The organism is Acetobacterium wieringae, from assembly GCF_023700225.1.
In the GTDB taxonomy this organism is placed as follows: Bacteria; Bacillota; Clostridia; order Eubacteriales; family Eubacteriaceae; genus Acetobacterium; species Acetobacterium wieringae.
On sequence record NZ_CP097897.1, the window covers coordinates 2,531,699 to 2,589,369 of the forward strand.

49 protein-coding genes (1 of these 49 cut by a window edge) are annotated in these 57,671 nt (G+C 45.7%); 12 read left to right on the forward strand and 37 right to left on the reverse strand.

Translation table 11 applies throughout. The features are described 5' to 3' along the window. Positions 1-106: 106 nt before the first annotated feature. The 4 genes from CHL1_RS12295 to CHL1_RS12310 are packed head-to-tail and all read left to right on the forward strand — an operon-like array spanning position 107 to position 3,839. Positions 107-1,171: an ABC transporter ATP-binding protein gene (locus tag CHL1_RS12295; protein ID WP_338078229.1), complete on the forward strand. Its 1,065-nt coding sequence runs from the start codon at positions 107-109 to the stop codon at positions 1,169-1,171. After that, positions 1,158-2,003 carry an ABC transporter permease gene (locus CHL1_RS12300; RefSeq protein WP_148636246.1) on the forward strand — a complete coding sequence of 282 codons (846 nt, stop codon included), beginning with the start codon at positions 1,158-1,160 and terminating at the stop codon, positions 2,001-2,003. The genes CHL1_RS12295 and CHL1_RS12300 overlap by 14 nt, the downstream gene beginning before the upstream one ends. Continuing rightward, positions 2,000-2,779 (forward strand): ABC transporter permease, encoded by a 780-nt coding sequence (locus CHL1_RS12305; RefSeq protein WP_070372795.1) that lies wholly within the window; start codon positions 2,000-2,002, stop codon positions 2,777-2,779. Before CHL1_RS12300 ends, CHL1_RS12305 begins: the two co-directional genes overlap by 4 nt. Positions 2,780-2,798: 19 nt before the next feature. Beyond that, a complete protein-coding gene (locus CHL1_RS12310; protein WP_070372796.1) occupies positions 2,799-3,839 on the forward strand; it encodes an ABC transporter substrate-binding protein in 1,041 nt (346 codons plus the stop codon). Positions 3,840-3,930: 91 nt separating this feature from the next. Here the strand turns inward: CHL1_RS12310 and CHL1_RS12315 are convergent, their stop codons facing one another. Genes CHL1_RS12315 through CHL1_RS12325 form a run of 3 tightly spaced genes read right to left on the reverse strand, consistent with a single transcriptional unit; the run spans position 3,931 to position 5,960 of the window. Next, positions 3,931-5,226 (reverse strand): cation:proton antiporter, encoded by a 1,296-nt coding sequence (locus tag CHL1_RS12315; RefSeq protein WP_250933163.1) that lies wholly within the window; start codon positions 5,224-5,226, stop codon positions 3,931-3,933. Between the two features lie 14 nt (positions 5,227-5,240). Continuing rightward, positions 5,241-5,543 (reverse strand): SHOCT domain-containing protein, encoded by a 303-nt coding sequence (locus tag CHL1_RS12320; protein ID WP_070372798.1) that lies wholly within the window; start codon positions 5,541-5,543, stop codon positions 5,241-5,243. Further along, complete coding sequence (locus CHL1_RS12325; protein WP_250933165.1) at positions 5,544-5,960, reverse strand: DUF6325 family protein; 417 nt, start codon at positions 5,958-5,960, stop codon at positions 5,544-5,546. A 201-nt stretch (positions 5,961-6,161) separates the two neighbouring features. On the opposite strand from CHL1_RS12325, the gene CHL1_RS12330 reads away from it, so the two are divergent. Next, positions 6,162-6,707, forward strand: coding sequence for an HdeD family acid-resistance protein (locus CHL1_RS12330; RefSeq protein ID WP_070372800.1), 546 nt, complete (start codon positions 6,162-6,164; stop codon positions 6,705-6,707). 75 nt (positions 6,708-6,782) lie between these two features. Here CHL1_RS12330 and CHL1_RS12335 read toward each other — a convergent pair whose 3' ends face one another. The 14 genes from CHL1_RS12335 to CHL1_RS12400 all read right to left on the reverse strand — a co-directional run bounded on the left by CHL1_RS12335 (position 6,783) and on the right by CHL1_RS12400 (position 27,637). Then, positions 6,783-8,015 carry a chloride channel protein gene (locus tag CHL1_RS12335; RefSeq protein ID WP_250933167.1) on the reverse strand — a complete coding sequence of 411 codons (1,233 nt, stop codon included), beginning with the start codon at positions 8,013-8,015 and terminating at the stop codon, positions 6,783-6,785. A 139-nt stretch (positions 8,016-8,154) separates the two neighbouring features. Continuing rightward, the gene (locus tag CHL1_RS12340; RefSeq protein WP_250933169.1) at positions 8,155-9,237 is read right to left on the reverse strand and encodes a GGDEF domain-containing protein; all 1,083 of its coding nucleotides are present in this window, start codon (positions 9,235-9,237) and stop codon (positions 8,155-8,157) included. After that, a complete protein-coding gene (locus CHL1_RS12345; protein WP_250933171.1) occupies positions 9,209-9,886 on the reverse strand; it encodes an L-fuculose-phosphate aldolase in 678 nt (225 codons plus the stop codon). Before CHL1_RS12345 ends, CHL1_RS12340 begins: the two co-directional genes overlap by 29 nt. Before the next feature lie 307 nt (positions 9,887-10,193). Next, on the reverse strand, positions 10,194-12,926 hold the full coding sequence (locus tag CHL1_RS12350) for a methyl-accepting chemotaxis protein (RefSeq protein ID WP_250933174.1): 2,733 nt from the start codon (positions 12,924-12,926) through the stop codon (positions 10,194-10,196). Between the two features lie 358 nt (positions 12,927-13,284). Next, the gene (gene ilvB, locus CHL1_RS12355) at positions 13,285-14,946 is read right to left on the reverse strand and encodes a biosynthetic-type acetolactate synthase large subunit (protein WP_250933176.1); all 1,662 of its coding nucleotides are present in this window, start codon (positions 14,944-14,946) and stop codon (positions 13,285-13,287) included. Between the two features lie 119 nt (positions 14,947-15,065). Next, a complete protein-coding gene (ilvD, locus tag CHL1_RS12360; protein ID WP_250933178.1) occupies positions 15,066-16,730 on the reverse strand; it encodes a dihydroxy-acid dehydratase in 1,665 nt (554 codons plus the stop codon). A 188-nt stretch (positions 16,731-16,918) separates the two neighbouring features. Further along, positions 16,919-17,980 carry a 3-isopropylmalate dehydrogenase gene (leuB, locus tag CHL1_RS12365; protein ID WP_228882895.1) on the reverse strand — a complete coding sequence of 354 codons (1,062 nt, stop codon included), beginning with the start codon at positions 17,978-17,980 and terminating at the stop codon, positions 16,919-16,921. Between the two features lie 51 nt (positions 17,981-18,031). Beyond that, the gene (gene cimA, locus CHL1_RS12370) at positions 18,032-19,615 is read right to left on the reverse strand and encodes a citramalate synthase (protein WP_228882892.1); all 1,584 of its coding nucleotides are present in this window, start codon (positions 19,613-19,615) and stop codon (positions 18,032-18,034) included. A 15-nt stretch (positions 19,616-19,630) separates the two neighbouring features. Beyond that, positions 19,631-21,175 carry a 2-isopropylmalate synthase gene (locus CHL1_RS12375; protein WP_228882889.1) on the reverse strand — a complete coding sequence of 515 codons (1,545 nt, stop codon included), beginning with the start codon at positions 21,173-21,175 and terminating at the stop codon, positions 19,631-19,633. A 203-nt stretch (positions 21,176-21,378) separates the two neighbouring features. Next, on the reverse strand, positions 21,379-22,371 hold the full coding sequence (gene ilvC, locus CHL1_RS12380; protein WP_070370560.1) for a ketol-acid reductoisomerase: 993 nt from the start codon (positions 22,369-22,371) through the stop codon (positions 21,379-21,381). Positions 22,372-23,063: 692 nt separating this feature from the next. Beyond that, the gene (locus tag CHL1_RS12385) at positions 23,064-24,203 is read right to left on the reverse strand and encodes a DUF362 domain-containing protein (RefSeq protein ID WP_250933180.1); all 1,140 of its coding nucleotides are present in this window, start codon (positions 24,201-24,203) and stop codon (positions 23,064-23,066) included. Continuing rightward, complete coding sequence (locus CHL1_RS12390; RefSeq protein ID WP_228882886.1) at positions 24,196-24,675, reverse strand: nucleoside deaminase; 480 nt, start codon at positions 24,673-24,675, stop codon at positions 24,196-24,198. Before CHL1_RS12390 ends, CHL1_RS12385 begins: the two co-directional genes overlap by 8 nt. 178 nt (positions 24,676-24,853) lie before the next feature. Further along, positions 24,854-26,851: a bifunctional metallophosphatase/5'-nucleotidase gene (locus CHL1_RS12395; protein ID WP_250933182.1), complete on the reverse strand. Its 1,998-nt coding sequence runs from the start codon at positions 26,849-26,851 to the stop codon at positions 24,854-24,856. Positions 26,852-27,007: 156 nt separating this feature from the next. After that, positions 27,008-27,637 carry an ECF transporter S component gene (locus CHL1_RS12400; RefSeq protein WP_070370557.1) on the reverse strand — a complete coding sequence of 210 codons (630 nt, stop codon included), beginning with the start codon at positions 27,635-27,637 and terminating at the stop codon, positions 27,008-27,010. Between the two features lie 171 nt (positions 27,638-27,808). On the opposite strand from CHL1_RS12400, the gene coaBC reads away from it, so the two are divergent. The 5 genes from coaBC to wecB are packed head-to-tail and all read left to right on the forward strand — an operon-like array spanning position 27,809 to position 32,557. Next, positions 27,809-29,008 (forward strand): bifunctional phosphopantothenoylcysteine decarboxylase/phosphopantothenate--cysteine ligase CoaBC, encoded by a 1,200-nt coding sequence (gene coaBC / locus CHL1_RS12405; RefSeq protein WP_250933184.1) that lies wholly within the window; start codon positions 27,809-27,811, stop codon positions 29,006-29,008. Beyond that, positions 29,008-29,772 carry a threonine/serine exporter family protein gene (locus tag CHL1_RS12410; protein ID WP_148638695.1) on the forward strand — a complete coding sequence of 255 codons (765 nt, stop codon included), beginning with the start codon at positions 29,008-29,010 and terminating at the stop codon, positions 29,770-29,772. The genes coaBC and CHL1_RS12410 overlap by 1 nt, the downstream gene beginning before the upstream one ends. 2 nt (positions 29,773-29,774) lie before the next feature. Continuing rightward, positions 29,775-30,254 (forward strand): threonine/serine exporter family protein, encoded by a 480-nt coding sequence (locus CHL1_RS12415; protein ID WP_228882877.1) that lies wholly within the window; start codon positions 29,775-29,777, stop codon positions 30,252-30,254. After that, a complete protein-coding gene (locus tag CHL1_RS12420) occupies positions 30,238-31,395 on the forward strand; it encodes a hypothetical protein (protein WP_250933186.1) in 1,158 nt (385 codons plus the stop codon). The genes CHL1_RS12415 and CHL1_RS12420 overlap by 17 nt, the downstream gene beginning before the upstream one ends. Positions 31,396-31,435: 40 nt before the next feature. After that, positions 31,436-32,557, forward strand: a complete 1,122-nt coding sequence (wecB, locus tag CHL1_RS12425; protein WP_250933188.1) for a non-hydrolyzing UDP-N-acetylglucosamine 2-epimerase — start codon at positions 31,436-31,438, stop codon at positions 32,555-32,557. A gap of 59 nt (positions 32,558-32,616) precedes the next feature. Here wecB and CHL1_RS12430 read toward each other — a convergent pair whose 3' ends face one another. From CHL1_RS12430 to CHL1_RS12460, 7 genes are all read right to left on the reverse strand, one after another. Next, positions 32,617-33,480, reverse strand: a complete 864-nt coding sequence (locus CHL1_RS12430; RefSeq protein ID WP_250933190.1) for a GGDEF domain-containing protein — start codon at positions 33,478-33,480, stop codon at positions 32,617-32,619. Then, positions 33,477-35,588 carry a cellulose biosynthesis cyclic di-GMP-binding regulatory protein BcsB gene (locus tag CHL1_RS12435; protein ID WP_250933192.1) on the reverse strand — a complete coding sequence of 704 codons (2,112 nt, stop codon included), beginning with the start codon at positions 35,586-35,588 and terminating at the stop codon, positions 33,477-33,479. Before CHL1_RS12435 ends, CHL1_RS12430 begins: the two co-directional genes overlap by 4 nt. 211 nt (positions 35,589-35,799) lie before the next feature. After that, the gene (locus CHL1_RS12440) at positions 35,800-37,056 is read right to left on the reverse strand and encodes a glycosyltransferase family 2 protein (RefSeq protein WP_250933194.1); all 1,257 of its coding nucleotides are present in this window, start codon (positions 37,054-37,056) and stop codon (positions 35,800-35,802) included. Continuing rightward, the gene (locus CHL1_RS12445) at positions 37,053-38,660 is read right to left on the reverse strand and encodes a DUF2334 domain-containing protein (RefSeq protein ID WP_250933196.1); all 1,608 of its coding nucleotides are present in this window, start codon (positions 38,658-38,660) and stop codon (positions 37,053-37,055) included. Before CHL1_RS12445 ends, CHL1_RS12440 begins: the two co-directional genes overlap by 4 nt. Beyond that, positions 38,657-40,255 (reverse strand): glycan biosynthesis hexose transferase WsfD, encoded by a 1,599-nt coding sequence (wsfD, locus tag CHL1_RS12450; protein WP_250933198.1) that lies wholly within the window; start codon positions 40,253-40,255, stop codon positions 38,657-38,659. The genes CHL1_RS12445 and wsfD overlap by 4 nt, the downstream gene beginning before the upstream one ends. 261 nt (positions 40,256-40,516) lie before the next feature. Continuing rightward, the gene (locus CHL1_RS12455; protein ID WP_070370547.1) at positions 40,517-41,437 is read right to left on the reverse strand and encodes a SufB/SufD family protein; all 921 of its coding nucleotides are present in this window, start codon (positions 41,435-41,437) and stop codon (positions 40,517-40,519) included. Positions 41,438-41,440: 3 nt separating this feature from the next. Continuing rightward, on the reverse strand, positions 41,441-42,169 hold the full coding sequence (locus tag CHL1_RS12460) for an ABC transporter ATP-binding protein (protein WP_250933200.1): 729 nt from the start codon (positions 42,167-42,169) through the stop codon (positions 41,441-41,443). A gap of 349 nt (positions 42,170-42,518) precedes the next feature. On the opposite strand from CHL1_RS12460, the gene CHL1_RS12465 reads away from it, so the two are divergent. Both CHL1_RS12465 and CHL1_RS12470 read left to right on the forward strand, forming a co-directional pair. Beyond that, positions 42,519-43,895, forward strand: a complete 1,377-nt coding sequence (locus tag CHL1_RS12465; protein WP_250933202.1) for an FAD-dependent oxidoreductase — start codon at positions 42,519-42,521, stop codon at positions 43,893-43,895. Between the two features lie 35 nt (positions 43,896-43,930). Next, complete coding sequence (locus tag CHL1_RS12470; RefSeq protein ID WP_243134867.1) at positions 43,931-44,158, forward strand: rhodanese-like domain-containing protein; 228 nt, start codon at positions 43,931-43,933, stop codon at positions 44,156-44,158. 35 nt (positions 44,159-44,193) lie between these two features. Here CHL1_RS12470 and galE read toward each other — a convergent pair whose 3' ends face one another. The 13 genes from galE to CHL1_RS12535 all read right to left on the reverse strand — a co-directional run. Then, a complete protein-coding gene (gene galE / locus CHL1_RS12475) occupies positions 44,194-45,183 on the reverse strand; it encodes a UDP-glucose 4-epimerase GalE (protein WP_250933204.1) in 990 nt (329 codons plus the stop codon). Between the two features lie 101 nt (positions 45,184-45,284). After that, on the reverse strand, positions 45,285-47,930 hold the full coding sequence (gene ppdK, locus CHL1_RS12480; protein WP_250933205.1) for a pyruvate, phosphate dikinase: 2,646 nt from the start codon (positions 47,928-47,930) through the stop codon (positions 45,285-45,287). Between the two features lie 5 nt (positions 47,931-47,935). Beyond that, the gene (locus CHL1_RS12485) at positions 47,936-48,739 is read right to left on the reverse strand and encodes a pyruvate, water dikinase regulatory protein (RefSeq protein WP_243134864.1); all 804 of its coding nucleotides are present in this window, start codon (positions 48,737-48,739) and stop codon (positions 47,936-47,938) included. Between the two features lie 9 nt (positions 48,740-48,748). Further along, on the reverse strand, positions 48,749-49,390 hold the full coding sequence (locus tag CHL1_RS12490; protein ID WP_084633531.1) for a helix-turn-helix transcriptional regulator: 642 nt from the start codon (positions 49,388-49,390) through the stop codon (positions 48,749-48,751). A 119-nt stretch (positions 49,391-49,509) separates the two neighbouring features. Further along, positions 49,510-50,034 (reverse strand): helix-hairpin-helix domain-containing protein, encoded by a 525-nt coding sequence (locus tag CHL1_RS12495; RefSeq protein ID WP_250933207.1) that lies wholly within the window; start codon positions 50,032-50,034, stop codon positions 49,510-49,512. Positions 50,035-50,088: 54 nt separating this feature from the next. Then, on the reverse strand, positions 50,089-50,940 hold the full coding sequence (gene hisJ / locus CHL1_RS12500) for a histidinol-phosphatase HisJ (RefSeq protein ID WP_250933209.1): 852 nt from the start codon (positions 50,938-50,940) through the stop codon (positions 50,089-50,091). A gap of 98 nt (positions 50,941-51,038) precedes the next feature. After that, entirely contained in the window at positions 51,039-51,797 is a 759-nt protein-coding gene (locus CHL1_RS12505; protein WP_070370539.1) for an amino acid ABC transporter ATP-binding protein, read from the reverse strand. 10 nt (positions 51,798-51,807) lie between these two features. Then, positions 51,808-52,467 carry an amino acid ABC transporter permease gene (locus CHL1_RS12510; RefSeq protein WP_250933211.1) on the reverse strand — a complete coding sequence of 220 codons (660 nt, stop codon included), beginning with the start codon at positions 52,465-52,467 and terminating at the stop codon, positions 51,808-51,810. A 295-nt stretch (positions 52,468-52,762) separates the two neighbouring features. Continuing rightward, positions 52,763-53,593 (reverse strand): transporter substrate-binding domain-containing protein, encoded by an 831-nt coding sequence (locus tag CHL1_RS12515; RefSeq protein ID WP_148638711.1) that lies wholly within the window; start codon positions 53,591-53,593, stop codon positions 52,763-52,765. A 117-nt stretch (positions 53,594-53,710) separates the two neighbouring features. Further along, on the reverse strand, positions 53,711-54,877 hold the full coding sequence (locus CHL1_RS12520; protein ID WP_250933213.1) for a TraB/GumN family protein: 1,167 nt from the start codon (positions 54,875-54,877) through the stop codon (positions 53,711-53,713). A 99-nt stretch (positions 54,878-54,976) separates the two neighbouring features. Further along, positions 54,977-55,963: a lipoate--protein ligase gene (locus CHL1_RS12525; protein ID WP_250933215.1), complete on the reverse strand. Its 987-nt coding sequence runs from the start codon at positions 55,961-55,963 to the stop codon at positions 54,977-54,979. Positions 55,964-55,977: 14 nt separating this feature from the next. Then, entirely contained in the window at positions 55,978-56,988 is a 1,011-nt protein-coding gene (locus tag CHL1_RS12530; RefSeq protein WP_070370535.1) for a LacI family DNA-binding transcriptional regulator, read from the reverse strand. Positions 56,989-57,060: 72 nt separating this feature from the next. Beyond that, positions 57,061-57,671 carry the 3' end of a pyridoxal phosphate-dependent aminotransferase gene (locus tag CHL1_RS12535; RefSeq protein ID WP_250933217.1) on the reverse strand. Its footprint extends 658 nt past the window's final position, so 611 of the gene's 1,269 nt are visible here — the last part of the coding sequence; its start codon lies beyond the right edge, outside the window — the gene reads right to left on this strand; the stop codon is at positions 57,061-57,063.

Consider the following 57,671-nt stretch of genomic DNA (forward strand, 5'->3'; position numbering starts at 1 on the left):
TAATAGTGCTTATCCATAAGCAATGAATCGCTTAATCAACCCTGGGGAAAGCCTGGGGATTTTTTTGCTTAAATAGATGGTTTCGATACCACGGAGGATTTATGAATTGAAAAAAAATACCGAAAAGATTATACAAGTTAATAACCTGGTTAAACACTATGGGGATAAAACCATCATTGATGAAATTAATTTTTCCATCCGCCCCAATGAATTTCTGACCATCCTCGGCCCCAGCGGCTGTGGTAAAACCACCCTGCTGCGAATGATTGGGGGATTTGAAACCCCGGACTCTGGAGACATTCTTTTTGAAGGACGAACCCTGCTCAATATCCCGGCCAATAAACGGCCGATTAATACGGTTTTTCAGAAATATGCCCTGTTCCCCCATTTAAATGTCTATGACAACGTTGCCTTTGGACTAAAAATTCAAAAGAAATCCAAAGACGAAATCGATCGGCTGGTTCAAGAAATGCTGCGAATGGTTAATCTTCAGGGCCATGAACAACGGGATGTCAATTCCCTAAGTGGTGGTGAGCAACAACGGGTCGCCATTGCCCGGGCGCTGGTCAATCATCCCCAGGTGCTGCTGCTGGACGAGCCCCTGGGAGCCCTGGATCTCAAGCTGCGCAAAAATATGCAACTGGAGCTGAAAAATCTTCAGAAAAAAACCGGGATCACCTTTATTTACGTCACCCACGATCAGGAAGAAGCAATGACCATGTCCGATACCATCATCATTATGAACCGCGACCGGATTCAGCAGATCGGCTCACCGGTGGACATATACAATGAACCCCGAAACGCCTTCGCCGCTGATTTTATTGGCGAAAGCAATATTCTCGAGGCAGTAATGCTTAAAGACTGTCTGGTTAAACTTCAGGAAGTGGCCATTCCCTGTGTCGATAAAGGCTTTGAGGAAAATGAAGCCGTGCTCACCGTCATCCGTCCGGAAGATATCGAAATTCTCCCCCCTGGCGTTGGCTTTCTTGATGGTTTCATTGAAACGGTGACCTTTTTGGGGATGCACTATGAAATTGTCATGACCTGTCAGGGCATCAACTGGCTGATTCACACCACCCGGGAATTTTTCGCCGGAGACCCAATTAGCATCCAGGTTGACCCCAATAATATTCACATCATGAAAAAGGACAACGACCATGAAATCATTTAAGGAATACATCGCCTATCCCTATGGTCTGTGGATGCTGATTTTTATTGCGGTTCCGCTGTTGGTGGTGATCTGGTTCAGCTTTTTATCCAACCCGGATTTTAAGGCCGGGATCTACACCTTTACTTTGGAAAACTATCAGCAGTTTATGGATCCAGTGTATCTGGAATTATTATACCGCTCGTTTTTATATGCCGTCATTGCTACCCTGATCTGTTTTCTGATTGCCTATCCTCTGGGTAACCTGATCGTTTCCCTACCCGGCCATCGCCAAAATATGATGATTGTGTTGATGATCATTCCCATGTGGGTCAATTTTTTGTTGCGTACCTACGCCTGGATGGTCCTGCTTAGCGGCAGCGGTTTGATCTCCCAATTTTTCGGGCTGCTGGGCTTCCGGGATGTCAGTCTGCTGTACACCCAATCAGCGGTGATTCTAGGCATGGTTTATAACTTTTTTCCCTACATGCTGTTACCCATTTACACGTCCTTAAAAAAAATCGACCCGGATTTATTGCGGGCCGCCACCGATCTGGGGGCTAACCATTTCCAGATGTTTCTAAAAATCAAGGTACCGCTCAGTCTGCCCGGAATTGTTTCCGGCTGTATGATGGTCTTTATGCCAGCAGTCAGCACCTTTGTCATTTCAAACCTTTTGGGCGGCGGCAAATACATGCTGATTGGTAATCTCATTGAACAGCAGTTTTTAACCCTGAACAACTGGAACTTCGGCTCAGCAATATCAATGGTTCTGATGACAATCATCTTTCTGGTTCTCGGTATTGCCCGTTTAATTACCGGGAAAGAACTTGACACTGGAGGGCAGCTGCTATGAGAAAGTTCTTTAAAAACCTGGCCTTTGGTCTGATCCTGCTGTTTTTATACGCCCCGATTCTGGTATTGATTATTTATTCCTTCAATGATTCAAAAATCATGGGGCCCTGGGCTGGCTTTACCCTGAAATGGTATGTGATGCTTTTTCAGGATCGCTACATCCTCCAGGCCTTATATTATACCCTGATCATTGCCGTAGTAGCCACCACTGTTTCCACCCTTGTGGGAACAGTCTCAGCTCTGGGCATTTATCGGATGCGTTCTAAACTGAAACGCCCCTACCTGTTGCTCAATAACATTCCGGTGCTGGTACCGGATATTGTCATGGGGATCACCCTGATGTCGCTGTTTATTTTTATTGGCATGAAAATGGGCCTTACCACCATCATTATTGCCCACATCACCTTTTGTATTCCCTATGTGATCCTGGCGGTGCTGCCCCGGTTTAATCGGCTGCCGGAAAATATTTTCGAGGCCGCCCTGGATCTCGGTGCAACGCCTCGACAGGCTTTCTGGAAGGTACTGTTCCCGGAAATTCTACCCGGTGTGACCTCCGGCGCCCTGATTGCCTTTACCCTATCCATTGATGATTTTGTAATCAGTTTTTTTACGGCTGGCAACGGGGTCAGTAACCTGTCCATCACCATCTACTCCATGGCCAAGGCTGGCATCAACCCCAAAATCAATGCCTTGTCAACCATTATGTTCGGATGTATCATGGTCTTGTTAGTCCTAATCAACATCCGCAGTGAAAAAGGGATTAAAAATATTCAATAAAGCTTATGAGGAGAAAAGAATGAAAAAAATCGTATTAATTTTTGTCTTACTGTGTCTGCCCTTTCTGGCTGGTGGCTGCGGGTCTGATGATCGGGCCGAGCTGACGGTTTATAACTGGGGTGACTATATGGATCCGGAGGTGATCGCTCAGTTTGAAGAAGAATACAATTGCCGGGTCAATTATGAAACCTTTACCTCCAATGAAGACATGTATGTCAAGGTCAAAAACTCATCTGACACCTACGATGTCCTGGTGCCTTCTGATTATATGATTGAACGGTTGATCCAGGAAGAAATGCTCCGACCGATCACAAAAGACAATATCCCTAATCTGGCCAATATCGATGCTTCGGCCCAGAATCTGGCCTTTGACCCCGGCAATCAATACTCGGTACCTTATTTTTACGGGGTTCTGGGAATTGTTTATAACACGGCGCAAGTCACCGACCCGGTGGACAGCTGGAATCTGCTCTGGAACGACAAGTACGCTTCCAAAATTCTAATGTACGACAGCATCCGCGACAGTATGGGCGTCTCGCTGAAGCGATTGGGTTTCTCCATGAATGAAACCAGTGAAGCCAATATCAATGCCGCCCGGGATGCCCTGATTGCCCAGAAACCGCTGGTGATGGCTTATGTCACCGATAATGTCAAGAGCTTAATGGCCAGCGGTGATGCGGCCATGGCAGTGGTTTACTCCGGCGATGCGGCGATTATCATGAGTGAGACCGACAGTCTTGATTTTGCGGTTCCCAAGGAAGGTTCCAATGCCTTCTACGATAATTTTGTTATTCCCAAAAATGCCAAAAACCCGGAATTAGCCGAACAATTCATCAATTTTATGCTGACTCCGGAAATTGCCGCCAAAAATATTGAATATGTCGGTTACTCCTCACCCAACGCTCCGGCCCTGGCCCTACTGGATGCCAGCTGGTCTGAAAATGCCGGTTTTAACATCAGCAAAGAAGATCTGGCCCGCAGCGAAATCTTTAAAGATCTCCCCAATGATGTGATGGAGATTTACAACCGGGCCTGGACCGAGATAAACGTATCCAAATAATATAAAACAAAAGAACAACCTTTCCGGAGATTATTTTTCCGGGAGGGTTGTTCTTTTCTTGTGTTATTACGTTATTACGTTTTCACCCTTATTATTTCAATCGCTCATATGCCTTACCCACGGTGAGTCCCTGAAATACCGTGGTAAACAGCACAATGGCATAGGTGGCAATCAGAAAAATGCTGTAGGTATCCGCCGCCAGCGAAGTCCCCGTACCCATGACCAGTGCCAGACAAAGCCCTCCTTTTAAGCCAGCCCAGGTGAAAAATACCGTAAAACTGAATTTTGACATTTTTAATGGTAGATTTTTTACAAAGACCACATTTCCGAATACACCAGCGGTTCGGGCGATAGTATTGATTAATATTGAACCAATCAGAATGATCAAAATCCCCAGATTGGAGAATCCTTCGAGATTGCGGATATCCACAAACAAAAGCCCTACCAGTAAAAACAGAACCCCATTTAACAGGTTATCGATCACTCCCCAGAAATCATAAAACAGGTCATGGATTTCCTGGATTTCCTCATCCATCCCCCGTTTTTGCAAGCGGGCAATTCCGGTAGCGTAAAAGAGTCCGCAGATGACGGCCGCGATCGGCCCGGAAAAACCGAGATATTCGCAGATCAGATAAGCCGTCATCACCGTTAGAATACTGGTAAAGATTTTAATATATCGGTTTTTGGTCTGTTTAAAGACCACTGACAACAACAGTGCAACGATCAGTCCAACCGCCACCGCCCCTAGAATATCGGCAAACAGCCCCCAGACAAAGCTGACCAGGGTCAGTTCGGTGCCGGTTTGTTCAAGAATACTCATCAGGGTGGCAAAAATTGCCACCGCTACCCCATCGTTAAACAGTGACTCGCCTTCAATAATCAAAGACAATCGGTGGGGCAGGCCCACCTTGCTGAGGATGCTCATGGCTGAAATGGGATCTGATGGCGACACAATCGATCCCAGAATCAAGGCCTCCAGAAAACTCATGTTTAGCTGAAATAAATAGGCCAATCCGTAAAAAAGACTGCCATAAATAAGAATTGATACCATCGTTCCAATGATTGCCATTCTACCAATTAAAAACTTATCCTCATCAAAGTCATTGAATTTAATCCGGGAGGCGCCGCTAAAAAGCATGAAACATAGAACCCCATGAATCAGAAAATCATTGAAATTGAACTGCTTGACCAGATCCAGCAATTCTTCCGGCAATGTCAAGGCATGCAGCTGTTGAAGCAGGATCAGAATCAGACAAAAACCGAATCCAAAAACGACCAATCCAATTTCATAGGGTAGTTTGATTGTTTTTTCATTGATAAAGCTAAAGACCACCACCAAAAAAAGCACCACCGTAAATAGAATCAGCAGTTCATTAAAATTATACATCGATCTGTTATCCGTTAAACGCCTAAAATTTGTCGCTTCTTGGCCTCAAACTCCTGTTGCGTTAAGATTCCCTGATCACGAAGCTGACCCAGCTTGGCTAATTGAGCCAGTTGTTCGTCAAAATCCACATCCTGCTGGTAGCTTTGCTGCTGAGAAACCTGCTGCTGTTGATAGGCTTGTTGCTGTTGCTGAGCATAAGCCTGCTGATCTTTTTGGGCAAACCGCTGGGCCTGGCGACGACTGACATTATTTGATACGGCTGTGGCCGTTCCAGCCACAACGGCAGTTCTGGCTACTCCTCTTAATAATCCGGCCATTTAATTTTCCTCCTCTTCATCCAATTCGGCGGCATCCGGATGGATTCGCCCTTCTGAAACCAGTTTTCCATTAGCATTAATCAGGGCCCGTTTAAGATCCTTTGCCCATAATTGTTCAATGATCAATAACCCGGCGGCGTTGTTGGGTGCCAGTACCTCACCAACTTCTTCGGTATCTTCCATGGAAATCAACCCCGCTTTTTCCCGGTGCAGAGCAGCAATGGATTGGGCCAGTTCACCATCCAGATTATTCAGTTCCAATGACACTACATTCCCGTTCTCATCTTTTAGAATCACCGCCAGATCAAGTACGTTGATTATTTTCTTGCTGACCGCATCGGTTAAGGCACTCAGCACCTCTCCTTTAAACTGGTTCCCTTCAAACTCCAAAACAATGTAATCAATTGGACCACGCATCTGTTTCTCCCTTCTGTATATCGCAATGATATACGATCCATGTTTTTATTTTAAATTCTTGTATACTACTTTTTTATTTACCCAATAAAACGTTTTTTCACAAAAATAATTTTTTTGTTTTAATTTATTAAAAATGGGCATTATATTAATAGCATTTATAGATCAGCTTATTGAAATTATTTTTAACCTGGAGGTAGAAAAATGGAAAACGTTGTAGGTAATGTAACAAAAGGCCATAAAGGTCTGGGAATCGCAGCTTCAATTATTATGGTTCTGCTTGGAATCGGGGTCTTTATTGCACCGCAGTTCTTTGTCAACATGATGATCTGGATCTTCGTTATTGGGTTAATGATTTACGGTGTTTTTATGATTTATGACTATGCCAAAAGTGAAGTTAAAAATGGCTGGAGCCTGACTTCCGGAATCATGGCCGTCATTCTTGGTTTTCTGCTTGTCTTTGCACCAGCTTTGGCCCGGGCTGAGACCTTCGGCTTTATGCTGGCCTTTATGACCTTATTCACCGGCATTAATCAGATCACCGCATCTTCGGTAATGAAAAAGCAGGGCGGTTCTGGTACCGGCTGGCTGCTGGCAGCTGGGATCATCAATACCATCCTGGGTTTCTTCTTCCTCTTTAATCCCTATGTTATGCTGTTTGCATTCTCAATCATTGCCGGGATTTATTTAATCGTTGGTGGAATTGCCCTATTTGCCTCCACCATGTCAAGCCATCCTGCAGAGCAATAAGTATTGTATCCAAAAACTGTTACTTTTTTGTATACGCTTAAAAAAAAGATCTGAGCTCAGCGCCCAGATCTTTTTTTATTCTGTTTGATCAAGTCCCAAAAATCCCGGAACCGGAATGGCGCTACCAATCACAGCGCCAATCACCAGTGGAATAATCGCACTCAGGGGAAACATAATCAGCAATAATAAAATTACCGCCAATGGTTTTCGAAGGATTGCTCCGGTGAGACCAGAAGCAACCACAGCCACACAAAAAATGGGATCGATGGGTAGTAAAATCGCAAACGCATAGCCAATTGCTGCCCCGGAAAAAATTACTGGGAAAATATGGCCACCCCGCCAGCCCAGTTCCAGGCAGATATTGGTGATCAGCAGTTTGACAATGGCAGTTACAAAGAGTAGCCCGACACCAATGCTTTCCCAGCCCGTCATCAGTCCCGTCATTTGGTGTTCTCCGGAAAACATGGTGTAGGGTAAAAATATCCCCACCCCGCCGAGAATCACACCGGCTACCACCGCTTTCACCACCACCTTGTCTTTAAGCGGATGAATGGCTTTTTTGACAATGCTCTTAAAGATGAAATAAAGCATCCCCAACAGACTCCCTGCCAGAGCCAGGGGAATCACCAGTGTCCATTCATTGGTTCCCAGGGTTTTAATATCCGGAAAATTTCCCAGACCCGGTCCGCCACCGATTGCATGGGACAATAACCGATATGCCCCCAGCCCACCAAGAATTCCCACAAAATACAATAAGATCTTGGTATTTTTTGGTATTTTTTTTACACTGCCGTCATCCTCAATCTGATTGACAAACCCAAATAAGGGTGAATTAAAAATGACGCCAATGGTGGCTGCCATCCCAATTTCGGCGATTTCATCCACTTCTGCCAGGGCAAATTTCAGTTTGTCTGAAAACCAGAAACATAAGCCCACAATAATCCCGGAAAGCCCGGCTTCCGGCCCCAGACTGCCACCGAAAACTAGAGGCAGTAGTGCCGCCATCCCAACAATATGGAGATTATTATAGGGAACCTTTTCTCCGCTTTTTACCTCCGCCATGATTTCCGAAAGTTCTCTGGGATAGGGGCCAAAGCGTTTTTCCCATAAGCCGACCAGCACCCCTCCCAGCGCACAAACCACCAACGGATAAGCAGTTAAATTTAGATTTTCCGGGATAACATGCCAGATAATTTCAATGCCATGATTTAATAAAAAGAGAATCAGCCAGGTGATCCCCCCAATGATTCCGCCTAAAAAACCTACAACCAGAATCATCACCAGGTTCTTTTTCAGCTCAAGCCACACGTTTCACCTCCTGATGCGTTCACGTCACAAAGCGCCCGCTTGTTACCCGTCGCCAATGACGTTATTAAAGTCATTATACCCTAATTTTACCCAAACTCGCAATCGCATCCATCGCGTTTTAAAATTAGAAGCACCACGGCTACAGCCGTTCGGTGCTGAATTGTACTCGATTCTTGCTAAATTCTTTGGCCTTGTATATGGCACTATCCGAATAGTTCAGCAGTTCTGCCGTGGTGATTCCATCCCGGGGGTAAAGTGCTATCCCGAAGCTGGCACTGATATTTAATTGCATATTCTCAATGACAAAGGTCTCCAGCAGTGCCGTGCGAATTTTCTCAACATACTCTAAAATTTCTATTTCCGTGAGATCACGTTGAATAATCAGCGTAAATTCATCGCCACCCAGACGTCCCAGCATGTCCTCCTGAAAAATAATCTTCTTTATTTTATCGGCAATGGCTTTTAGCAGCAAGTCCCCAATATAATGGCCTTTATAATCATTAATTTTTTTAAAATTATCCAGATCGATAAACACCACAGCAAACTGTGCCGCTTCTTCCTGATAGCGGTCAACCAGGGCATCAAGCTTACCAATCAGCATCTCACGGTTTGGCAGTCCGGTTAAAACATCGGTAAAGGCCAGATAATCAAGCCGCACCTCCCGCTGCTTCATCTTGCGGTTCAGTTCCTTCAACTTAACATTCTGTTGTAAGAATTCTTTTTCCGAATTGGCCAATTCGTCGTAGAGGGCACTGAGTTCCCTCTTTTGTTCGGTTATTTCACTTAATTTGGCATTGAAACTATGCTCATAAAAAGAAATAATACTGATCGTGATGATGGTACACAGGGGCACCACCACCCCCGGGATTGCCTCCAGATTCCCCCGGCCGATTACCACCCCGAAGAGTACCAGTAGCGAGGCTAAAATATTTATACCCACCGCAATCAAGTAGCCTTTATCCCGTACCGCGACCGCCAGATAAACCGACACCATCACTTGAATTTGTGCGATAACTCCGGCGATATTACTTAAGGCTGAGAGCCGCACCTGAAGAAAAATAACGGTTATAAAGAGGATTACGCAAATCCCAATTTTAAGCCCCGAAAGCTTTTTATTTTCTGTCGCCGTTTTTTTCTTTTCCAGGTAATTTTTTTCCAGACGTGTCAGATTCTTGCTTTTTTCCATCGATTCCTCACTCATCTTTTTCATCTGATTCATCATGGGACACTTTCTGACCGTAGAAACGGCCAAACTTGACGACCATCCTTGCCATTTCATCCTCACCCAGAATCACCGGGGTGCCAATGGCCCGGGCTTTTACATAAACCTCGGCGCAATGCTCAATTTGTTCGGCAATGTTAAAGGCATTGAGAATATCTTTGCTGCCCGTCAATAAACCATGGTTGGCCATCAACACCGCAAAACGATCCTGCATCGCCTCAAAAGTTTTTTCTGCCAGTTCCCGGGTGCCAAAGGAGGCATAATCGGCGCAGCGCACATCCAAGCCCGAATAGGCCACCAGGTAACTGGACGCTGGCAGGGGCTGGCGCAGGGTTGCCAGGACGGTGGAATAAACCGAATGGGTGTGAACCACCGCTGCAATATCATCCCGTCTGACATAAAAGATCCGATGCAGTTCATACTCACTGGAGGGCTTGCGGTTGCCATCGACAATATTCCCCTCGAGATCCATCACCACCACATCTTCTGCTACGGTTTCAAAATAATCGATGCCACTGGGGCTGACTGCCATCAGACCTCGTTCACGATTTAAAATACTGATGTTGCCACCAGTTCCTTTGGTTAATCCGGACGTAATCATCTTGCGGCAATAGCTTACCACATCTTGCCGTTCTTTTTGTAATAGCACCTTATCACCTTCTTACTTGGCTATCGTTTACTTAGGCTGTAAAACAACAGAATCGTTTTTTTATGCACTATTTTTATATTTTAACACAGCGAATTTGGCTAGACAACCTGTGGCGCATGATGTGTCAAAATTTTTACCACCGGCAACAACTATCATCCTATTTATCAGCTCAATCTATTAAAAATGCCCTGCCGATCAATCCTGTTTGACTGCATCGGCAAGGCTTTGTTGTTATCTGTTCCTGGTTTTTCTGATGACTTCCTCTGTCTGTTCTCACGATCAGATTGATCACCAATTATTCTGTATTTTAATATTTGTCGATGTCATCCAGCACAATTTGGGGCTCAAAGGAAAGATCTGCTTCGATTTTGACCGCCTTTTTTTCCTCCAATCGAGTTTGTATTTTTTGCGTCTGGCCAATACGTTTTAATTCAAAGGCGCCAACCATTTGTTTGAGCATTTCAGCCTGACCTGATAATTCTTCACTGGCTGCAGCACTTTCTTCAGCCGTGGCCGAATTTGTTTGCACCACCTGGGAAACCTGTTCAATGCCCTTGGTAATCTGCGCTATTTCCGATGCCTGATCATTGGATGCCTGGGCAATGTTACCTACAAGACTGGTTACCTGCTCAATTTCATTCAGTATTTCTTTGAGACTTTCAGCTGTTTCATCGGCAATCCGGGTGCCTACTTCCACTTTGTCGATGGAGCCTTCAATCAGACCCGTGGTTTCTTTTGCAGCTTCAGCACTTCTGGCCGCCAGCGTTCTAACTTCTTCTGCCACTACTGCAAAGCCTTTGCCATGCTGTCCTGCCCGGGCTGCTTCCACAGCAGCATTCAAGGCCAGAATATTTGTCTGGAAAGCAATGTCATCAATCACTTTGATGATTTTTGAAATATTATTGGAGGATTCGCTGATTTCATCCATGGCGGTAACCATTTTTTCCATCTGATCATTTCCCACTTCGGCATTTTTTCGGACTCTTACGGCCAATTCATTGGCCTGATTGGCATTCATGGCATTTCGCTTAGTTTCTCCGGCGACTTCTTCAATCGATGCCGTTAATTCCTGGATCGCGCTGGCCTGTTCCGTGGTTCCCTGCGACAGATTCTGACCACCATCCGAAATCTGTCTGGCCCCCATTTCCACCTGTCCAGCGGCATCATTGATCTCCTGCATGGTCTGGCTGAGTTTGTCATTAATCGCATTGAGGGAGATCTTGATCGGCAGGAAATCGCCCAGATACTCGCTTGTAATTTCCTGATTTAAGCTACCCTGTCCCATGGCTTCCAGAGTTTCTGAAATTTCGTCGACATAGCGTTTTAAGAAGACGATCGTATTGTTTAAAGCCTTCTTGATCTTGGCATGGTCGCCTTTGTATTCACCAGCCATTGTAATTTTCAGATTTCCGGTGGATAACAAATCCAGAATCTCTGCTGCTTCTGTCAGTGGCTGTATGATGGCATCCAAGGTCTGATTAAAGCCATCGATGACCTTGGCAAATTCACCCTGGAATTTAGAGGCATCACCCCGATTTGCCAAATCCCCTTCAACGGCAATACTGGCCATACTTTCTGTTTCCTGAACCAGGTTTAAAATGTTTTTAATCATGGCAATCAGGCTGGGGTTTAGGGTATCATTTTCGCTTCGCTTGCCGATCTGCTGCAATGTTTCCAGATCACTCATATCTCCGGTCGCAATATGCGTAGCAACATTAACCACCCTAATCAGACGTTCATGCACCGCATTGATGGCTTTTGCAATATCGGCGTAAATTCCCAGATACTGACCGGTCATTTCTTCGGAATAATCATTTACGCTCATCTTTTCAAGAATCCGTTTACCTTCCGATAATGCACTTAACCCTTCGATACAGGTGTTTAAATTGTTTTTTATGATATTAAAATCACCATTGTAGTTATCCGTAATTTTTTGCGGAATAATTCCCCGACTGATCTGCTCCACATAGTCAGCAGCGACATTCAGCGGCCCGACCACCGCATCCAGCGTCGCATTTACGCCTTCAACGATTTCTCTATATCCACCGGTAAAAGCCGATGCATCACCTCTGGTGTTCAGTCTTCCTTCCACGGCAGCAGCTGACAGATTATTTGCTTCGGCAATCAGTGCCCGAATGGTTTCAATGATCTGTTTAAGCGCTGGCGCCAATTCATCCTGATCATCCCGAGGTACAATGTTGGCACTGACATCCCCAGCCGATACATCGTTTAATGTACCGACAATCACGGTTTGAATGCTCTCTGAAAAAGTATCCAATGCATCTGCCATTTCGCCGACTTCATCTTTTCGATCCATCTTAAGTCGGATCATAAAATGGCCCTGATTCATCTCTTTTAGACCTTCAGAAACCTTTTGGATGGGTTTTCCGATAATTTTACTTAAAAAAATACCCAGGGCAATGGCAATGGTCATCCCTAAAGCTGTTATAATCGACATAAGGGTAACTGCCGTATTGGTGTCACCCGTGTTCTCACTGATTTGGACTTCTCCGGAATCAACCTTCATTTTGATAAGCTCACCCATTTCTGTGGTCGCAGCTTCAAAAGATGCTGTCAGTAATCCCGTTTCATCAAGCATTGCCAAGGCTTCTGCATCTTTGTTTTCTGCTGCCAGATCGGCTGCTGTATCAATCTGTTTTTCAGCATCGGCAATGGTTTCTTTTAGCTTGGCAAATTCTGCCCGCACTTCTTCTTTTACAATTGTCGCTTCAAATTGATCCATTGAGGAGCTGATCATTTCTTTATCGGCGACAATCTCCTCTGCATCTTTTTTAATTTCGTTTGGATCGGATTCTAAAACCATATCCACTAATTGATATCTCATTTTTTCCAGACTAGAAAGCAGGTTTCCGGTACTCATATGGGCAGTGGTCACATTATTGTAGGAATCAATGTAGGAGGAATTAATCTTGTAAAGATTAAGCACGCCTATTAATCCGACAATCCCTGCCACCAGCTCCACCAATATAAAACTGCTTACCAGTTTCTGGGTGATCTTCATATCATAAATCCATTTCATTTTGCTTCGCTCCTTTGTTGAAGTATTGATAAAAAATTTTGCTGATGCATTTTTGGGTTTTAATTTTAGTCAGTGTTAATTTTTTTCGTAGTCGAAACAGATTTTCGCTCCTTTCAAAACTAAATCATTTTTTGCCTCACTACACCGCCGTGTCAGTTAATAAAAAACACTATACTTATTATTTAATCATTATTATACAATTTTTATTATTGAAATACTATTGCTATTTAATAATAACTAATATTTATTATCTGTATTGATTTCTTATTCGCAACTACAAAAAAGAAGAAACTTTGCTTAAGAGTCGCTACTCCATCGGCAAAGTTTCTTCTTTTGTTTTTTATTGTTTGCAAGTAATCTATTCGTAATAAATCTCGTCAATCGCACAGCCAGCCGGGACAATCGGGTAAACCCCTTCTTCGTTGGAGATCTTGACATGAACCAGTAAGGGCCCCGGTTGATCTTTGATTGCTTCCAGAGTCTGATTCAGTTCTTCCATGTTGGTGACCTTGTAACCAGGGATACCACTGGCAGCGGCCAACATGATGTAGTCGGTACATTGAACGATGTCGGTTTGGGCATAGCGTTTGTCGCTAAAGAGCTTCTGCCATTGCCGGACCATCCCTAATGATTCGTTGTCAAACAGGAAGATTTTTAAGGGAATCTTATACTTGCTGACGGTGATCAGTTCCTGACAGTTCATCCGGAAACTGCCGTCCCCGGCCACCAGCAGCACATCGGCATCGGGATTGGCCAGCTTAACGCCAATGGATGCCCCCAGGCCATAGCCCATGGTGCCTAAACCGCCGGAGGTAATAAACTGGGCCGGGCGCTTGACGTTCCAGTATTGGCCCACCCACATCTGATGCTGGCCCACCTCGGTGACCACAAAGGCTTCCGGATAAGCGGCATTAATGGTGTTGAGAATGTTCTTGGGGTGGTAATCTCCTTTTTCGGCACAGGGGATAACCCATTCTTTAATTCTTTTATACCACTCCGGATAGGTCTTTTCTTCAATGTCTTTGGTCAATAGTGGCAGCACATCTTTGATATTGCCCTGAATCTGAATTTCAGCCGGAATATTTTTGGCAAACTCAGTGGGATCGACATCGATGTGGATGATCGTTTTATTGCGGACAAAGGCATCGCAGTTACCGGTAACCCGATCGCTGAAGCGGGCGCCAATCGCAATCAACAAATCAGAATTGATAACCGCCAGATTGGTTTCCTGGAAGCCGTGCATGCCAACCATACCCATTGACAGCTGGTGATCCCGGGGAATGCCCCCCAAGCCCATCAGCGAGTTGGCCACCGGAATTCCGGATTTTTCGGCAAAGGCCAGCAGTTCGACCTGGGCCTTGGATTTAAGCACCCCGCCACCGGCATAGATCATTGGTCTCTGGGCCTTGTTAATTGCGGTTACCGCTTCTAAGATTTTTGATTCCTTGATGTCCGGATAGATCTGGCGCAGCTTGGGAATAAACATTTTCTGGTATTCGGTTTTGGCCAGGAAGATGTCCTTGGGAATATCGATTACAACCGGGCCAGGCCGTCCCGATTGAGCAATGACAAAAGCCTCCCGAATGGTGTCGGCCAGGTCTTCTACATTGGTAACCAGATAATTATGCTTGGTAATCTGCATGGTCACGCTGGTGATGTCAATTTCCTGGAAGGAATCCTTGCCCAGCAAAGGCGAAGCCACCTGTCCGGTGATGACAACCAGGGGCACCGAGTCCAGATAGGCATTGGCAATTCCGGTGATGGCATTGGTCGCACCAGGGCCAGAGGTGGTAATGGCGACCCCCACCGTATCACTGGTTCGGGCATAGCCATCAGCGGCGTGAACCCCATTTTGTTCGTGACAGGGGCCAATTTCAGTAATATCATGGTCGAGTCGGTAAAAGGCGTCAAATAATGGAATGACCACCCCGCCGGGGAATGAAAAGACATGTTTGATGCCCTGTTCTTCCAGACAGCGGACGGTGATTTCCGACCCTAATAATAATTCTTTGTTATTCAAATCTTCACTTCCTTTCTGTTTTGGTTGAGATTAGTTAGCTTATCAGGTCGTTTGCGGGCGATCGAGGATCGCCCCTACGAACCATGATGTATATCGTTGTTCATAGTTAAGAGATGGTATTATTTTTCAAAGACGGCGCCGGTGGAGGCGGAGGTTACCAGTCGGGCGTAGCGGGACAGATAGCCCGTTTTGATCTTGGGCTCCAGCGGTACCCAGGCGGCTTTACGCTGAGCCAGAACGGCATCGTCGACCTTAACGGCCAGAGAACGATTGACAATATCAATGGCAATGATGTCGCCTTCTTCAATTAAACCGATGGTGCCCCCGCCGCCTGCTTCCGGCGAGACATGACCGATGCAGGCGCCCCGGGTGGCACCCGAGAAACGACCATCAGTGATTAAAGCGACATCCTTATCCAGTCCCATCCCGGCAATGGCCGAGGTTGGGAACAGCATTTCCCGCATTCCCGGGCCGCCTTTGGGGCCTTCATAACGGATCACCACCACGTCACCAGCCACAATTTTGCCGGCCTTGATGGCAGCAGTCGCTTCTTCTTCGGAGTTAAACACCCGGGCTGGGCCTTCGTGTTTTAACATTTCCGGAGCCACGGCCCCCTGTTTGACCACGCCACCGTCGGGGGCCAGGTTGCCAAAGAGCACCGCCAGTCCACCGGTGGGGCTGTAAGGCTTGGTCAGTGGACGGATGACTTCCGGGTTTTTATTGTAGACACCGGTCAGGTTTTCAGCAATGGTATTGCCGGTCACCGTCATTAAACTGGTATCGATCAGATCGGCATCGGCCAGCGTTTTCATAACCGCCTGAATCCCACCGGCAAAGTATAGATCTTCCAGATGGTGATTTCCGGCCGGGGCCAGTTTGCACAGGTGGGGGGTTTTGGCGGAAATCTCGTTGACTTCCTGCAGGTCGATACAGACCCCGGCTTCATTGGCAATGGCTGGTAAATGCAAGATACTATTGGTGGAACAGCCCAGGGCCATATCACAGGCCAGAGCATTTCTGAAGTTGGCATCGGTCATGATGTCCCGAGGTTTGATATCCCGTTTCCACATTTCCATGACCTGAATCCCGGCTTTTTTGGCCAGTCGCACCCGTTCCGCAAATACCGCGGGAATGGTGCCGTTGCCAGGCAGACCCATGCCCAACACCTCGGTCAGGCAGTTCATGCTGTTGGCGGTAAACATTCCGGAGCAGGAGCCGCAACCCGGGCAAACCGAATCTTCAAACGATTTAAGCTCAGTTTCATCAATTTTGCCAGCATTAAAAGCGCCCACCGCTTCGAAGGCGGTATTTAAATCGGTGTCTTTCTGACCCACCGCTTTACCGGTGAGCATTGGCCCACCACTGACAAACACGGCGGGAATATTGAGCCGGGCTACCGCCATCAGCATACCAGGAACCACCTTATCGCAGTTGGGAATCAAAACCAGCGCATCAAGGGAATGAGCGGTGGCCATGATTTCAATGGAATCAGCAATCAGTTCCCGGGACGCCAGCGAATATTTCATTCCGACATGACCCATGGCGATGCCGTCGCAAACACCGATAGCCGGGAATTCAATGGGGGTTCCCCCGGCCATGCGAACACCTTCCTTGACGGCTTTGGTGATGGTATTTAAATGGATATGGCCGGGAATAATTTCATTAAAGGAATTGACCACCCCGATTAAAGGTTGCTCCAGTTCTTCGTCAATATAACCCATAGCTTTGAATAAAGAACGTTGTGGCGTTGTTTCGACGCCTTTTTTTACACGATCACTTTTCATTTGATATCCTTTCTGTTGTGGTTTTGATATTTTCTAATAACTCGAATTGAGGGTGCGGGCGATCACGGATGACCAAGGGGTCAGACCCTCGCCCCTACAAAATAAATATTTTTTGATTTGAATTACCGGGGCGGCAGGCGGTTGACAACCGCCACTACAAACCGAAATTTATGTTCGTTCAGAAATTTCTAAAGGTTTTCGATTATTTTCTGGCCCATTTCAACGGTGCCAACCAGGGTCATGCCTTCACTGAAGATATCACCGGTGCGGTAGCCCTGAGCCAGGGTTTTTTGAACGGCGGCTTCAATGGCATCGGCTTCCGCCGTCAGATCCAGAGAATAGCGCAGCATCATCGCTACCGAGACGATGGTGGCAATCGGATTTGCTTTATTCTGGTTGGCAATATCGGGAGCCGAGCCATGAATCGGTTCAAACATACCAAACTTGCCATCAGCCATGCTGGCAGATGGCAGCATCCCGATGGACCCGGTGATCATGCTGGCTTCGTCGGATAAAATATCACCAAACAGGTTACCGGTCACAATCACGTCAAACTGTTTGGGGTTAATGACCAGCTGCATGGCGGCGTTATCCACATACAAATGGTTCAGTTCGACCTCCGGGTAGTCTTTGGCCACTTCTTCAACACAACTGCGCCAGAAGCGGGAAACTTCCAGAACGTTGGCTTTATCGACATTGGTCACTTTTTTCCCACGCTTCATAGCAATTTCAAAGGCTTTTTTGGCAATCCGCAGCACTTCTGGCCGACTGTATTTCATAATATCCCAGGCTGCTTCATCACCGTCCCGGCCTTTTTCACCGAAATAGACATCACCGGTCAACTCCCGAACCACCATAATATCCAGGCCGTCACCGATAATTTCCGGTTTCAGCGGACAAGCCGCCTTTAATTCTTCATAAAGAATGGCTGGTCGCAGATTGGCATACAGGCCCAGACTTTTTCGCAGACCCAGCAGACCAGCTTCCGGTCGTTTATCACCCGGCAGATTGTCCCATTTTGGCCCACCCAGGGCACCCAACAGCACGGCGTCACTGGCCAGACAAATGTCCACGGTTTCCTGGGGTAATGGGTTGTCACAAGCATCGATGGCGGCTCCGCCAGCTAATACTTCGGTATAATTAAAGGTATGGTTGAATTTTTCAGCAATTTTATCTAAAACTTTGATGCTGGCTCCGACAATTTCAGGTCCGATTCCGTCTCCGGGAATCACGGCTATTTTATAATTCATTTGTTCTCCTCGTTTTGCAAAATAATTTTGTAATTTAGATGATCGTTTAATTTATTTATTTTCCCGTTCTTCATCGCTAAGTAGCTTATATTCAATGGAATCAATCAGGGCAATGAGGCTGGCTTCGATGATATCGGTGGACACCCCGACATTGGTCCAGATGTCGATGCCATCAGAGCTTTCAATCAGCACCCGAACCTTGGAGGCCGTAGCCGATTTGGAATCAATGACCCGGACCTTAAAGTCGGTCAGGCGCACCTCGCTGATTTTGGGGTAAAAGACTTCCAGCGCTTTTCTCAGCGCCTTATCCAGGGCATTAACCGGGCCATCCCCCTCGGCAGCATTGATCTCTGATTGACCGTCGACGTTGATTTTAACCACGGCGGAGGAACTAAGAGCTTCTTTGGTATGAGTTTGTTCACCAATGGTTTTGAAATCTTCCAGGGTGAAAAATGGCTTGTGCAGACCCAGCTCTTTGCGGATCAGCAGTTTGACGCTGCTTTCGGCCCCTTCAAACTGATAGCCCTGGTATTCCAGCTCTTTGATGCGATCCATCACCCGGGTGGTTTCGTCGGACTTCTTGGTCAGGCTGGGGTCAACCTCGTTGATCAGCTGGATAATGGTGCTACGGCCAGAAACTTCGGACATCAGAATCCGCCGTTCGTTGCCGACTGCTTCTGGCGAAACATGTTCAAAGGAGGCCGGATTTTTCATAACAGCGTCGATGTGCATGCCACCCTTGTGGGCAAAGGCTGACTTTCCGACAAAGGGCTCCCGACCAGTAAGGGCGTAATTGGAAATTTCGGCGATCCGGATGGCCGAGGAGGTCAATTTTTGCAGTTCCGCATCAGCCAGACAATGGAAACCCATTTTTAACTGCAGATTCGGAATAATGGTGGCCAAATTGGCATTGCCGCAGCGTTCACCATAGCCCAGGAAGGTTCCCTGAACCTGACGGGCGCCAGCATGAACGGCCATCAATGAATTGGCCACCGCCAGCCCACTGTCGTTATGGCAATGAATGCCTAAGGGAATCCGCATTTTCTGGCGGACAGTGGTGACGATTTCCTGAATTTCATAAGGCAGGGTGCCGCCGTTAGTATCACAAAGAGCCAAACAATCAGCTCCCCCTTCCTGAGCGGCCAGCAGGGCTTCGATGGCATAAGCCGGATCATTTTTATAACCGTCAAAGAAGTGCTCGGCATCAAACGTCACATCTTTTCCCTGGGCCTTTAAATAGGCCATGGTTTCTTCGATCATTTTGAGGTTTTCAGCCAGGGTGGTTTTGATGATGTCGGTGATGTGGAAGGTCCAACTTTTTCCAAAGATGGCTACCCCCGGGGTTTCAGTTTCCAAAATGGCTTTTAAGTTGGCATCATCTTCAACGGCAATGCCGCCCCGCCGGGTGCTGCCAAAGGCCACCAGTTTGGCATGATTAAGGTGGATCCCCTTGATGCGATTGAAAAACTCAATATCTTTAGGATTGGAGCCAGGATTTCCGGCTTCAATGTAATCAATCCCCATTTTGTCCAGGGTTTCGACGACCCGGATTTTATCTTCCACCGAAAAGGAAATTCCTTCGGCCTGGGCTCCATCTCGCAGCGTTGAATCAAAGACTAATATTTTTTCTGACATGCCAATTCCCCCTTATCACAGTTTTGAACCGAATTCTTCCTGACCTTGACTCTCTTTGATATAAAGCATCTGGTTCACGGCGTCAACATAAGCTTTCAGACTGGCATCGATAATGTCGGTGCTGAGCCCCCGGCCATGGTAGACATGAGTGCCATCGGATATTTTGACCTGGGCTTCACCTTGGGCATCGGTTCCGTCAGTAACCGCCGTCACCCCATAATCAATCAGGGTCAATTCACAGTCAACCAATTCGCTAATGGCTTTAAATCCGGCACTGATTGGCCCATCCGCCAGGGACACACCTTCAATCAGATCACCATTTTTGCGCAAGCGGATGGTGGCGGCAGTGGAAATGGTGTTCCCTGTGCTGATGACAAAACGGTCCAGCGAATAAACCTCGGGTATTGCCAATTGTTTTTGTTCCACCAGGGCCAAAATATCCTTGTCGGAAATGACTTTTTTCTTGTCGGCCAGAACCTTAAACTGATTGAATAAATCCAGGATCTCCTCTTCGCTGAGGCTATAACCCAGTGAGGTCAGCTTATCCACAAAGGCATGCTTGCCAGAATGTTTGCCCAGCACCATTTTGTTTTCTTTTAAACCGATCGATTCCGGTGTCATAATTTCATAGGTTTCTTTATTGGCCATCATCCCGTGCTGGTGAATGCCGGATTCATGAGCAAAAGCATTTTCGCCGACAATCGCTTTATTGGGCTGAACCCGAACCCCAGTTAACTTGGATAACAAGCGACTGGACCGGTAGATCTGGGTGGTGTCAATATTTGTATCGACCTGGTAAACATCATAACGGGTTTTGAGGGCCATGACAATTTCTTCCAAGGCGGCATTACCAGCCCGTTCGCCGATGCCATTAACGGTACATTCCACCTGACCGGCGCCAGCCTGAATGGCCGCCAGCGAATTGGCGACCCCCAGCCCCAAATCGTCATGGACATGAACAGAAATGGTAGCCTTATCAATGTTGGGAACGTTGTTGCGAATGCCTTCGATAAATTTAAAATATTCACCGGGAGTCGTATAACCCACCGTATCCGGGACATTGACAATGGTAACCCCCTGATTGATAACCCCTTCCAGCACCCGGTATAAGAATTCCGGCCGGGTTCGGGAGGCATCTTCAGCCGAGAACTCCACCTCACCACACAGGTTACGGGCAAATTTGGCCATGGCAATGGCCTTTTCCAGCACCGCTTCCGGGGACATCCGCAGCTTGTATTCCATGTGGATATCCGAGGTTGCCAAAAAGTAATGAATCCGGGGATTCACTGCGCCTTTTAAGGCTTCATAGGCGGTACTGATATCTTTTTCGGTACTGCGGGCCAGGCTGGCCACCGTGGCATTTTTAATCTCATTGGCAACCAGTTGAACCGACTCAAAATCACCAGGAGATGCAATGGCAAACCCGGCTTCAATGACGTCAATTCTCAGGCGTTCGAGCTGTTTCGCCATCTCTAATTTTTCTTTCAGGTTCATACTGCAACCCGGTGACTGTTCCCCATCTCGAAGGGTGGTATCAAATATTTTTACTATTCTGCTCATTGCATCTCCTCCTAATTATTTTGTTTTTTTGTTATAAAAAAAGGCAGAAGGACTTCTGCCTTTGAGGTTGTCGATAAACTACCGTACCGACCAATTGTTAATCTGTTGTTCGCTACGGAATCGGACAGGCTACACCGTGTCCGCTCCGATGCGTACAACATGATGTAACAATTGTCGGTACTGGGTTATCCTTTTTGTGTCTGTTATTTTTTAATCCAGGACATCATGGTTCGTAATTCTGCGCCAACTTTTTCTACCTGAGTTTCTGTTTCAATTCGTCTTACAGCGTTGAAGTATGGGCGGTTGGCCTGGTTTTCAAGGATCCAGTTACGGGCAAAGGTACCATCCTGAATGTCATTAAGAACACCCTTCATGGCTTTTTTAGTTTCTTCAGTGATAATTTTGCTGCCCGTGATGTAATCACCATATTCAGCGGTATCACTGATGGAATAACGCATGTAGCCCAGTCCGCCCTGAACAACTAAATCGATGATCAGTTTCATTTCATGAACACATTCAAAATAGGCGCTTTCTGGTTGGTATCCAGCTTCAACTAAAGTTTCAAAACCAGCTTTCATTAAAGCAGTAACCCCGCCGCAAAGAACAGCTTGTTCACCGAAAAGATCCGTTTCAGTTTCTTCTTTGAAGGTTGTTTCAAGGATACCAGCCCGACCACCGCCGATTCCGGAAGCATAAGCTAGACCCAGATCGTGAGTATTTCCTGATGGATCCTGGTAAACTGCGATTAAACATGGTACACCGCGGCCTTCCTGATATTGACTTCTGACGGTATGTCCTGGTCCTTTGGGAGCAATCATAAAGACATTCACATCCGCTGGGGGAATAATTTGACCATAGTGAATATTGAAACCATGAGCAAATACCAGACTGTTGCCTGCTTCGAGGTTTGGTAAAATACTTTCTTTATAGATGGCAGCCTGTTTTTCATCAGGAAGCAGAATCATGATAATGTCTGCGGCCTTGGTGGCATCAGCGGCAGTCATAACTTTTAAACCGGCTTCTTCAGCAATCGCCCAGGATTTGCTGCCTTCATACAGACCAACAATGACATTGACCCCTGATTCTTTCAGGTTCAGGGCATGAGCATGACCCTGACTTCCGTATCCAATAATTGCAACTGTTTTTCCATCGAGTAACCCCAGATTACAATCCGCATCGTAAAATAATTTTGCCATTTTTTAAATTTCCTCCTTGAAATGCTTTAATAATTTAATTTTCTAATTATATAAATTCACTTGATGTGACCATTATATACTCACGTTAGTTGTGTAAACCGTACCGACCAATGACCAAGGGGTCAGACCCTTGTTAATCTGTTGTTTGCTGCAGAATCGAACAGGTCTATCAACCTGTCCGCTCTGATGCAAACAACATGATGTAACAATTGTCAGTACTTACTTTTTGTTTAATATGCTTAGCCGCATAGCTTTATAAACTAAAAAAATCCGCCTCTGTATAACAACAGAGGCGGATATAAGTATCCACGGTACCACTCTAAATTTAAAATAGCTTTACAACTATTTCCTCTTCTGGTCTGAACGCAAGGCGAACCTAACCATAGTCATTTAACGTTGACATCCCGGACGGGATCACGGCCTTCCCTACTAATTGGGTAAATGTTCAGGTTGGCAGCTCGCAAGTGAGTATTACATACCATTGTACTATTGGAATCACACCATCCTCCAACTCTCTTCAATACAATCCTTGGTATCTTTCTCTTGGTCATAGCAGTTGTTTTATTTGATTATTATTTTACTTACTTTAAGTATTTGAGTCATTATATCGATTTATTCTGCCTTTGTCAATCACAAAATATCTGTTAAATCATGATATCGGTTTCTAGTTTGAACCATTGTAAAGCCAACTCTTAAACCTCGGTGATTTCATATTCCTTATTGCCCAGCCCCAGCTTGACAGCGTGATCGACACAGACCTTCCAGTTGGTATCCGGATGAACCAGGGTGAATACATCCATATTGGACAGATCATGCCCTTCATGTTCAACAATTCGTTCTTCGGCGCAGCTGCCCCGGAGAATCCGGGCGTTATTGCAGGCATCCGCACAGGCCATATCCAAAGCCACCGGATCGAGGGAGGCAAAAATGCCGACATCCTGGATAATCGGCAGATCGTTCTCAACGTGGCAATCGCAGTTGGGTGACACGTCAATAACAAAACTGATGTGGAATTGCGGGCGCCCATCCACCACCGCCTTGGTATATTCAGCAATTTTTTTATTGAGGACATCATTGCTTTCATCATATTTTGGGCGAAATGGCATCAAAGGGACAGACCCCAATACAGCGGTACCGCAGCCAACGCAGAGCTCATCCTTGATCCGGGCTTTGCCATCCTCGACCCGATAGGAAATGGCCCCAAAGGCACAGATTTTGCCACACATCTTGCAACTGCGACATTTCTTTTCTTTAACAAAGGGTTTGCTGTTGGAATGCATTTCCATCTTACCCCGCCTGGAACCGCAGCCCATTCCGATGTTCTTCAGGACCCCGCCGAAGCCGGTGTTTTCATGGCCTTTGAAATGGGTCATTGAGATAAAGACATCGGCGTCCATAATCGCCCGGCCGATTTTGGCACTGGTAACACATTCGCCGCCAGCAAGCGGCACCTCAATATCATCGGTGCCCTTTAAACCATCGCCAATGATTACATGACATCCGGTAACAAAGGGATTATAGCCATTTTCATAAGCAGCATCCATGTGCTCCAGAGCGTCTTTTCGCCGGCCGACGTAAAGGGTGTTGCAGTCGGTGAGAAATGGCTTGCCACCTTTTTCCCTAATCATGTCAACAATTACTTTGGAATAATTGGGACGCAGATAAGCCAGATTTCCCGGTTCACCGAGATGGATCTTTATGGCCGCAAATTTGTTTTCAAAATCAATCTCGGTCATGCCAGCAGCAGTGACCAGTTTTTCCAGCTTTTTTAAAATATTATTAGAACCCGTTGTCCGTAAGGTCGTAAAATACACCTTTGATTTGCTACTCATCTTCATTTCTCCTTTGTTTGAAAAAATCTTTCAGTATTTCTTCACATTCTTGTTCACAGATACCCGGGTAGATTGCCATCTGTTTGGGGAGCATCGGGTGTTGGCCCAGCCGGGCCGTCGATTCGACCCCGCCAAATTTCTTTTCGGCAGCACCATAAACCAGCACCGGAATCCGGGCTTGAATAATGGCCCCCATACACATCACACAGGGTTCGGCGGTAACATAGAGCTGACAGTCGTCCAGCCGCCAGCGCCCCAGTTTTTCGGCCCCGGACCGGATCACCAGCATTTCGGCATGGGCAGTTGGGTCGGCCAGACTTTCTTTCTGGTTATGGGCCCGGACCAGGATCTTGCCATCGCAAACCAGCACTGCCCCGATGGGAACCTCGCCTTTTTCGGCCCCGGCTTTGGCGGTCTCGATGGCCAGGGCCATCAGCTCCTGAAAGCTGTATTTTTTGTCGATAGATGGCACCTCCCTTCATTGAACATCAAAGCAATTCGGTAATTTACACCGAAAAACTCGATTGCTTTGATGTCTGTTTTCATAAACAATTTTGTAACGTGTAGGCGAACAGGCCACAGCCTGTAGGCCGAACAGTGTGAAAATTTTTTGATGTAAACAGGCAGCAAAGCTCCGCACACTTTAGTAATTACCTGCCTAAAACAAGTCCCCAGCCCCATTGTCCATAGCCGGTACGGGGATTATTGGCCGACTGCTTTTGGCCCAGTTGCACTGGCTGCGGATTGGGTACCGGTTGCGGGGCGGTTCCGGCGGTTACATTAGGTGTGTTAATAGCTGCCATAAAACGGTCGTTACCAGCGTTCTGCAGATAGTTGATAAAGGCTTCGTCACAGGCTGAATACTCATTGATGATGGCTGCCGCCTGTAAGCCCGGGTAGTCTTTGCTGGTGGCCAGATAATTATTGCAGGCAAGGGTGTAGGTGCGATTGGGGTCCAAATCCACTCCACCGACCTTGGCCGAATACACCCGTTGGCCCGCTGGTTTCGTTAAATCATAGGCGGCGGTGATGCCACTCCATTGAAGATAGCTGCCGCTGTTGCCGGGCCAGGAATTGTCATTTTTGTCTTTGGCAATCTGGTTGTTAACACCGATTTCGATGCTGGTTTCCAGCATCTTTTTGATGTCTGCTCCGGTCACCTGCTTGGTCACCAGATAATTACCAAAGGGTAGGACGTCGATCACCTGACCTTTGGTGATCTCCCCGGCTGGAATCTGGGCCCGGATTCCCCCGGCATTTTCCACAGCAATTTCAGCACCGGTAACAAAGCGATAGCTATCAGATAAGGCTCGACCGAGATTCAACTCACCCAGCCGGACATCCTGCCAGATATCCTCAGTGGCACCGCCCAGTTTAACCGGGGTATTGCCAACCACCTGTTTTTTGATGGGATCTTCCCGAGCTTCAATCGCTGCTGTTAAGGCTGTTACCGTTGGGTCAGCGGGAATCAACTCATCGGTTGCCTGAGCAACGGTCGTCAGGTTTTCGGTTTTACTCACAACCGTATAGGTAACTTCCGTCGCATCAAGTTGAATCTCTGGCGTCGGCGACTCGATACGTTCTTCATCTGAAACTTGGATTCCTTCGACGTCGGTTTCATCACTCTCACTTGCTTCCCATCCAGCTTCCGCTGGGATTTCTTCTGACACTTCCAGTTCAGGTAGTTCTGCCGTGATTTCGTCATCCGCTGCGGTTTCGCTGGCTGCTACTGTTTCGGTTGGTGCTACTTCCCAATTCTCCGCTTCCGGAACTTCGATCCGGCCCGCCAGCGCCACTGCTTTTTTCAGTGTCAATTCAACCTCACCCACGGCACTGGAGTAGCAGCCAGTCTGAACAATCAGGGTGCCGTTGACTTCGCGGTTTTCGACATCATGGGTATGACCATCAACAATCACATCGATTCCCGGGGCGCCCTCGGCGATGGCATCACTGCGCATTAAGGTGCCATTATCCGAATCACCGATATGGGTCAGGGCAACAATCACATCGCAGTTCTGGGCTTCCAGCGCCGCCACCGATTGCTGAGCGGCGACCAGCACCGATTCCCGGGTACCAAAGGTCAACCCCGCCACATTGGCCGGGGCCGTATCGGAGTAAATATCCGGGCTGATCAATCCAAAGACACCAATTCGGATGACTTCACCATCCACAACAATGTCTTTAATTAGATAATCGTCACTAAAAAAGGGCTTGCCGGATTCGCTATAGGTCACATTGTTGCCTAAAATTTTAGTATTGGCCATGGTGCTCAGCTCCAGTAACCGGGCGCTGCCATAATTAAAATCGTGATTGCCGGGTGCAAGGGCATCAAAACCCACCGCTGCCATCAGTTCGGCAATCGAACCGCCGGTTTCGATGGTGGCAAAGGACTGGCCATGAAAAATATCCCCGGCATCCACCACCAGATCGGGCTTTTCCTGATTGATGATGGTTTTAAGCTTGGCATAACCGATGGTGTTGTTTTTAACACTGTAACTATAACGGGAATGGGTGTCATTAGTATGAATGATCTTAAGGGTGATGGTCTGATCGTCGTTGACGGTGGCGGCAAAGGCGGTGGTGCCAAAACAGCCAGTAACCATCATTAACACCAATACCCAACCAAGAACTTTGTTAATCTTCTTCATCACAACTCCTTTTTGGCTTTCTGGTATTTTATACCCATTATATATTTTTTCTACGGGATCGCAAAGTAATAAAACCGATTTACTAAATAAAAAAACTGCTCCGGGGAGTAAACCCAAAACAGTTTTTTTGCAAATTTAAAATTTATGTACCAAGACTTATTGCAGCGCCGGTTTTCCGGTATACCGCAACAACGCCTTACAAATGGCGACTGTGAGTATTCCCGCTACAATCGCTTCCGGCAAACCATTGATGGCGATAACCGAAAGGATGACACCGTATAAGGTGGACACGGCCACATTTTTGGCTTCAGCATAGCTCTGTCCGAAAAACAGATAAATAAAATTCATCACCAGTAGAGTATTAGTCAGCGATCCGGCTACCCCGGCAAAGCCCAGCGCCAAGACATCGTTGTTTTTTATCTTTTTCATGCCTGTGTAGACATAATGAGGAACCACACCAACCAGAATTCTGGGAACAAAACAGATCACCAGACTCCAGAAGTTACCGGAATAGGTTCCCAGCGAATAAAAGGGAGTGAACACAAAGGACGTCACCGTCGGGTTAAAGGTATTATTGATCAGGCTGGTCAGTCCAAAAACAAATCCCAGAAAAGCACCATAAAACGGCCCCAGCATAATGCTGCCAATAATGACGGGAATATGAATGATGGTCGCCCGGGTGAATCCCAGCGGGATATAACCAAGAAATGGGGTAACTGCCAACAAAACGATAATCGCCACAAAAAAGGATAACTTGACCAAATCCTTGGTCTTGATATTTTTCATTTTTACCTCCTGCTATCGTTCCAGTCAAGCCGGATACAATGCATCTATATTTTAACGTCTTTTTTATTTATTTTCAATAAAAATTTACTTTGATCCTGGATTTACTTCTGGCCCCCGGGTTTGGTATAATGATTATGAAAATTAATGAAAACAGTTGGAAAAGGAAAGCCGATGAAAAATCTATTAAAAAATAAAACCGTTGTTCTGGGTATTACCGGAAGCATCGCCGCTTATAAAATGGCCAATGTGGCCAGCAGTCTGGCCAAAATGGGCTGCGATGTTCAAGTCATCATGACCAAAAACGCCCAGGAATTTATCGCCCCCCTGGTCTTTGAAAGTTTAACCGGTAATAAGTGTATTGTGGACACCTTTGACCGCAATATCCGTTATGATGTGGCCCATATCAGTCTGGCCAAACGGGCCGATCTTTTTATGGTGGCACCCGCTTCAGCCAATGTCATTGGAAAAATCAATGCCGGGATTGCTGACGATATGCTCACCACCACCATCATGGCTTGTCACTGTCCCAAGCTGATTGCCCCAGCCATGAATACCGCCATGTACGAAAACCCGATTGTTCAGAATAATCTGAACAGTCTCAAAAAACTGGGTTATCAGATCATCGATCCGGCGGTGGGGATGCTGGCCTGTAAGGATGTCGGCACTGGCAAACTTCCCGATGAAGAACTACTGATCAACCATATTCTTCGGGAAATTGCCTTTTTCCATGATCTTAAGGGCAAAAACATCCTAATCACTGCCGGTCCCACCTGTGAAGCCATCGATCCGGTTCGTTACATCACCAATCATTCCAGCGGTAAAATGGGTTATGCCCTGGCCCAAGCAGCGATGCTGCGAGGTGCCAATGTAACCCTGATCACCGGCAAAACCGCCATCACACCCCCGGCCTTTGTCACTGTTGTTCCGGTTGTTTCCGCCAGTGACATGTGCTCCCAGGTAATGGATCATTTTGAAGCTACCGATATTGTTATTAAGGCTGCTGCCGTTGCGGATTTCAAACCCAGCGATGTGGCCACGGAAAAGATCAAAAAACGGGATGGAAAGACAGTCATTCATCTGACGCCAACGATTGATATTTTAAAAACCATCGGTGAAAAGAAACGTCCCGACCAGTTTATCTGCGGTTTTTCGATGGAAACTGAAAACATGATCGAAAATACCAAGGAAAAGCTTTATTTCAAAAATGTGAATATGATGGTGGCCAATAATTTAAAGGAAAAAGGCGCCGGGTTTAATACCACCACCAACCGGGTGACAATTATCACCCTGGAAAAAACCGAAGCCCTGCCTCTTTTGTCCAAGGATGCGGTCGCCCACCGGATTCTTGACGCCATCCAGGACGAACTGTAATGACCATTACCCAGCTCAGTCATGTAGCCATGGAAATGGGAGTGATCCTCCTTTCCAATGGTGCTGAAACCTACCGGGTGGAGGAATCGATGCATCGGATCAGTATTGCCCTGGGCGCCAAAGAAGCAGAAATTTTTGTTGTGCCCACCACCATCATACTCTCGGTTACCCTGGAGGGGGAGGTTCCCCTGACCCGAACCCAACGAATTCACACCCGTAAAATTGATTTGACCAAGGTCTCGGAAATTAATCATTTATCCCGTCAGATCTGCTATGAACCCACCAACTACAAAGACCTGATCGCAGAAATCCGGCGCATCGACACCATCCCTTCTTATCCTTATTATCTTCATGTCCTGGCTTTTGCCTTTATTTCCCAGATGTTCACGCTTTTTTTTGGCGGCAGCCTGGTCGATAGCGGAATCGGATTTTTGATTGGTATTGGCATTAAACTGCAAATGGATATTATGGGACGCTTTGAAGCCAATGTTTTTTTTACCAATATTGTTGGTGGACTCATCGCCTCCACGGTGGCGGTAACCGCCACCGGACTGGGTCTGACCACCAATATGAACACCATTATTATCGGTTCGATTATGACCCTGGTACCCGGGCTGGCGATCACCAATTCGATCCGGGACATTATTGCCGGGGACTATCTCTCCGGACTGACCAAAGGCATTGAAGCACTGCTGATCGGCGCCGCCATTGCCGCCGGGGTTGCAGTTCCACTAAGTCTGTTGCGACCATTCTGGGGAGGTTGAAAATGAATTATATCACACCCTGTTTATACGCCTTTGGAGCCTCCCTGGCCTTTGCCATCGTCTTTAATATTCCCCGCAACAAGCTGCTGCTTTCGGCTTTGGGAGGGCTGCTGGGCCAACTGGTTTACGTGGTTTTTCAGCTGGTCATCAGCAATGATGTCATTCTCTATCTGCTGGCTACCATTGCCATCTCCCTTTATGCTGAGGTGCTGGCCCGGTTGACCAAATCGCCGACCACCATTTATTTGGCGGTAGCCCTGATTCCACTGGTTCCCGGTGGTGGCATTTACTATACGATGCTCTATTTTATCAACGGCGAAATGGATCTTGGCATCACCACCGGGGTCCACACCCTGCTGATTTCGGGTGCCCTGGCCGTGGGGATCATTATGATTTCTTCAACGGTCAACCTGGTTCGTAAAGTGATGCTGCGCAGTTCTTCAAAAATAGGAAAGAAGCTAAAACATGGCAAAAACGCTTAAACGATTGTTTGTCTTTGTTGTCCTGACCGGCTTGATTGTTTTGCTTTGGGGAAATTTTCTGCCCCACACCGAGGATAATACTAAATTGGCTAATTACACCACCCTTGTTTCGGAACCGCTGATTCCAGTCGACCCGCTTTCCCGGGAAGCGCTTAATTGTCGGGCCTTTATCGACGATCACCTGACCTCACCATATGGCGGTATTTACACCAATTATCAGAGCACTGCCCAAACCGGGGACTTATCAGCTGGTCATGAAGTACTTTCTGAATCGATGGGACTGTTATTGGAATATGCCCGCTTAACTGGTGATCAAAAACTATTTAACGACACTGCCAACTATATTAAAAATTATCTGATGGTTGATGATATCTTATTGTGGCGGATCGTTGAAAACAGTGATCCGATCACCGACGTCTCAGCCACCATTGATGATCTGCGGATTTACCAGACCCTGGCTCTGGCCAAAAACCAATGGCCTCATAATGATGCCGCCGCAAAAATTTTTAAAACCCTGGAAACTCAATTGCCTTTTAAGGGATTTCAATCCGGCTACCTGGTTAATTATTACAGCAGTACCAACCCCACTCAGGATAAAACCGTGGAGGTGGCCTATATCAATCTTTCGGCCATCCAGACGCTGGCGGCGACCAAGCCTGAAATGGCCGCGGCAGTCACCACCAACCAAGAGATTCTACTGGGTAGCTTTATTAGTGAAAGCTTGCCACTTTACCATAAAAGCTATGATCCCTCTAAAAGAATATATACCGATGCTGATGGAAAAATAAACATTCTGGATAGCCTGATGGTGATGCTAAATCTGGCTCATGTCGGGATTTATTCGCAGCAGTCCATCGACTGGCTGGAAGAGCGTACCGCTAGCGGAACCCTTTATTCCAATTATGATTCCCAAACCGGGGCCACCCTGGATACTCAGGAGTCATCAGCCGCCTACGGCCTGGCTGCTCAGATCGGGGCTGCCCTGGGGAATGAATTCCTGACCGGCAACGCCCTGAGCCAGCTTAAAAAGCATCAGAACAGCGATCCCCTCAGTCCCTTATACGGCGGTTTCGGCTACAACAATAACGCCTATTCCTACGACAACCTCCAGGCTCTGCTGGGTCTGGTTTATAACAAGTGAACGCTTCGACGATATGACAAACATGATGAGAGGGAGTAAAATGAAAAAAATTAAAGTCATGATTCTTTTTGGAACCCGGCCGGAGGCCATCAAAATGGCGCCTCTGGTGATTGCCTTAAAAAAAGATCCCCGTTTTCAGACCCTGGTCACCCTGACAGCCCAGCACCGGGAAATGCTGGATCAGGTGCTGGCACTTTTTGCGATCACCGCCGATTATGATTTGAATCTGATGAAGCCCGGTCAAACCCTTTGTTATCTCACGGCCAGTATTCTCAATGAACTGAAACCAATTCTTGAGACTGAATCCCCGGATATGATTCTGGTTCATGGCGATACCACCACGGCCTTTGCTTCAGCCCTGTCGGCTTTTTATGAACAAATCCCGATTGGCCATGTCGAAGCTGGTTTGCGAACCAAAAATAAGTACTCCCCCTACCCGGAGGAAATGAACCGCACCCTGATCAGTCAGCTGGGGGATCTGCATTTTTCGCCGACCCCCGGCAATCGGGATAATCTGATCTGCGAAGACATTCCCGAAAACCAGATCGTCATTACCGGGAATACGGTCATTGATGCCTTATTAATGACCGTCAAGGACAACTACCATTTTGCCAACCCGCTCCTTAACGCCATTGACTATGATACACGCCGGGTCATCTTATTGACTTCCCATCGCCGGGAAAATATTGGTGCCCCGATGGTAGAGATTTTTTCGGCCATCCGGGAACTGGTACTGAATAATCCGGATGTGGAAGTCGTCTTTCCAATGCACCCCAATCCACAAATTGCCAAAACCGCACTGCCACTATTGGCAGATCTTGACCGGGTACATATTCTTGAACCACTTGATTACGGGGATATGTCCAACCTGATGGGCCGGGCTTATCTAGTGCTCACCGATTCCGGCGGCATTCAGGAGGAAGCTCCGGCTCTGGGAAAACCAGTGGTGGTACTGCGTAAGGAAACCGAACGCCCGGAAGCCGTCGCCGCCGGAACCGTTGTCATGGGCGGGGTCGAGAAAGCCAATATCATCCGGATCACCCAGCATCTGCTGGATGACCCTCTGGCTTACCAGACCATGGCCCAGGCTGTCAACCCCTATGGCGACGGCAAGGCCGCCTTGCGCATCTGTCAGGCCATTGCGGCTTATTTTAATAAATAATAAAAAGACCAGCTATTGTGACGCAATAACTGGTCTTTTGCAATCTCCGGGTTTTCCCCTTAGCCGACATCGTATTCCATTTCTTTTCGGGCCTTTTCAATAAATTCCAGCGGCGAAACCATCTCGCCATTCTTACAATTGTCACAATGAAAAACCCCGATTTTTAAATCAATTTCCACCTCGTAGGGGGCTGTAATGGTATAAAACTCTTCGGTTTTCATATGATCTCTGATCCGCTTTTCAACAATTTTGGTTCCGGCGGTATCGGTAATCAAAAACAGACCAAAGGTGATATCCTCTTTTTCAATCAGGTACAGGGTATCCTCCGCCCGGAGACTGCGATGCATAACCTCAGTCATCTGGCGGATGAACAACGGCAGCCGTTCTTCACCCAGAATTCGTTTGATCTCTTTATAGTGCCGAAATTTGATCATCATCAGGGATAACTCGATCTGTCCCCGCTTTGACATCCCAATAAAAATTTTGGCATCGCTGACCAGGGTCCGAAAGTTTCGCAGGCCGGTGTCCGGATCCACCGTCGATAAGCTGACATTTTCATCTTCAAGTTCATTAACCCGATTCTGTAGCGCCTGATTTCTGCTGGTCATCAAGCTGACGACATAGGTATACAGGGGCAACAGCACAATCCAGAAATAGGAGGAGGCGGTCAGCGGCTCACCATTTACCAGCACCAGAAAAATCGTATAGGAGATATAGAAAAATATCACCACGCCGTTGGTCACCAGACCCAGGGTGATATTGCTGAAATAAGTAATTAAGATCACCAGAAAGGTCACATTCAACATTACCAGGTTTTGAACATAATGGTCAGCATCCTGGGCGGTAAAGGTAATGGTGACGAAGGTCAGTACCAGAAAAAATACAATCCCCAGATCAGATAATACATGATCCCGATTTTTCATTTTCGCCAACCTCCCTTCTTAAGCTCAATGCCGTTCTTCCTTACCACCATAATCAGACCTGCTGCCAGCAGAATAATAACCATAATGCTGACCAGCAGAAAAATCTGGGCTTCCTGGTTTACCGAAATTTGCTGTACCACCGCAATGGTGGGATTTTTCGGTGCTTTAAAGCGATAACTCTGGACATTGCCATTGGTATCGGCTAACGCAGCATCCCCCGATAATCGCCCCAGGTTTTTCATTTCGCCCAGATTATTGCCAATCGCCACCAGACCGGTCTGATTCGGGGCCACCACCATCAGGCTGGCCCGACCGGGTTTGCTGTACAGGGAAGTCAACAGCTGGGCCGACCCCAGGGTTTTGCCGTAAGTTGGGTCGATGACCAGTTTCTCATTGGACAAGAAGGTGGTGCCATCTTCGCCAAATTGAAAGTACAGCTTGTCATTGTTACTCTTGATAAAACTATTATTCTGGTAGGTTCCCACCGCAATAATATTAGAATAGAGTGCTGTTTCATTCATTTCGTCAGGGTAAAGAACCGTTAACTCCCCGGTATTTCCTCTGGTATAGCGTCCCATCACCCGAAACATTTTGGCCAGCAGGTTGGCGGTTTCACCATCCAGCTGATCCGGCACCACCAAACTGACCGCATTATAACTGTAATCAGTCACAAAGGGGGCTGGATAGTTTTCAAAAATCAGATCCTGACTGGTCACGGAGTTAATTTTTAACATTGTGTTTGGCGTGAGGTAGGCCCAGGGCATGTCCCCCTGCCGCAAGCTGCACCACAGATCTTTTATTTCCAGATCAAAGGTTACCTTGACCTGGAAGGAACTACCAATATCAATGTCGATGGGAATCGGGATGGTGGCCTCATCGCCGCCCGCCTTACTCTGAGAGAGTTTTCTGCTGCCGACGGGAACATCATTGATAGATACCGTCATCAGCGACCGGTCAAAGTCGAGATTTTCTGAATAGCGGTAATTCAGGTAAAATTCACTGGCATTGGTCAGACTTCGGTTGGCCGGGTAATTGATGGTAAACTCCTTGACCTGATGAAAGGCTCCATTGTAATAGCTTCCTTCTGAACCGGCAAAACTGATATAGGTTTCCGCTTCATAGACTTCGGTTTTAATATCTTCGGTTTTTCCCAGCAATTTTACCGGCGCCTGCAACTGGTTCATCAAGGCCGGGTTTCCCAACATCCTACCGGCATTGATCAGGGCCACGTCGTTTTTGGCAGTAATGATCAGGGTATTAATTCCTGACCCTTCATTAAGCAAAACCAGCACAGCATTCTCATCATCGATACCGTTCTGGTCAGCCTGGTTCCGGTAGTTTTCCGGTAACTGGTCATACCGGGCAATGATGATACGGTTCCGGGAAAGATTCCCTGCAGGATCACTAAATGTTAAAATCGGAAAATACCCGTCCGTATAAATCGTCTGGTTGGATATCCCGGAAATTCCCAACAAAGCTGCGTTGAGCTCTGCCGGACTGTCTGAATCCGAAATGATAAAAGCCGATTCTCCATAGCGCAAAGCATCCACCTCAAAAAAACGATTATAGAAGGCGGCAATACTGGTGGTAAAAGCGTTTTTATCAAATCGTACCGAAACGGTTGATTCCTTGAATATATCCAACCAGTTAGCTTCGCTGACATCATCCACACAGGGCAGGGCATTCTGGGTTCGCATATAGCCATCAATCCGGATATTATTGTAACCTTGCTGGAGCAACTCCAGCGGTACATAAATATCAATGCCATGCCGGCTGCCGGAATTATCAGCCGGCCGTAATGAATAAAAATATGTCCCATTAATGGCCACCGTCAGACTGGATAGCTGGGTGTCTGCCAATTGGGTGGCCCGGTATTCCAGATGCAAAAGGACGGTTTCCACATCCCAGTCTTTGGCAATCCAGAAGGTTTGTTCGGCAGTCGAAAACAAACCCTTCATCGATTGATCCGAAAAACTGGTGACAAAGGTCTGGGGTTCGGTCCGTAGATCAGACTGGGGCACCCCACCATAGTTGGCCGCACTGGCCGGCTCAATCAATAGCCCCAACAGCAAAACCAGCAAAACTATTGTAATCGTCGATCGTTTCATTTTCTCCTCCTTTATGTCATGAATTTAGGCATTTGCGAAACTAAAAACATCGAACAAGAATTGCTTTGGGTGCAGTTTCCACAAACAATTTTGTAACGTGTAGGCGAACAGTTCATAGAACTGTCCGCCGTACAGTGTAAAAATTGTTTCGTGCGAAACTGGATCCAAAGCTCATGCTACCTTCGCAATCACTTATCCATTGATTATTATTTCAGCCCTGGAAGCGCTCGGTTTTATACCATTTGCTGTCCTGCTTTTTAATCCGGTCTTTTAAATACTGAAAGACTCCATATACCGTTACGATGATCCACATCTGACAATAGGTAAAATACATCAGGGCGATGATAAAGAAATTGGCGACACTCATCTCGCCTTTCTCCGTTGTCAGGGCAATAAACACCCCCAAAACAAACATGACAAAGGCCGTAAACCAGAGCAGGTTGCTAAATCCCTGGATGGAAGTGGAAACCAGTCCGGCCATATTCATAAAAAAGATGATGTCCGACACTACCAGTGCCGTTAAAAGCAAAAAGTAAGTGGATAAGAAATAAAAAATATCAAAGCGGATTTTCCTGGCATCCTTATCAACCAGATAACCAATATTTTTTATCAGCACATAAACATTGCCCTTGACCCAACGGGTTCGCTGTCTAAACCAGACCCCCAGGGTTTGGGGTTCCTGTTCCCAGGTCACCGCCTTGGGCTGGAATTTAATTTTATAGCCCATTAAATAGATCCGAAAGCTGATTTCGGTGTCTTCTGCCACCGCCTTTTCGTCCCATCCACCGATGGCCTCGATGATGGTTCGGCGCAGAATGAAATTGGTTCCCGGAATCGTGCACAGCTTCATCAGCTGCCACCGCCCGGCCTGGGCCATCCACTGAAAAGAGAGGGTTTCAATATTGATAAAGCGGGTCAGCAGATTGACCTCCTTATTCCGGGTGCGGAATTTTCCAATCACAGCCCCCAGCGAATCGTCGGCCTTAAGTTCAGCGGCAAGATATCTCAGAGCCTTGTGTTCCGGAGTATTGTCGGCATCATAAATGGCGATAAACTCGCCTTTAGCCTGCTGATAGCCGATATTCAGGGCATTGGATTTGCCCTTGCCACCGGTAATATTATCAGTGTTGATAACAACCAGATTGCGACCGGGGTTATCGTCCTGGATTTCTTTGAGCAGCTCGGCACTGTTGTCGGATGAGTTGTCATTGATCACAATAATCTCGTAGCGATCCTCGGGATAATCAAAGGCCAACAGTGCTGCCACCGTTTTGACGATCACCACCCCTTCATTATGGGCTGGTACCATAATCGAAACAAAGGGGTACTCCCCGGATATTTCTGGCGGTTTCTGCTGTTCCACCTTGAGATAGTAAACATATCCGGCCACAATCAGGACAATGTTGACAAACAGGAGACTCCAGATTAAAAAGATATTGATCACCATTATATAATCAAATACGTTCATGGGGTGTTGCCCTCCTTTTTATCATTTTGATTAACTGGCTGATCGTCTTGCTCCTGATCCACCACTTTTCGGAATTTGCTGAGATAGACCCGACGGCTGAAAACCACAATGATGATAAAAACCACAATAATTATTCCCACCACTGTCAGTAAAAAGGCGTTGCCTGCGGTAAAAATTTTTTCCAGGCTGTATTCCGGGGGTTTCTGGTATGCGTAATCATCACTGATGGGTTCCTCGTCATATACCAGCGAAACCGGAAGGCCATTGACCCAAATCCCTGCCGGGCCACTAACGACGGTATTCTGTCCGATGGTCCACTGATTGTCCAGCTGCTGATAGTTCGTCAGAGAAAGCCATTTTTGATTGATGGTATTCAGCTGTGCAGTCAGCACGTCCTCATTTTCTGGCAGCGCCATGACAATGGTGGTATTGATGGGGTAGTTGCCAAAATTACGATTCTGACTACTGCTATTTATTACGGTTTCAAGTGTCACTGCCATACTGGCTGAATTCAGGGCCCAGCTTGCTTTTGGCCCCGGCGCAGCGATGCTGGTATCCGACATAATTATCCCTGATGAAAATAAATTGAGGGGATTAACCGCATCGACTGCATCAAAAAACAAACTTTCGTCAGTTACCAGTCCCAAGGGATACACCCCATTTTCCACCATCTTCGCAATAACCGTATACATTTTTTCCGATAGCACCGTGCTGCTATCGGACACCGTCGCCGGACTGGGGCGGTGAATCAAGATGGTTCCATTTCTTGACTGTACATAGCGGAGCACCTGATAAAATCGGGCCATCGCCGGATAATCGATATTATCATCTAACGGTGCCACCCCCAGCGTAAATGGGATGCCATTGGCGTAAAAAGCATCAGCTGTTTCAATCACCATGTTCAGATCCGAAAAAGGATAGATATCCGGAATCAACAGGGTCATATGGACTGAGTTAATTCGTCCAAACCAGTCTTTGAGTACTTCTCCCAATCCCAGGGTAAACCCCGGCTGGCCGATAAAGGTCGGAACATAGGTCAGCTGGCCGCTGGTTTTGGCAAACGGATAGCTTGCTGTTCCAACTCCGATGGTGACTTCGCCAGAATCCGGTGTGGCATCAATCACCTGCAACTCATCGATCCAGATACTGTTGATGGCCAAGCCATTGAGGTTCACCGAAACGGTTCGGCCCAGCTGACGATTGACGGGAAAACCCGCCAGCCCGGGAACCAATTCCGGTGCTGCAAAACCAATATAAACCATTGCTCCGGAATAGTTCTGACAATCCGCAATAAGGGCCGGATTATTGATGGTGTTTTGGGTATTTTTCAGGACAATCACTTTTTGATAAGCCAACAGCCGCCCGCCAGGGTAATCGTCCATCGACACGATTTCGGCCGTTTGCGACAGCGAACTCAGCAGGGTTTCCACCTCACTGAGATTATTGCGATAAACCGTGTCCACCGCCAACTGATCATAAATCAACAGCACATCCTGGGGACTGTTGACGATAGCTTCCTGGTTGACAACTTCAGTGGCTGCGATCAGTGACATCGGCAAAATTATTAAAAATACGATGATAAAGCTCATAATGCGCCGTTTCATAATCGATATCCCCGCTGTTCCCGCTGTTTTTGCTTATTCTTGTTGCGATTTAAAAACGCCTGTTTTCGGGCCTCCCAATCCACCTTACGTAATTGTTTTTCAATCCAATGAATGAACTTACCCAAAATAATAAATGAAATCAGATCAAAGGTCAGCGAAAATATGAATAAATGCCCCAGTGTATCGGCATCTCCCGAAGTGATAATGGCCACATATAATTCCCAGAGTCCGATAAACAGCCAGGTCATCAGGCCGACAAAGCGCAGGGTATTGCGCTCATTTTTTTCAATGATGCCTTTCCTAAAAAAGCGGACATAGACACCAATAATCACCCCCATCCAGATGATAATAAAACCGAAATTTCCTGGTAGGTAATTGGCTTTAAGAAAACTCCAGAGGGTAAAAAAACTGGTTTGGGCACCGGGGGCATAACCCTGGGTTATTTCATAATTTCCCAGCCAGGCTGGCCGGATATTAAAACTGCTGTCCACCGAACGATTAAGCATTTCATACAATTGACCGGGATTGGCCAGATAATAAATGGCCACGCCAGTAGGGTTTACCTTACTAAAAAAGGCACTCTCCATTTCCTGGCTGTCCATGGTTTCCGGAGCGATCGCCTGATAATATGAGGTGCCGGTGAGCACTGCATATTGGGGATTGATTGAAAATTCTTTCAGGGCCTGCTCCGGGTTTTCAGCCGTCATCAATACCCCCCGGGTCATACTGTGGTAGGCACTAAGATTTGTCAGTCCATTGGGCATTACAAAAAAAGCTGTCAGTGAACACAGCATCAAAAGGCTGCCACCAACAACACAGATGCGGATATAATATTTATCGGCACTGACATATTTAAGACTGATCCCCAGAATTCCCAGAAACAATCCCAGTAGAGCATATTGCTGATTCAAGAGACAAAGCAGCAATCCACTTAAAAAAAAGCAGCCGATTAAGAGATAATCATTCAGCTTTTCCTGGCCCATCAGAATCAGCGACGTTCCCAGAATCATCACCAGAAAAAAACTGAGGGCCTGGGGGTAAAATGAATTAATCCAGGCGGTGTAGGCAGTATCGCCAAAGATGATTACTCCCAACCCAACAATGACATAGGACCACCTGGCCCGTTTGCCATAAGTGACCGTTTCAAATAAAAAATACATTGCGATCAAATAAAAAATCGCGATCACAGCACCGTAAAAACGCATATCGAACAGCCCATCCCAGGTATAAGCCCGATCCAGATTTCTGGCGGCATTGAGAAAAGGTGTCTGTGAAGTAATCTGGCCATTGTCAGAATCGTTGTAATATTCCATGATGCCCCAATTTTTTTGAAAATAAGCCATCGCTTCTTTCGGGGTCAGTTCTCCCAAATTATAAAGGTCACTGCCTGTTATAATCGCCGCAGTGCTACCATCATCGCCCATTCCAATAACCGGCGGCAAAAATAAAACCGCGAAAAGCAACCCACATAAAACAAGCACTCCCAGGGTCGAGGGCTTAGTAAAATACTTAAAAAGCCCTACCCGAATCTTTGGCGTGTTTTGCTTTAGTGGCTCTTCTAAATGAAGGGTATTGACGTCTGGCTCTTTCTTCATGCTACATTTCCCCTTAATCATTAAGCATGCCATTCTTGGCAGGTAGTCCGATCCATGTATCCAGTAAAACCTGGTTTAGTGATAATTTATCGCCAGATTAATTGTGTCATTCTTTTTAGATCACTTTTTTATCCCATCAGATGTAATTCAATAATTACATGATTTATTACCCGATTGATGCGTGTATATTCAGCATGTTTAAGATCGGATAAAAATGAACCTCTGATGCCATCAATCAGAGGTTCACCTAATCGGTATAAATTAATTTAAAAAACCATCAATAATTTTCGCTTCTGCTTCCCCTTCGGTTAGGCCTAAAGTCATCAGCTTAATCATCTGATCGCCGGCAATTTTGCCAATAGCAGCCTCATGAATCAGGGTCGCATCCAGACTATTGGCGGTAATTTCCGGTACTGCTCGAACCACACCATGATCCATAATGATTGCATCACACTCGGAATGACCCATGCAACGGGTGTTGCCATTAATTTTTGACAAAAATGTCTGTGTCGAATAATCCCGGGCGACGGAACGGGAAATCAGATTAACACTGGAATCTTCACCATCCATATCCACTTCAAACTTGGACTCAGCAAATTGCTCGCCATGGGTCATCAGTTTTTCTTTGATTACCAGTTTGGCCCCATCTTTAAGTTTGGCGGTGGTAAAGCGACGGGTGGAATCAACCCCTTTGATCTGGGTTGTTTCCATTTCCATGTAGCTGCCCTCTTCCTGAATCACCTCGGTTACCGGATCGATGACCCTTTTACCGGTACCGGTTCCCTCACCAATGTGTTTTTCAACATAGCGGACTTTCGAATTTTTTCCCAGAAAGAACCGATGAATCCCGTTATGCTCCGAGCCATCACAGCTATCCCCAGTGCTGACACCACAGCCAGCAATAATGGTGATATCAGCGTTTTCGCCAATAAAGAAATCATTATAAACCAGGTCATGAACCCCGCTACAGGATACCAGGGCCGGGATAAAGACGTTTTCGGATTTGGTGTCGGGCTTGACAATAATATCAATGCCGGATTTATCTTCTTTGCTGACAATCTCTATGTTTTCGCTGGACTGCCTAGCCACACTTTTGCTGTTTTCCCGGATATTATAAGCACCTTTGGGCATTTCATCCAAGCCGCTGACTTCTTTTAATAATTTTTTTGCAATGTCGTTCATTACTTATGCCTCCAATATATCATGACAATTCAAACAGTTTTTGGGATCTTCACAATGCAAAAGCTCCGGCAACACACTTTCTTTCGCACCGCGCTTGACAATGGCACCGTCAACCATGGCGATGATTTCATCGGCTACATCTAAAATACGCTCCTGATGGGAGATGATCACGATGGAGTTTTCCTGACTCTGATGCATTTTTAGAAAAATATCTATAAGGTGATTAAAGCTCCATAAATCGATACCAGCTTCCGGCTCATCAAAAATAGACAGCTTGGTATTGCGGGCAATGATGGTGGCAATTTCAATCCGTTTGATTTCCCCGCCGGATAAACCATCATTGAGCTCCCGATGGATATAATCCTTGGCGCAGAGGCCAACCTCCGACAAGAAATGGCTGGCATCCATTACCGATAGCTCCTCACCCTTGGCAATATTAATCAGATCATGAACGGTGATCCCTTTAAAGCGCACCGGCTGTTGAAAACCAAAGCTGATCCCTCTTTGGGCCCGTTCTGTGATCGACAAATCGGTTATATCTTCACCGTAAAAAGTAATTTTACCTTTGGTCGGTTTTAAGACCCCGGAAATAATTCGAGCCAGCGTTGATTTGCCCCCACCATTTGGTCCGGTGATAGCGATAAATTTACCTTTTTCGATGGTTAAATTGACATCTTTTAAAATTTCTTTTTCATTTTCAACTTCAAATGAAATGTTTTCGAGTTTTAACATTTTTTCTCCTCATCTGTTCTTTTCAAAGTTTTATTACTGTTTTCATTATATCAAATTTTTTCCAGCTTGTAATCCGGATCACTGATGATAATTTAATTTTATCAGCTTCACTATTTTATCACTTTTTGTATTCTTTGAAACTGATTTCATGGGGTAAATTTTCACTGTCGACCGTGTAGCCAGAATTTACCCTAAATGCTGGTTTTGTTACTGTTATTCACAAGCGGATTCCCCAAATCAGCATTGCTTTTGCCTCATTGATTGACTATAATGTAGATAATAGTATTTACAAATCGTTATTTTCTTACTGAATGAATAGCGACACTGATTTAAAATAAAGGAGAAACTCATGAAAATTATAGTCATCGGTGCGGTTGCCGGAGGAACCTCGGCGGCAGCCAAAGCCCGGCGAAATGATGATTCGGCCGAAATAGTTATCTATGAAAAAGATCAGGACATTTCCTATTCCGGATGTGGACTTCCTTATTTTATTGGCGGTAAAGTCGCATCAATCATGGAATTGACCCCTCGAACACCCGAATTTTTTAAGACCAAATACAATATTGATGTCCATATCCGCCATGAGGTCTTAAAAATTAATATTTGCGATAAAAATGTTATTATAAAAAATCTGGAAACGGGAGCCATTTTCGAAGATCGCTACGATAAATTGATAATCAGTACCGGCGCCCAGGCTTTTGTCCCTCCGATCAAAGGAATTGAACTGGACAATGTTTTTTTCCTCCGCAATGTCCAGGATGCCCTGAAAATCAAAACCTTTATGAACAACCATAAGCCCCAAACAGCGGTGGTAGTGGGTACCGGCTTTATTGGTTTTGAGGTGATGGAAAATCTGATAGCCTGCGGCATTCAGGTAACCCTGGTGGAACGGGCCGGTAAACTGACTCCTAACCTTGACGAGGATATGTCTCAATATCTGGAAAAGTTGCTCAAACAAAAAGCCATTCCCATCCTGAAAAATGCCAATGTGGTTGAAGCCACCGCTCAGGGCGTGATTCTCGAAGATGGCAGCCTAGTTCCTGGTGAGATGATTATTGTCGCCACCGGAGTTAAGCCCAATGTTAGCCTGGCCCGGGAAGCTGGCTTATTGCTGGGTGTTACCGGAGCCCTACGGGTTGATGAACGGATGATGACCATTGATACCGATATTTATGCCTGTGGCGACTGTATTGAAACCTGGTCATCGGTCACTAAAAAGCCCCATTACCGCCCCCTGGGCTCAACTGCCAATAAAACCGGGCGGATCTGCGGCGATAATATCACTGGCGGCAATGTGATTTATCCGGGTAACTTAAGCACCGGCATTTTTAAGGTCTTTGATATCAGCATCGGCAGCACCGGCTTATCCGAAGCAGAAGCCCTTAAGGAAGGTTATGATGTCGAAATTGTCCATAATATCAAGCCCGACAAACCAGGTTATTATGGTGGTCGGGAAATGCTGATCAAGGCTATCGCTGATCGGGCCACCCAAAAACTCTTAGGCGTACAGATCATCGGCTACGAAGGAGTTGACAAACGCCTGGATGTTTTTGTCACCCTGATTACCTATGGGGCCACCGTGGCTGAATTCTTTGATCTGGATCTCGGCTATGCGCCACCATTTTCCACCACCAAGGATCCGATCCATTATACCGGGATGATTCTGGATAATGCCCTGAACAATGGACGAAAACTGATCACCCCCGCCGACTTAAAAAAAAACTGAATAATGGGGAAACTTATCAAATCGTTGATACTCGAATAACTGAACACTATACTACCGATCATCTGCCAAAAGCGCAGAACATTCCCCATCAGGATCTGCGCCGCAAACTGACGCTGTTTAATCAGAACCGTCCAGTGATCACTTATTGTAATAAGGGTGTCACCGGTAATGCAACCCAGAACATCTTACTTAACCACGGCTTTAAAAATGTATTTAATCTTTCTGGAGGTTTTCAGTTTTATGATGCCACCAATGAAGAGTGATCAATCTTTAAGCATGCTGATTTTTTAACAGCGCTTTATTCGCCATAGCCCTGGGGATGGTTTTGATGCCATTTCCAGGCTGTTTTTATAATCGTGTCCAAATCAGAATGCGCCGGTTTCCAGCCCAACTCCTGGTGGGCTTTTTCTGATGAGGCAATCAGCTCAACTGGATCGCCGGCTCGTCTGTCTGCAATCTCCACTGCAAAGGCTTCTCCGGTGATGGCCCTGGTTCTGGCAATCACTTCTTTGACGGAAAACCCTTTACCATCACCTAAATTATAAATATTACTTTCGCCACCAGCCAGTAGTTTTTCCATCCCTAAAATATGAGCGGCAGCGATATCCATAACATGAATATAATCCCGGATGCAGCTACCATCAGGGGTGGGATAGTCTTCTCCGAAAATGCTGATTTTATCCCGCTGGCCCAGGGCTGTTTTTAAAATCAGCGGCAGCAAATGGGTTTCGGGGTTGTGATCTTCCCCAATCTCCCCGCTGGGATGAGCACCAGCGGCATTAAAATAACGGAAGGTCATCGATTTTAAGCCATGGGCCTGATCCAACCACGGCAGCATTTTTTCGACTGCCAGTTTTGTCTCACCATAGGTATTGGTGGGCTTTTTAGTGCTGTTCTCGGTAATCGGGCTCTGCTCCGGTTCACCATACACAGCCGCAGTTGATGAAAAAACAAACCGTTTGACCTCCTGTTCGACCATGGTTTCCAGCAGACAGAGGGTGCCATAGACATTATTGTGATAATATTTGAGCGGCTCTACCATCGACTCACCCACCAGCGAGTTGGCACAAAAATGCATCACGCAGTCAATCGGATGAGCCTGAAAGACCTGCCCAAGAAAGACCCGATCCCGGATATCGCCTTCTTCAATTACTGCCTCTTTCGGTACCGCTCCCAGATGCCCGGTTGAGAAGTTATCCAGTACCACTACCTGATACCCCCGCTCCACCAGCACCCTGACCACATGTGATCCAATATAACCGGCCCCGCCACAAACTAAAATTTTCATCGTGTTCCTCTATTTCTATTATTCATTGTTGTATTTGTTGATTTCTCTTTATTATAGAACTTTTTCTAAAAAAAAGAAACCCCGAAGGGTTTCATAATCGTTTATTTGTCAGTAAAGGCACTTTTATTGTTGCTTAATGCTGCCTGAGCTGCGGCCAGGCGGGCAATTGGCACCCTAAATGGTGAGCAGGAAACATAGCTCAGTCCAACACTGTGGAAGAAGAAAATCGATTTGGGATCGCCGCCATGTTCACCACAAACACCGATTTTCAAGTCAGGCTTGGTTTTACGGCCCAGGGTGACACCCATTTCAACCAGTTTACCAACACCTTCGACGTCAATGCTCTGGAAGGGGTCATTAGGCAGAATCCCTTTGTCTTTATAATCGGTAATAAACTTACCGGCATCATCCCGGGAGAAACCATAGGTCATTTGAGTCAGGTCATTGGTTCCAAATGAGAAGAATTCAGCTGTTTCAGCAATCTGATCAGCAATCAGGGTAGCCCGGGGAATTTCCATCATCGTTCCCACCAGGTATTCGATATCTGATTTTTTTTCGGTTTTAATGAGTTCCGCTGTGTTTCTGACTACCTTTTCCAGGTAGGTTAACTCTTCGTTAATACCAATTAAAGGAATCATGATTTCCGGGATTACATTAAAGCCATCTTTTTCTTTGACTTCAATGGCTACTTCCATTATCGCCCGGGTTTGCATTTCAGCAATTTCCGGATAGGTAATCGCCAGACGACACCCACGGTGACCGAGCATCGGGTTGAATTCTTCCAAACCCTGAATGATGGTGATCATATCTTCCACGTCAAAGCCCATATCGGCAGCCAAAGCTTCGACGTCTTTGGTTTCTTTGGGTAGGAATTCGTGCAGTGGTGGGTCAAGCAGACGCACGGTCACCGGTCGACCTTCCATGGCTTTGTAGATGCCAATAAAATCTTCTTTTTGCATTGGCAGAATTTCCGCCAGGGCTTTTTCCCGCTGTTCTTTTGATTCGGAGAGAATCATTCGTCGGACGCTAGGTAGCCGATGTTCATCAAAGAACATGTGCTCCGTACGACAGAGGCCAATACCTTCGGCACCAAAACGAACCGCAACAGAGGCATCCTTGGGGGTGTCGGCATTGGTTCGAACTTTCAGGGTTCGGAATTCATCCGACCAGGCCATGATCTGGCCAAAATGTCCTGACAACTCAGGGGTAACGGTTTTGATGCCACCCTTGTAAACACTACCGGTGCTTCCGTTTAATGAGATGTAATCTCCTTCTTTGAAAATCTGATTGCCAACAGTGAATTGTTTGGCGGCTTCATCCACCTTGATGGATTCGCATCCAGCTACACAGCATTTTCCCATCCCCCGGGCAACAACTGCCGCATGAGAGGTCATGCCACCACGAGCGGTTAAAATCCCGTTGGCAGCATACATGCCTTCAATATCTTCTGGGGATGTTTCCTTTCTGACCAGCAGTGTTTCTTCGCCATTGGCAACGGCAGTACAAACCGCTTCGGCCGTAAAATAAATTTTACCGGTGGCGGCACCTGGTGAAGCCGGCAGACCTGTAGCCAGCAATTCGGCTGCTGATAGTGCGGCTGCTTCAAAGGTTGGGTGCAACAGCTGATCCAGGGCAATCGGATCCAGTCGCAAAATGGCTTCTTCTTTGGTGATCAGCCCTTCTTCGACCATTTCCACTGCGGCACATATAGCAGCCGCAGCCGTTCGCTTACCGGTTCGGGTTTGCAGCATAAAGAGTTTGCTTTTTTCAATGGTAAACTCAATATCCTGCATATCTTTATAATGTTTCTCCAATAATTCGGCGGTTTCATGGAATTGTTTGAAAACCTCCGGCATAATATCCTGCAACTCATTAATATCTTTAGGAGTTCGGATTCCTGCCACCACGTCTTCTCCCTGGGCGTTAATCAGGAATTCACCAAATAGTTTTTTCTGTCCGGTTGCAGGATTTCGGGTAAAGGCGACGCCAGTCCCGCAATCATTGCCCATGTTTCCATATACCATCGACTGAACATTAACAGCGGTGCCAATGTCGTGGGGAATATCATTCATGTTTCGGTAGCTGATGGCCCGATTGTTATTCCATGATCTGAATACCGCTTCGATCGCCATTAATAATTGTTCTTTGGGATCTAACGGGAAATCTTCACCAGTTTCATCTTTAACAATTTTTTTATAAGCAACAACGATTTCTTTAAGATCATCAGCAGTCAATTCGGTATCGTCTTTATAACCATTTTTTTCTTTGGCGGCTTCCAGTACGTGGTCAAATTTTTCTTTACCGATTTCCTGGACCACATCACCAAACATTTGAATAAAGCGGCGGTAGCTGTCAAAGGCAAACCGTTCGTTATCCGTTGCTTTGGCAATACCGGCCACGGTTTCGTCATTAAGGCCGAGATTTAAGATGGTATCCATCATTCCTGGCATTGAAAACTTGGCACCTGAACGAACTGAAACCAACAGTGGATTATCTGCATTACCAAATTCTTTTTCACATTCTTTTTCCAGAATACTCATGTATTCATTGATCTGACCGACAATTTCGTCAGAAAGTTTTTTGTCCTGATTATAATATTCAGTGCAGGCCTCGGTGGTTACGGTAAAGCCCCCGGGAACTGGTAAACCGATGTTTGTCATTTCTGCAAGGTTAGCACCCTTCCCCCCCAGCAGTTCCTTCATGTTTGCATTACCTTCTTTAAACAAATAAACCCATTTTTTTGACATTTCCTCTACCTCCTGATTATATTTGCAAGTATGATCGCTGCAATTTCTTCAATTGCTTTTGATGTGACGTCAATGACTGTACACTCCAATTTATCGAAAAGCTGTTGTGCTTTCTCTAACTCCAACATTACTCTTTCGTAACTTCCATAATTTGATGTTCCGGTGAGCCCCATGGCCCTGATTCTTTCTGAGCGGATACTGACCAGATGGTTAGGATCCAGAATCAGCCCAAATATTTTATGTTTTGGTATTTCAAATAATTCTTTTGGCGGTTCAACTTCTGGCATTAGCGGAATATTGGCTACCTTGTAATTATTGTTGGCCAAATAAATACTGATTGGTGTCTTAGAAGTTCTTGAAACGCCAATCAAAATAATATCCGCCTGATCCAGACCGGAGGTGTTTTTTCCATCATCATATTTCACCGCAAATTCAATGGCCTCGATTTTTTTCATATAGTGGGCATCCAGCTCCAGGCTGGATTTGAGGTTCCTGACCGGTTCTTCTCCGGTGATGCTTCTCAGCGTCTCCATCAGCGAGCCCATCACATCGTAGATGGGTACCCCCTTTATTTGGGACTCGGTTTCCATATGATGCTTTAATTCGATTGAAGCAAAGCGATACACCACCAACCCATTTTCCTGTTTTGCCAAATCCAACAGGTAGTCAATACTCAGCTTATCATCCACAAAGGGATGAAACCGCACTTCCCGGATGGAGTTTTCAAATACGCTTGTACCTGCTTTTACCAGCAGCTCACCAATTTCGGTAGGCGTATCGGAAACAACGAATATTACTATGCTTTTCAAGTTTCAACCTCATTCTTCAACACTTTTCCCCATGTTTACCACATAGCGGGTAATATTTGTTCGTGACACCTTACCAATCAGCACCAACCGCTGTACACCCTTTTCGTCAATTTCTTTGGTGACAATGGGCAGCGATTCCACCTCATAAAACATCGTTTTATAAGCGGCATCATAAACAGATTCCGTTGGTTCCAGATAAATAATATTGGGCATTCGGGTCATGATCATCGGGATGGGCAGCGATTCTACCTCTTTTCTCCCAATCATGGCTTTAATAAAATCCTTACGGGAGACAATCCCGGAAAGGTACTTTCCGTCGACCACATATAAGGTTCCGGCATTTTTTGTAAACATCGTAATAATACCATCATAAATCGAAGAGGTTTCCTCAACCACTGTTGGCTCGGTTTGAATGTCCATGACGTTAATGGTTTTGATATAGCTCCCCAAAATGTGAAGCAATGATCGCCCCGTATAATAATAGCCGACTTTTCGTTTTGCTTCTAAAATACCCATCATAGTGAGTATTTTAAGATCCGGCCGAATCGTCGCCCGATTGATATTAAGCAGCTCCGAAATCTCATTGCTTTTCACGGGTTGCTTTTCTTTGACAATCTCGATTATTTCTTTCTGTCGATTTGATAACTCCATTTCCAACCCCTTTCACTGTTTTATTAAGTATAACACATATCTTTATATTGTAAACATATAAAATAATTATTTGATCTTTGTTGATAATTTTTTATCATTATGTTTGTATGTAACCTTTTTCATATCACAATTGATTCGGATAAGCCGTCGTAAACTTTATCACCAATTCGAGTGACATTCTTTAGTTCTTCCAATTGCTTAAATCCACCATTTTTTTCCCGGTAATCAATGATCCCTTGGGCAATCACATCACCGACGCCAGGCAAGCTCTTCAACTCTTCCAGACTGGCAGTATTAATGTTTACTTTATCATTCTCGCTGGACACCGCTGTTGCTGATACCTCGCCCATAGCAGGAATGTGAATCTTCTCTTCATCCTGAATTTTTCTGGCCAGATTCAGCGAATCCACATCAGCCGTCTCTGTTAAGCCACCCACCAGCTCAATGGCCTCAATCAACCGGGCTTCGGGTTTTAAAGAAACAACACCCGGCTGTTTCACTGCCCCGGTAATATGAACCATCATTTGCCCCTGATCCGACTGGTTGTTTTCGTCTGCGCCATTTTCTAATGCAGTGGCATCGGAAATGCTGATTGCAGTGTCACTACTTTCTTTAAAATGATACCAACCCCAAAAAACGCCCAAAAAACAAGCACGATGAGAATGTACAGGATTTTATTGCGATCAAGCTTATCCATACTACACTCCCAGAGGCTGTGCTTCCCATCGGCCTTTTTTCAGTACCCAATATTCACGATAGCCACATTCTGCTAAATATTTTTCTGCCTGGTTATATTCATAGACAATTCCCTCAACTGAATGGCTATCGCCACCGACTGTGATCGGAATATTTCGTTTTTTCATCTCCGGTATCATCCAATCAGAAGGGTAACGTCCCACTCCGGGTGTCCGCATATTTGCACCGGTGTTAATTTCCATCCGGGTCGATGTTTCTGCGATACCATCCAGACACACGCATACTGTTTCCTGATACCAGTCCTCATTTTCATCAAAAAAATAATTATTCTGATTATATTTCTTGATTAAATCAATATGTCCCAGAATCTCCGGTTCAAATGTTTTTGCCATGATCTCGATACTTTGGTAGTAATCCTTAATAAATTTCCGGGTGTCACCCCGATAGTATTTTTTTAGGCCTTTTTCAAAGTCCTGCGGGGATTCATCAATATAGGATACCGCATCGCCAGTGGTTATTCCCATGGCATGAATCGACATAATCGTATAATCCAGCTGGGGCCTAACCACTTTAGCCAGATCACTGATATCCTGACGATCGATAAAGAAATCAATTTCCATACCACAGTAAAGTTCAATTTGTGATGCATACCTTGTTTTCAGATCGTTAATATCATTAAGATAAGCTTCGACATTTTCTTCCTTCATTGTCCAGTCATTTGCAAAAGGTAAGGGGAAATGGCTGGACAGACCCATACTTGTAAGTCCTGCCGCTATTCCGGCCTTCACCATTTCTTCAAGGGTATTTTTACCATCGCAATAATCTGAATGAACATGATAATTTGCCAGTAACATTTTGATCCCTCCAAAAGTTTGCATGTGATGATTGTATCATGACATGTAGTGTAAAGCAAATAAAAAAAAATTGTCGAATCGACAATTTTTTAATTTGTTTATAGAATTTTATTAAGAAAGCTTTTTGTTCGCTCTTCTTTAGGATTAAGCAGTACTTCTTCCGGGGTGCCTTCTTCGCAGATGACCCCTCCATCCATGAAAATAACCCGATCGGCTACTTCCCGGGCGAAACCAATTTCATGGGTAACAATCAGCATTGTCATCCCTTTTTCAGCCAATTGCCGCATGGTTGCCAGAACTTCGCCAACCAGTTCAGGATCCAGCGCTGAGGTTGGTTCGTCAAACATCATAATTTTGGGATCCATGGCCAAAGCTCTGGCAATAGCAACCCGCTGTTGTTGACCACCGGATAAACGGGATGGGTACTCATCTTTCTTTTCAAAGAGACCAACCATACTTAATAAATCCAGGGCTCTGGTTTCAGCTACTTTTTTATCCTCTTTCTTGACAATCAGAGGAGCAATAGTCACATTGTCCAGTACCGTCAAATGAGGAAAGAGATTGAAATTTTGAAAAACCATGCCCAAATCGGTGCACAAGGACTGCACGGTGACCGGATCAATCTTCATCAGGTCTTTATTGTTGGCCCGTTTATCGGACAATACATCTTCAATGTAAATTTCTCCGTCAGAGATCCGTTCCAGATGATTAAGACACCGTAACATGGTACTTTTTCCTGAACCGCTGGCACCGATTATACAGACGACTTCGCCCTGCGAAACCTCGAGATTAACACCCTTGAGCACTTCCAAATCTCCAAAAGACTTTCGTACGTTCACTAATTTTACCATACTCATATTTTTTTCCCTATCTTTCGTAAATTCCCAGTTTCTTTTCCATCATATCAAATACAACCTGAATAATCGTTGTTAAGAACAGATAGATGGCGGCATAAATGTAATAAATCCACGATCCGGTCGCACTCGCCATTGTTTTGGTGGTTCTCAGCAAATCAAATAATGCAATGGTCGATACCAGTGACGTATCTTTTAACAGCATAATCAGCTCGTTACCCAAAGGAGCAACCAGCCGTTTATAGGTTTGGGGGATAATAATTTTTGTCATCGCCTGGCGATAACTCATTCCCAGGGCTTTAGCCGCTTCCATTTGCCCTCCATCGATGGACTCAATGGCCGCCCGGATAATTTCGGCCAGATAGGCTGTGGCATTTAAGGAGAACGCCACAAATGCTGCAATCATTGGATTGACTTCAAATGTGATACCCGTTGCATCCAGATAGATTATCGGGATGGCATAATAAATAATGAATAATTGGAGCAATAAAGGGGTTCCTCTAAAAAACCAGATATAAAACCAGGATAGGCCATTGGCTACCTTATTTTTTGAGAGTCGCCCAAGAGCTACAATTACGCCGAAAATCGCACCAAAAACGATTGCTACTAGTGCAATCTCAATTGTTACAATGGTTCCGTTTAAAATTGCCCATAATTGGATTTCAGTTAACACGTTGATCTTCCCTTCGTCATAAAAAATTTGAACAGCGCTCCATGTCAGACTGCAGACAAAGCCTTTTTCATCTCGGATGACGCTTCTAATACCGCATCACAGAAAAAGACATTAACTCCTTAATTACTTTGTCTACAACCCTCACGAAAATTTGCTCAGGTGTATATTGACACATACAGACTGGCCAAGTTTGAGACATTTACCAGTACGCTGCTGTCTATAAACATATGAACAGGACTTGTCACAGCAACTGTACCAAGTCCTATTCCATTTATTTATTCAATTATTGATAATCCTATTCAATGACTACTAGTTCAGTGTCAATATCTTTTGTCATATCTTGACCAAACCACTTCATTGAAATTTCTGACAATTTGCCACTTTCCTGCAAAGCTTTAATGGCTTCATTATACTTTTCGGTTGTCGCCGTGTCCGCTAAACGGGAAGTAATCCCAATCGGCTCATTGGTTAAAACATCAGAGCTGACAACATAGAGATCAGGATTCTGAGCTACATAGTACATGGCGACCCCGACATCAGTGATGACGTTATCGATTTGTTTACCTTGAAGGGCTGCAAATGCATCCAGCATTCCATCAAATTTTTTAATTTCAACATTGACGCCTTCTTCAACCTTTAATTTTTCGGCTGCGATATCAGCTGTGGTTTCAATCTGAGCACCCAAAGTTTTTCCTTCAAGTTCTTTGAATGTTTTAACCGGGGTTGCATCTTTTCGTGAAACAATTACAATCCCGTTGGCAACGTAAGGATCAGACATACTGAAACCTTCAAGACGTTCAGGTGTTATACTGGTGCTGGAAATGATAGCATCGTATTGCTTTGCATTTAAACCGTTGAAAATACCATCCCAGGCTACTGTCTGGAATTCCGCTTTGACCCCTAATTCTTCAGCTAAAGCGTTGGCAAAGTCAATATCAAAGCCAACCAGTTCGTTTTGATCATCTCTGAATTCCATTGGCAGGTAGGTATCATCCACACCGATACTTAACACGCCATCGGCTAATGCATCTTCTGATGTTTTTGATCCTCCGGAAGAACAACCAGTCAGCATCAATGCTGATAACAATAAAACAACCAGTGATAAACCTAATAATTTTCTTTTCATCGTTTCTCCTTTCTAAATTCCTAATGGTGTTAATTATATATTATTTTGTAAACATTAACAAGTTTTTTTGAAAGCTGATGCATATTTAAACGTCCTGCAGGAAGCATTATTCACTTCTCAGGAAAAGGTATTAATAAAAATCCCAATAATGTTAAGCCCACCCAGCCAGGTGCCAATACTGCTTCCCAGATTGGCAAATACCACGACCATCAGCACCTTAGTCACCTTATTGCGCCAGAGGCCTTTGATACTACCCAAGTCTTTAGGCAAGGATTCAAAATCTTCCACTTTGGGCTTACGGAAATGCGCTTCGGTCATGCCAGCAAACCATCCTGCTGCCAGTAATGGATGCAGGGTCGTAATTGGAGCCGCTACAAAAGCTGTCAATACCGATAGAATATGCCCACCTGCCAGCAGGGTGCCCAACGCTGCCAGCAGACCAGTCCAGAGAATCCAGTTTTTAGCTTGCTCCCATCCCGAGCTGGGACTGGCAATAAAGGTTACCACAATCAGCGCCAGCAAAATAATCGGGATCATCCAACCAATCACCTTGCCAACATTGGATTTCGGTGGGATCACCTCCAGCTCGGCAATATTCTGGTCTTTAAAAATTTCTTCTTTGATCCCCGGCACGTGAGCCGCTCCCAGCACGGCCACAACCTTATGTCCCGGAGCATGCTTGATTTTATAGGCTAAATACTGATCCCGCTCGTCGACCAGATATTTTTTGACGCCTTTAAAAGCCGAACCCATTTCTGACAGTGCGGCCGTCAACATATCATCGGATTTCAGGTTTTCGAGATCTTCTTCAGTAATTTCTTCATCATCCACCACACTGAGAATAATCGAGAACAGCACCTTGACCTTCTCCCATAAACTGCAGCCCCGCCAGATTCGGTTAAAAGTAATCTGGATGCTGCGATCAGCCAGTACCAGCTCCGCTCCGTACTCTTTAGCACAAGCAATTCCTTCCATCATTTCCTGGCCGGATTCAATTCCGAATTGTTCGGCCAGCTTACGCTGGTAGTTGGACAACAGAATATTGACAAACATAAAACCCGCCCGTTTGCTTTTGATGATCTGAACCAAGTCCGTATTGGACCATTTGTCTTTCTGGTTAATGGCCTCGTAGCGCTGCTGATCCAGTTCAATGCAGATGGAATCCGGCTGTTCGTTTTTTATGGTTTCCCGAACCTCATCGACGCTGTTTTTGGAAACATGAGCCGTCCCAATCAAAATCAATTCTTTGCCATGATAACTAAGCCGTGTAATATTTGATTCCAATGAACTTCCTTTCTTCAGGCTCAATAGAAAAAACTGGTCAACGCAGTATGATTTAACTCAATCACGCTGACCAGCTATTCTGATGCCTAATTGCTGCATTTAATATAGTATTAAGTCAAGTAAAGTTTTTACATCCAATCCATTAATATAATCAGACAGCACTACCTCTTTGAGGATCTCTGACAGCGCTTCCTCGGTCGGTTTAACCCCAATCAGCAGCGTTTCCAGTTCCTGAATGTCCCCATTGCCAAAATAATCGCCATAAAAGTGAAGCTCTTTGATTTCACCCTTTTCAACCTGAAGCAAAACTGTAATCAGACCAAAGTCGCATTTTCTTTCTTTTCGCAAATTATATCGAGGCGATTTTCCATAATTCCAATCCCATGTTGCATATTTTTCTGTTTTCAACTGTTCAATCGCCTGGATTTCTTCCTCTAAAAGGGTGATCATTTCCAAATTGTCATTTTCAAACATCGCTTTTAGCAACGCTGCTTTAAAATCTTCCAGGGTATAGTCTTCATCCAGGTAGTCGACAATGTTGGTGACCCGACTTTTAACTGATTTGATCCCCTTGGATTCAATCTTATCCTGCTTTACTTTCAAAGCACTCTGAATGGTAGCCAGATTTGAATTGAATAGGATCGTACCGTGGTGGAGAATCCGCCCCCGTTTAGCATATTGGGAGTTGCCGGAAAATTTCTTTCCATCGATGGCAAGATCATTCCGGCTGTTGAATTCTGCATTGACCCCCAGCGTTTTAAGCGCTTCCACCAGAGGGCGGGTAAAGGTCTGAAAGTCAAACTGTTCCTGACCCGCTTCATTAACAATAAAGGTGAAGTTGAGATTTCCTAAATCATGGTAAACTGCCCCACCACCAGAAAGGCGACGAACAACCTTGATATCATTTTCTTTGATATATTCCTGATTAATTTCCTCAATGGTGTTCTGGTGTTTTCCGACAATTACGGCATTATCGTTCTGCCACAACAGAAAATAACTCTCGTCTTTATCCATTTGATTAAAGACATATTCTTCAAAGGCCAGATTCTTTTGTGGGTCGGTTTCTTTCCAATCAATGTATTTCATAAAAGCTCCGGCTATTATTTAATCTCAGTAACCGAACCACGAATATGAACCTCATGCGGTACATAAACATTTTTAACGGTCCGATCGCCATCTTTTTCGCACAGCTTGATCAGCATCCGCATGGCAATCGCGCCGATATCGTACATCGGCTGAGCTACTGTGGTAATCTGCGGTCTGGTCCATTCCGCAATCCAGAAATTGTTAAAGCCACAGATGCTGATGTCTTCAGGAATTTTCTTGCCCATTTCTTCAGCACAGCGAATCGCCCCCAGTGCCGTCTGGTCATTAAAACAGAAAACGCAGGTGAAATCGATCCCGGAATTAATGGCTTCCTGCATCATCGTGTAACCACCGGAGAGACTCAGTTTTTCTCTTAAGATGCGGCTGTCATCAAATTCGATGTTATTTTCTTCAAAGGCTTTAATAAAACCTTTTTTTCGTTCCTGATAAATATAGCCTTCTTCCAACTCATCAAAGAACAACATGAATTTTTTGTGGCCCATTTTTATCAGCTCAGTCGCCAACTCATAGGCTGCTGTTTCATTATTAATCAAAACGCCACTGAGCACGCCACTGTCATCAGGAATACAACCTAAAACAACTTCGCTGGGCGCATCAATCAACTCAGCCTGCATTTCGTCACTGAGATCTTTACCCACATAGATAATTCCATCGCATTGTTTTTCAACCAGCACGTTCAGCGATTTTTTTTCTTTTTCAGGATCAAAGTCGGTATTACTTAAAATGATATTATAATGATAGATGCCACAAACATCTTCGGCGCCCCGGACGATTTCGGTATAATAAGGATTAGTAATATCCGGGATCATGATTCCCATGGTATTGGTTTTCTGAATTTTCAGACTTCTGGCAATGGCATTGGGTTTGTATCCGGTTTTTTTGATGGCTTCCAATACCCGTTCCTTGGTTTCTTCGTTTACTAACGGAATATTATTAACAACTCGGGATACTGTTGCAACGGAAACATTTGCTTCTCTGGCAACATCAACGATTTTTACTCTCATCTCTTTTCCTTTCAAAATTCACAACAACAGATGCCTGCGAAGCACTTATTTGCTTCGCAGCCACCTATATTATTAATGCCAATAGTTAACGGCCTCCACCTCTTTGATGGCATCCAGAATCAGCTGAGGTGATCGGCGACATTTTTCTTCTGAAACGGCGCAGGGTGCAAAACGGAGACCTTTTCCCAATGCCACAACAAAGGTGTTATTTTCCATTAAACGACTGCTGACTTCCTGGGGTTTATCACAGGGGATACTGATAAAAAAGCCATCGCAATAGGTAACCATTTTCAGGCCGATTTTATTGGCTTCCTCCACGAAAGCAGCGGCCCGACGTCTTAAAATGCTTTTATAGAAGCTCTGCTCAGCCATTGCCTGATTATATAATTCGTCATTACTGAAAATCTTCGTGATGGTTTCCATCGCTCCCCGGGTGCCGTTTGACCAGTTACCACGGTTGGAATAGGTGCAGGCATTGGCAAATTCATCGGCAATCTCTGCGGTGGGCGCCACACAGAGAATGGCGCCGTTTCGCAGTCCATACATGGTATAACCCTTGGAGCAACTAAAGGCATAAAGGGTCAAAATATTATGCGGCATCCCCGTCAGCATTTTCATAAACTGACGAGCCTCATCCCCTTCGCCAGCAAAATCGATATAGGCCAGATCCACCAGCAGAATAA

Bases quoted from the DNA above. Each gene is read 5' to 3' on its own strand.
- CHL1_RS12305 (WP_070372795.1), top strand. From the start codon at position 2,000: ATGAGAAAGTTCTTTAAAAACCTGGCCTTTGGTCTGATCCTGCTGTTT.
- CHL1_RS12460 (WP_250933200.1), bottom strand. From the start codon at position 42,169: ATGTTAAAACTCGAAAACATTTCATTTGAAGTTGAAAATGAAAAAGAA.
- hisJ (WP_250933209.1), bottom strand. From the start codon at position 50,940: ATGTTACTGGCAAATTATCATGTTCATTCAGATTATTGCGATGGTAAA.
- CHL1_RS12505 (WP_070370539.1), bottom strand. From the start codon at position 51,797: ATGAGTATGGTAAAATTAGTGAACGTACGAAAGTCTTTTGGAGATTTG.
- ilvD (WP_250933178.1), bottom strand. From the start codon at position 16,730: ATGAAAAGTGATCGTGTAAAAAAAGGCGTCGAAACAACGCCACAACGT.
- CHL1_RS12325 (WP_250933165.1), bottom strand. From the start codon at position 5,960: ATGCGTGGTCCAATTGATTACATTGTTTTGGAGTTTGAAGGGAACCAG.
- ilvC (WP_070370560.1), bottom strand. From the start codon at position 22,371: ATGGCAAAATTATTTTACGATGCGGATTGTAATCTGGGGTTACTCGAT.
- wecB (WP_250933188.1), top strand. From the start codon at position 31,436: ATGAAAAAAATTAAAGTCATGATTCTTTTTGGAACCCGGCCGGAGGCC.
- wsfD (WP_250933198.1), bottom strand. From the start codon at position 40,255: ATGAAGAAAGAGCCAGACGTCAATACCCTTCATTTAGAAGAGCCACTA.
- CHL1_RS12515 (WP_148638711.1), bottom strand. From the start codon at position 53,593: ATGAAAAGAAAATTATTAGGTTTATCACTGGTTGTTTTATTGTTATCA.
- CHL1_RS12385 (WP_250933180.1), bottom strand. From the start codon at position 24,203: ATGAGTAGCAAATCAAAGGTGTATTTTACGACCTTACGGACAACGGGT.
- CHL1_RS12410 (WP_148638695.1), top strand. From the start codon at position 29,008: ATGACCATTACCCAGCTCAGTCATGTAGCCATGGAAATGGGAGTGATC.
- leuB (WP_228882895.1), bottom strand. From the start codon at position 17,980: ATGAATTATAAAATAGCCGTGATTCCCGGAGACGGAATCGGACCTGAA.
- CHL1_RS12400 (WP_070370557.1), bottom strand. From the start codon at position 27,637: ATGAAAAATATCAAGACCAAGGATTTGGTCAAGTTATCCTTTTTTGTG.
- CHL1_RS12440 (WP_250933194.1), bottom strand. From the start codon at position 37,056: ATGAACGTATTTGATTATATAATGGTGATCAATATCTTTTTAATCTGG.
- CHL1_RS12525 (WP_250933215.1), bottom strand. From the start codon at position 55,963: ATGAAATACATTGATTGGAAAGAAACCGACCCACAAAAGAATCTGGCC.
- galE (WP_250933204.1), bottom strand. From the start codon at position 45,183: ATGAAAATTTTAGTTTGTGGCGGGGCCGGTTATATTGGATCACATGTG.
- CHL1_RS12310 (WP_070372796.1), top strand. From the start codon at position 2,799: ATGAAAAAAATCGTATTAATTTTTGTCTTACTGTGTCTGCCCTTTCTG.
- CHL1_RS12415 (WP_228882877.1), top strand. From the start codon at position 29,775: ATGAATTATATCACACCCTGTTTATACGCCTTTGGAGCCTCCCTGGCC.
- CHL1_RS12330 (WP_070372800.1), top strand. From the start codon at position 6,162: ATGGAAAACGTTGTAGGTAATGTAACAAAAGGCCATAAAGGTCTGGGA.
- ppdK (WP_250933205.1), bottom strand. From the start codon at position 47,930: ATGTCAAAAAAATGGGTTTATTTGTTTAAAGAAGGTAATGCAAACATG.
- CHL1_RS12300 (WP_148636246.1), top strand. From the start codon at position 1,158: ATGAAATCATTTAAGGAATACATCGCCTATCCCTATGGTCTGTGGATG.
- CHL1_RS12350 (WP_250933174.1), bottom strand. From the start codon at position 12,926: ATGAAATGGATTTATGATATGAAGATCACCCAGAAACTGGTAAGCAGT.
- coaBC (WP_250933184.1), top strand. From the start codon at position 27,809: ATGAAAAATCTATTAAAAAATAAAACCGTTGTTCTGGGTATTACCGGA.
- CHL1_RS12375 (WP_228882889.1), bottom strand. From the start codon at position 21,175: ATGAGCAGAATAGTAAAAATATTTGATACCACCCTTCGAGATGGGGAA.
- CHL1_RS12435 (WP_250933192.1), bottom strand. From the start codon at position 35,588: ATGAAACGATCGACGATTACAATAGTTTTGCTGGTTTTGCTGTTGGGG.
- CHL1_RS12455 (WP_070370547.1), bottom strand. From the start codon at position 41,437: ATGAACGACATTGCAAAAAAATTATTAAAAGAAGTCAGCGGCTTGGAT.
- CHL1_RS12340 (WP_250933169.1), bottom strand. From the start codon at position 9,237: ATGATGAATCAGATGAAAAAGATGAGTGAGGAATCGATGGAAAAAAGC.
- CHL1_RS12490 (WP_084633531.1), bottom strand. From the start codon at position 49,390: ATGGAGTTATCAAATCGACAGAAAGAAATAATCGAGATTGTCAAAGAA.
- CHL1_RS12395 (WP_250933182.1), bottom strand. From the start codon at position 26,851: ATGAAGAAGATTAACAAAGTTCTTGGTTGGGTATTGGTGTTAATGATG.
- CHL1_RS12430 (WP_250933190.1), bottom strand. From the start codon at position 33,480: ATGAAAAATCGGGATCATGTATTATCTGATCTGGGGATTGTATTTTTT.
- CHL1_RS12445 (WP_250933196.1), bottom strand. From the start codon at position 38,660: ATGAAACGGCGCATTATGAGCTTTATCATCGTATTTTTAATAATTTTG.
- CHL1_RS12465 (WP_250933202.1), top strand. From the start codon at position 42,519: ATGAAAATTATAGTCATCGGTGCGGTTGCCGGAGGAACCTCGGCGGCA.
- CHL1_RS12315 (WP_250933163.1), bottom strand. From the start codon at position 5,226: ATGTATAATTTTAATGAACTGCTGATTCTATTTACGGTGGTGCTTTTT.
- CHL1_RS12530 (WP_070370535.1), bottom strand. From the start codon at position 56,988: ATGAGAGTAAAAATCGTTGATGTTGCCAGAGAAGCAAATGTTTCCGTT.
- CHL1_RS12420 (WP_250933186.1), top strand. From the start codon at position 30,238: ATGGCAAAAACGCTTAAACGATTGTTTGTCTTTGTTGTCCTGACCGGC.
- CHL1_RS12320 (WP_070372798.1), bottom strand. From the start codon at position 5,543: ATGGCCGGATTATTAAGAGGAGTAGCCAGAACTGCCGTTGTGGCTGGA.
- cimA (WP_228882892.1), bottom strand. From the start codon at position 19,615: ATGTCAGAAAAAATATTAGTCTTTGATTCAACGCTGCGAGATGGAGCC.